Below are 53,960 nucleotides of genomic sequence, written 5' to 3'. Positions count from 1 at the left end.
GACCCGAGCGCAATCTGCGCCTGGATGATGTTGTAGCCCGCGCCCAGGGGATCGGCCCCGGGGTTCAGGAAGGTGTCGATCCGGGTGTACTGGTAATCGTGCAGGAACTGCCATGGCGTGCCGCGCGTCAGGAACACCCCCGCCACGGCCCCGACCCCAAGGACCAAGACCGCGGCGAAATACCAAAGGCTGACCCCTGCGGCGAACATCACCGCCGCCCCGGCCAGAAGTAGCATCAGCGATGTGCCAAGGTTCGGCTGCATCAGGACCAGCACCGTGGGCAAGACGATCAGCAGCACCGGGATCAGGACATAAAGCGGGCGCGAGATGCGGCGATGGTCCAGCCAGTCGTAATAGGCAGCAAGCATCATGACGAGCGTGAACTTCATCATCTCGGACGGCTGCAACCGGATGAAGCCAAGATCGATCCAGCGCTGGGCGCCCATGCCGACCTCGCCGAAGAATTCAACGAAGAGGAGGAGGATGAACGAGACGAGGTAGGCAACCCCCGCCATGTTCCGCCAGAACCAGATCGGGACCATGGCGACGATGAACATCAGCACCAGGCCAACCGCGAAGCGTTCCATCTGCGGACGGGCCCAGGTGTCGATGTTGCCGCCGGCGATGGAGTAAAGCATCAGGAACCCGACCGAGGCGACGGCGATCACCAGCACAACCAGCGGCCAGTTCAGGTAAAGGACCTTGCGAAGCCCGGTCGGGGCCTGCTTGACGCGGTATTCAAGAAAGCTCATCCAACCGCCCCGTCAGGTTTCGGTCTTGACGGGCACCAGCCCGGTGACCGGATCGCGCAGGGGCAGTTCCTTCAGCATGGTCTCGATCCGGCCCCGCTGGCTGGAGGGGTAGGCCTCAAGCGAGGGCATCCCGTCCGACATCGCGCGCAGGATGATGTCGCGCGCGATCGGGGCCGCGGCGGTCGACCCGCCACCACCGTGTTCCACCACGACGGCAATGGCATAGCGCGGCGCGTCGTAGGGAGCATAACCGACGAACAGGGCATGGTCCCGGCGATGCCACGGCAGATCCTCGTTCGCAATCACGCCCGCTGCGCGCTCGGCAGCGCTGATGTTCCTGACCTGGCTGGTGCCGGTCTTGCCGGCCATCACCATCGTCGGCTCGACAATCCGGCTGGATTTGGCGGTGCCGCGCTCGCCGTTCACCACGCCATGCATCGCCTCTTGCACGGCGGCGAGGTTATCCGGCGCGAGGCCGAGAGGCGGGGCCTCGGCGACCGGCATCTCCTGATCGTTGACCATATGGACCAGGCGCGGGACGACCGCGCGTCCCGTCGCCAGCCGTGCAGTCATCACCGCAAGCTGCAGGGGCGAGCTGAGCACATACCCCTGACCGATCGAGGCGTTGATCGTGTCGCCGATCCGCCAGTCGGCCTTGTGGCGTTCCAGCTTCCAGGCCTTGTCGGGCATGATGCCTTCGGTGATCGCCGACATCGGGATGTCGAAGGCCTGGCCCAGGCCCAGACGGCGGCCCATCTCGGCGATCTTGTCGATCCCGACCTTCTGGGCGATGTCGTAGTAATAGACGTCGCAGCTTTCGACGAGGCTGCGTTCCAGGTTGACCGTGCCGTGGCCGGACCGCTTCCAGCAGTGGAACCGGCGTCCGCCGAATTCGATGAATCCGGGGCAGCTGACCCGCGTGCCGGGCGTGGCCACCCCGGCCTCAAGTGCCGCCAGCGCGGTGACCATCTTGAAGGTCGATCCCGGAGGATAGGCACCGGACACCGTCTTGTTGGCCAGCGGTCGGTGGTCGTTTTCCATCAGCGCGTTGTAGTCGGCGTGGCTGATGCCGCGGACAAAGAGGTTAGGGTCGAAGGACGGAGACGAGGCGATGCAGACGAGGTCTCCGTTCGTGACGTCTATGACCACGGCGGCGGCGCTTTCGGTGCCGAGCCTTGCCTGGGCGAAGTTCTGCACATCGGCGTCGATCGTCAGGCGGATGTCAGTGCCGGGGGTGCCCTCCTGCCGCTCCAGTTCACGCATCACCCGCCCGGCCGAGTTCACCTCGATCCGCTTGGTGCCGGCGCTGCCACGCAGCGTGTCTTCCTTCCACTTCTCGACGCCTATCTTGCCGATCTGGAACTTGGGAATACGCAAAAGCGGGTCTGGCTCTTCAAGGCCTTCCAGGTCCTTGTCGCTGACCGGGCCGACATAGCCCACGACATGGGCAAAGTCCTGATCCAGAGGATAAATCCGCGACAGGCCGACCTCGGGCAGGACGCCCGGCAGGGCGGGGGCGTTGAGCGCGACCTTGGAGAAGTCGTCCCAGCTCAGCCGTTCGGCCACGGTGACAGGAACGAAGGCGCGCAGCGCGTTGACCTCCTCGATCGTCGCCTCAAGCTCTTCGGGAGTGATCGGGATGATCCCGGCCAGCCGACGCAACACCAGTTCGGCGTCGCCCGCCGCTTCACGGGTGATGATGACGCGGTAATTCTGTTCGTTCCCGGCAATGATCCGCCCGTTGCGGTCCTGGATCAGCCCGCGTTCGGGCGGGATGAGGCGGATGTTGATCCGGTTCTCTTCGGCCAGAAGCTTGAACTGGTCGGCCTGGTCGACCTGGAGATAGCGCATGCGGATGCCCAGGGCGGCGACCATGGCCCCCATCGCCCCGCCCAGCAGCAGGGTGCGCCGGGTCAGCGTGCGGTTGGTCTCTTCGGTGTCACGGGCGGTCCGTTTCACAGGCGTCTCCCGAAGCTGTCGATCTCGCCGGTCGCCGGCTTGCGGAGGTCAAGGACCAGTCGCGACAGGCCGACGACAAGAGGATAAAGCGCAATCGACCACAGGACCTGAACGGCCGCAAAGCCGAAAGCCGGCTGCGGCACGAAGGCAAGCCCCAGGACAAGGCGATAGGCCAGCATCATGCCAAGCATGACACCGGAAATCAGCATCCATTCCACCAGAAAGTTCAGTTCACGGGTCAGGGCGACGCGACCGCGCAGGAATTCGGTCGCAAGGACGACGATTGCCGTCCAAAGGCCCGGCGGGCGCATCAGGATCAGGTCCTCGATCAGGATGACCAGCAGAATCAGCGGCATCGGCAGGAAGTCCGGCCGCCGGATGACCCAGGCAAGGATGAGGCAGAGAAGAAGGTCGGGCCCCGGCAGCGCCCCGGGTGACGCCTCCAGTGGCAAGAGCCGGACGAACAGAAGGAAAAGGGCAAGCGCGAGGAAAAGCCCGCGGAACACCCAATGGGCCTGACGCCAGAACTCAACCATCGCCGGCTTCCTCGACTGCCCCTTCCGCGGTGCCCGAGCCGGCAGCCTCGACATCGCCGCCTTCGGTTTCGGTGGGGGGCGCGCCGGCGGCTTCTTCCAGCGTGGCTGCCGAGGTATCGGGTCTTGGCAGGAAGACGGGCGGCGCGATCAGGCTGCCGGGATCCTTGATCGGCTCAAGCTCGTGGCTGCGGAGGACGCGGAGGAATTCCAGCCGCCGGTAATCTGCCGCCAGGACCACGCGCAGCCGCCGGTCCGTCCCTAGCGCCACCTGGCCGACCAGAAGCCCGGCCGGAAAGACCCCGCCGTCGCCCGAGGTGACCACGCGGTCGCCCGGGCGCACGTCGTCCGTGTCCTCGATGAACTCCAGCGGTGGCAGGGGTGAGTTGTCGCCGCTGAGTAGGGCCTTCTGCCCCGATGGCTGGATCGTCACCGGGATCCGGCTGTTCGAGTCGGTCACCAGGATCACCCGGGCGGTCCGTTCTCCCACGCCCGAAATCCGGCCCACCAGGCCGATCCCGTCCATCGTCGCCCAGCCGTCGCGGATTCCGTCCCGCGCGCCGACGTTCAGAAGGACCGACTGGCGGAACGGGCTGCCGCTGTCGGCCATCACCACGCCGGTCACGAAGGTCAGCTTCGGGTCCAGCCGCACCTTGTTCAGGTCCAGAAGCCGCGCGTTCTTCTGTTCCAGCTGAAGGGCGGCTTCCTTCCAGGCCTTCATCTGCTGAAGCTCGCGCTTAAGCTCCTGGTTCTGTTCGTAGATCCGGGTATAGGACTGGAAATCGTCCAGCATCCCCGCCGCCGCCGTCACCGGCCGCATCGCCCAGTCAAGGTTCGGCACCACCGCATCGATCAGGGCCGCGCGAAAGCGCTCGACACGGGGGCTGTCGATCCGCCAGAGAAGGAAGAGGCCAAGAAGCACCAGGACCGCGATCCCCACCAGAAGGCGGCGAAGCGGGCGCGAGAATTCTTCCGGTCCTATGCGGGTCTTGGCCACGGGGTTGCCCTCTCAGCCGGCAGGCCGGCGTCAGGTATCGTAGTCGATCACATGCCGAAGCTGCTTTTCGTATTCCAGCGCTTTCCCGGTGCCCAGGGCAACACAATTCAGTGACTCGTTGGCCACAGAGATCGAAAGCCCGGTCTGCTCGCGAAGGCTCAGGTCCAGCTCGCCCAGAAGCGCGCCCCCGCCGGTCAGCATCACGCCACGGTCGACGATGTCGGCGGCTAGGTCCGGCGGCGTCGCTTCAAGCGCCTGCATCACCGCGTCGCAGATCTGCTGCACGGGCTCGGCCAGCGCCTCGGCAACCTGCGCCTGGTTGATCTCGGTTTCCTTCGGAACCCCGTTCAGAAGGTCGCGGCCCCGGATCGTCATGCTGGCCCCCCGCCCGTCGTCGGGCATCCGCGCCGTGCCGATCGAGGTCTTGATCCGCTCGGCCGTCGATTCCCCGATCAGCAGGTTCTGGTGGCGGCGAAGGTAGCTCACGATCGCCTCGTCCATCCGGTCACCGCCGACGCGGACCGACCGGGCGTAGACGATATCGCCCAAGGACAGGACTGCAACCTCGGTCGTGCCTCCGCCGATGTCGACCACCATGTTGCCCGTGGGTTCCGTGATCGGCATCCCCGCCCCGATGGCGGCCGCGATGGGTTCGGCGATCAGCCCGGCCCGCTTGGCCCCCGCCGACAGCACGGACTGCCGGATCGCCCGCTTTTCCACCGGCGTCGCGCCGTGGGGCACGCAGACGATGATCTTCGGCTTACTGATGGTCGAGCGCTTGTGCACCTTGCGGATGAAGTGCTTGATCATCTCTTCCGCCGCCTCGAAGTCGGCGATCACGCCGTCACGCATCGGGCGGATCGCCTCGATCGTGCCGGGCGTGCGCCCCAGCATCAGCTTCGCATCCTCGCCCACCGCGAGCACGACCTTCTTGCCGTCCTTGTTGTGATAGGCGACGACCGAGGGCTCGTTCAGGACGATGCCCTTGCCGCGGATGTACACAAGCGTGTTCGCCGTGCCGAGGTCGATCGCCATGTCTGACGAGAAGAGGCCGGGAAAGAACGACATTAACGGTGTCCCCAAGTGCAATAGCTGTTGTCCCGGCGACTCAGGGTCTGAGGCGGGCGCCCCCATATAAGAACCTGCGCAAGTGAGCGAAAGGTCTTGTAGCACAGCGCGCGATCCCCCGCTTACACAATCGTGCACTTGCAGAAATCCGGCTTTCTGACCCGGAATGGTCTCTGTTCCAGCATTGTAATTGACCTAAACGAACCTGCGGTTGATCCTGCACCCTGGTATGGTTGATCTTGTGACGTTGCGGAGGGGCGGAAGATGGCAGGCGTTTCGGGGCAGATCGCACTGGTGACGGGGGCCGGGGCGCCGGGGGGAATCGGTTTCGCCATCGCCCGGGCGCTCGTTTCGGGGGGCGCAAAGGTCTGCGTCACCGCCACCTCGCCGCGCATCCACGATCGCGCGGCCGCGCTTGGCTGCATGTCCCACATCGCCGACCTGACCGACCCGGCACAGGTGAAAGACCTCTTCGCTGCCGTCGCCGCAAAGCTTGGTCCGGTCTCGGTCCTGGTGAACAACGCCGGCATGGTCCAGACTGGCAAAGACGTCGCCCGCCAGCAGCTGGCCGGCTGGTCGGATGCCGATTGGGCGCATCACATGGCGCTGAACATCAACACGACCTTCCACTGCTGCCGCGCTGCGCTGCCGGGGATGGTGGCGCAAGGATACGGTCGGATCGTCAACATCAGTTCGGTCACCGGCCCGGTGGTGACCATCGACGGCAGTTCCGCCTATGCTACCGCCAAAGCCGCGATCACCGGCATGACCCGGTCGATCGCGCTGGAATACGGCCGCCACGGCATCACCTGCAACGCGGTCCTCCCCGGTTGGATCGAAACCGAAAGCTCCTCGGCGGACGAGCTCGCCGCCGGCACACGCACCCCCGCCGGCCGGCCCGGCACGCCGGACGAGGTGGCGGCCTGTGCCCTCTTCCTCGCCTCCCGGGAAGCGTCCTACGTCACCGGCGCGATGCTGGTGGTGGATGGGGGAAACACCCTGCAGGAGATGAAGGGCGGGTGAGACCAGTCCCTGAGAGGTGGTCAAGCCTAAGAGTTTTCGACGAAAATTCTTGGGCCTGTCCCATTACTCGGCGTGATAGCTTACCGTCTTTACATCCTCACCCGGCGCGGTCTTCTGCCGGCGGATGATGAGGCGGTTGAGCGCGTTGATATAGGCCCGGGTCGAGGCGACGATGGTGTCGGTATCGGCGCTGGAACCGGTGACGATCCGCCCCTCCTCCTCTAGCCGAACGGAAACCGTAGCCTGGGCGTCGGTGCCTGCGGTCACGGCATGCACCTGGTAGACCTGCAGCCGCGCCTTGTGCGGGAAGAGCATCTTCACGCACATGAAAGCCGCATCCACCGGCCCGTCCCCGGTCGCGTCAATGTGGTGGTCGACCCCGTCGATCGACAGCACCATCTCGGCCTCTTGCGGCCCTTCGGTACCACAGACCACGCGCAGCTTCTTCAGCTGAAGGTATTCATAGGCGTCGTTCGTCTGCTCATCGCTGACCAAAGCGATCAGGTCGTCGTCATAGACCTCCTTCTTCCGGTCGGCGAGCGCCTTGAACCGGACGAAGACGTCGTTCAGCTGGTTGTCGGCAAGGTCGAAGCCCAGTTCTTTCAGCTTCGCGCGCAGGGCGGCGCGGCCCGAATGCTTACCCATGGCGATGTTGGCCTGCGACAGGCCAATGTCCTCGGGCCGCATGATCTCGAAGGTCTGGACGTTCTTCAGGACACCGTCCTGATGGATGCCTGATTCATGCAGGAAGGCGTTCTTGCCGACGATGGCCTTGTTGAACTGAACCGGGAAGCCCGAGACCTGGGAAACCCGACGCGAGAGGTTCATGATCTTCGTCGTGTCGATGCCCGTCTGGAACGGCAGGATGTCGTTGCGGACCCGCATCGCCATCACGACCTCTTCGAGGGCGGTGTTGCCCGCGCGTTCGCCCAGGCCGTTGATCGTGCATTCGATCTGCCGGGCACCTGCCTCCACCGCCGCCAGCGCGTTTGCCGTCGCCATGCCCAGATCATTGTGGCAGTGGGTGGCGAAGATGATCTGGTCGGCCCCCGGGACGCGTTCGAGGAGCATCCTGATGATCTTCGCCGACTCCATCGGGTAGGTGTAGCCGACGGTGTCGGGGATGTTGATCGTCGTCGCCCCGGCCTTGATCGCGATTTCAACGACACGGCAGAGGTAGTCAGGCTCGGTCCGCGTCGCATCCATCGGCGACCACTGGACGTTGTCGCAGAGGTTCCGCGCGTGGGTCACCGTCTCGTGGATCCGGTCCGCCATCTGGTCCATGTCGAGGTTCGGGATGGCGCGATGCAACGGCGAGGTGCCGATGAAAGTGTGGATGCGGGGGGACCTGGCGTGTTTCACCGCCTCCCAGCAGCGGTCGATGTCCTTGAAGTTCGCGCGGGCGAGGCCGCAGATGGTGCTCGTCTTCGCCCGTTTCGCGATCTCGCTGACGGCGGCGAAGTCGCCTTCGCTGGCGATCGGAAAGCCCGCCTCGATGATGTCGACGCCCATCTCGTCGAGGAGCGAGGCGATCTCGAGCTTTTCCTCATGGGTCATGGTCGCGCCCGGGGATTGTTCGCCGTCGCGCAGCGTGGTGTCGAAGATAACCACTCGGTCTTGCTGGGTCATGTCAGTGGTCCTTTTCTCTTAGCCTTCAAGCCCTGGGCGCTGGTCACCTCTGAGCGGTCGCGCCCGGGGGCACGCTCAGAGGCGGCTAAGAAGGAGAAGTCCAAGGGGCAGCGCCGGGCGGATGGCCCGGTCGGCAGCGCGGATGTGAGGTCCCTTGGTCATGGGGCCGGACTATACGGCGGAAATGCTGGAAGGGAAGGGGGATTTTCGGAAGGGGTGCCGCCTTGGGGGGCATCGAGCCCCCCGAGGCGGCGCTGCCGCGGGACCATCCCTGCGACCGGTGCGCGCGGGGCGGCTGTCGGAGCCTCCGGCGGGGATATTTCAGCAGAAAGGAAGGCATGGGCGCGGCGGTCGCGGGCGCTATGTGGTGCGGCCTTGGACGCGGAGGGGCAATGCGGGCTTTGGTGGTCGGGGCGTCGGGCGGGATCGGCGGGGCGCTGGTGGAAGCGCTGCGGGCAAAGGGTGAGGTTGTGGGGCTGTCCCGGTCGGGCGACGGGCTGGACGTGACCGACGAGGCCAGCGTTGCGGCTGCGCTGGGGGCGCTGGAGCCGGGCTTCGACCTCGTGATCGTCGCGACCGGCGCCCTGGTGCTGGACGGGCAGGGGCCGGAAAAAACCTTGAAGGCAGTGACGGCTGACGGGCTGGCGCGGGCTTTCGCCATCAACGCGATTGGTCCCGCGCTGGTGATGAAACACGCGCTGTGGCTGATGCCGCGCGACCGTTTGGTGAAGCTTGCCGTTCTGACGGCGCGGGTGGGGTCGATCGGGGACAACCACCTTGGCGGCTGGTATGGCTACCGGGCAGCGAAGGCGGCGTTGAACCAGCTGGTGCGGACCGCGGCGGTGGAGGCCGCGCGGACCCATCCACAATCGGTCTTCGTGGCGCTGCATCCCGGGACGGTGGAAACCGGCCTCGCCCCGGCGCAGCGGGCCGGGCATCCGGCTGTTCCACCGGCTGAGGCTGCGGCTAACATTCTGAGAGTTCTGGAAAATCTTGGCCCCTCTGCCTCGGGCGGGTTCTTCGACTGGAAAGGCGAGGTGGTGCCGTGGTGAGGCTGGTCCTTGTCCTTGGCGACCAGCTGACCCCGGATGTCGCCGCGCTGAAGGCGGCGGACCGGGCGCGGGACGTGGTGGTTATGGCCGAAGTGATGGGCGAGGGCACGTCCGTCCCGCACCACCCGCAGAAGATCGCGCTGATCCTTGCCGCAATGCGCAAATTCGCCGCCCGACTGCGCGCCGACGGCTGGAACGTCGCCTATTCGCGGCTGGATGATCCCGAAAATTCGCAATCAATTCAAGGGGAACTGCTGCGCCGTGCCACGGAGACCGCGGCGGGGGAGGTGCTGGCGACCAAGCCCGGCGAATGGCGTCTGGTGCGGGCGCTGGAGGATTTGCCGCTGCCGGTCAGGCTTCTGGAGGATGATCGTTTCCTGTGTTCAGAGGCTGAGTTTTCCGCCTGGGCCGAGGGGCGGAAGCAGCTTCGGATGGAGTGGTTCTACCGCGACATGCGCCGCAGGACCGGGCTTCTCATGGAAGGCGACCAGCCAGCCGGGGGGCAGTGGAACTTTGACCACGACAACCGCAAACCGGCAAATCAGGACTTGCTGAGGCCAAGGCCGCAGGACTTTCCGCCGGACCCGGTGGTCGAGGAAGTGCTTGATCTGGTTGAGAAACGCTTCCGCCACTTCGGTCGCTTGCGCCCCTTCCGCTGGGCGACGGACCGGGACGGGGCCTTGGCGGCTTTGCAGGATTTCGTCGCCCATCGCCTGCCCCGTTTTGGCGAGGAGCAGGATGCGATGCTGGAGGGGGAGGCGTTCCTGAGCCACTCGCTTCTGTCGCCCTACATCAACCTCGGCCTCCTTGGCCCGCTGGAGGTTTGCCGGGCGGTTGAAGCGGCCTGGAAGGCGGGGCGGGTGCCGCTTCCGGCGGCGGAGGGGTTCATCCGGCAGATCATCGGATGGCGGGAATATGTGAGGGGAATCTGGGGGTTAGAGGGGCCGAGCTACCTGGAGAGGAACACCCTGGGCCACACCCGGAAGCTGCCGGCGGCCTATTGGGGGGGCGAGACGCGGATGGCTTGCGTGAAGTCCGCTGTCGCCCAGACCCGGGACCTGGCCTATGCCCACCACATCCAGCGGCTGATGGTGACGGGGAACTTCGCGCTTCTCGCCGGAGTGGACCCGGCGGAGGTGCATGAGTGGTACCTGTCGGTCTATATCGACGCCTTCGAATGGGTCGAGGCGCCGAACACGCTGGGGATGAGCCAGTTCGCCGACGGGGGCCTGCTGGGGTCAAAACCTTATGTCTCTTCAGGGGCTTACATCGACCGGATGTCGGACCATTGCGGTGGCTGCCACTACCGAGTGAAGGAAAAAACCGGCGAAAGGGCCTGCCCGTTCAATCTTTTGTACTGGCACTTCCTGACCCGACACCGGGAGCGGTTCAGTGCGAACCCGAGGATGGGGCAGATGTACCGGGTGTGGGACGGGATGGAGGAAGGGCACCGGGAAAGGGTGCTGGAGGGGGCAGAGTCGGTGCTGGGTCGGCTCGATCGGGGCGAGGTGGTGTAAGCCCTTGCGAACGCTGGGCTAATCGGTTGATCCGGGGCGGAGAAGGGCGTCTTTTTCCAGTCTTTCTTCTGTCTTCCTTCCGTCTCTACGCGCGTGGAGATCACGGGGGGTTAACCATGCGGAGAGAATCGGGGATTGGTGGGTTGGCACTCAGCCGACGGGGGCACGGATTAAAATGTGCCAAGGCACGCCCCAGCCTACTTGGGTGGCATGCGGAGCCGGGCCTTTCCCGGCTCGCGACATCCCCCCGCTTGAAATCCCCGACCGGAACCCGTATCTGACCGCCAATCCAACCGCGAGCGCACCATGGCCATGACGAACCCCCTTCAGTTCCTTCAGCAAGTGCGCAGCGAAGTCTCGAAGGTCGTCTGGCCGACGCGGCGCGAGGTTCTGCTGACCACGATCATGGTCTTCATCCTGTCGGCGCTGGCGGCAACGTTCTTCAGCCTTGTCGACCTTGGCATCCGCACGGCGCTGACCGCGATCATCGGGTCGTGAGCGCGGCGGTTTTCCCTTGAACTCGGGGCGGGCAGCGGATAGTTGACCGCCAACCAAAGGGACAACCGGCGCGCATCGATTCGGGGTGCGCGCTGTTTTTTGTTCCGGGCACGACCATGAATGCGGGCGAAAGCGCCCCGGAAGCAAGGATTGAGGCAGATGGCGAAGCGCTGGTATTCGGTGAGCGTTCTCTCGAACTTCGAGAAGAAGGTTGCCGAGCAGATCCGGACCGCCGTCACCGACGCGGGCCTTGAGGAAGAGATCGACGAAGTCTTGGTGCCTACCGAAGAGGTCATCGAGATGCGCCGGGGCAAGAAGGTCACCTCCGAGCGTCGTTTCATGCCGGGCTATGTGCTGGTGCATATGGAGATGAGCAATCGGGGCTATCACCTGATCTCGTCGATCAACCGCGTGACTGGCTTCCTTGGCCCCCAGGGCAAGCCTATGCCGATGCGGGACGCGGAAGTGAATGCGATCCTGAACCGGGTCGAAGAAGGCCAGGAGGCTCCGCGCAACCTGATCCGCTTCGACATTGGTGAAACCGTGCAAGTGACCGACGGGCCGTTCGAGGGCTTCTCGGGCATGGTCGAGGACGTGGACGAGGCGCACAACCGCCTGAAGGTGACCGTGTCGATCTTCGGCCGGGCCACGCCCGTGGAACTGGAATTCACTCAGGTCTCGAAAGGGGCCTGAGGAAGCGCGTGGGAGGCGAGCGCGGCCCGGATACGGGGCGTGACGGACCGGACCACTAAACCGCATCTTCGGATGCAGTGACAAAGGAGAGGCCAGATGGCCAAGAAGATTATCGGCAGCCTCAAGCTGCAAGTGAAGGCCCAGCAGGCCAACCCGTCGCCCCCGGTCGGTCCGGCGCTCGGTCAGCGCGGTCTGAACATCATGGCCTTCGTGAAGGAATTCAACGCGAAGACCGCCGACATCGCGCCGGGCACCCCGACGCCGGTCATCATCACCTACTATCAGGACAAGTCGTTCAGCCTTGAGCTGAAGACGGCCCCGGCCTCGTTCCTGATCAAGCAGGCTGCCGGTCTGCCGCCGGTGGGCAAGCGCAGCCGCTCGAAAGGCTCGACCAAGCCCGGCCGGGAAGTGGCGGGCACGATCACCACGGCGCAGCTTCGCAAGATCGCCGAGACGAAGATGAAGGACCTGAACGCCAACTCCGTGGAAGCTGCGATGCAGATCATCCTCGGGTCGGCCAAGTCCTGCGGCATCGAAGTGAAGGGCTGAGAACCATGGCAAAGATTGCAAAGCGCGTCGCCAAGGCGAACGAAGCCTTCGCTGGCAAGGCGAACCTCGCGGTCGAAGAGGCCGTGAAGCTGATCAAGTCGGCGGCCTCGGCCAAGTTCGACGAGACGCTGGAAATCGCGATGAACCTGGGCGTTGACCCGCGCCATGCGGACCAGATGGTCCGGGGTGTCGTGCAACTCCCGAACGGCACCGGCAAGACTGTGCGCGTCGCCGTCTTCGCGCGTGGCGCCAAGGCTGACGAGGCCAAGGCTGCGGGCGCGGATATCGTCGGCGCCGAAGACCTGATGGAGACGATCCAGTCGGGCAAGATCGAGTTCGACCGTTGCATCGCGACGCCGGACCTGATGCCGCTGGTCGGCCGCCTGGGCAAGATCCTCGGGCCGCGCAACCTGATGCCGAACCCGAAGGTCGGCACGGTGACGATGGACGTGAAATCGGCCGTCGAAGCTGCCAAGGGCGGCGAAGTCCAGTTCAAGGTCGAGAAGGCCGGTGTCATCCATGCCGGGATCGGCAAGGTGAGCTTCACCGAGGACAAGCTGGCGCAGAACGTGCGCGCCTTCGTGGACGCCGTTTCGAAAGCGAAACCGACGGGCGCCAAGGGCACCTACCTGAAGAAGGTGTCGCTGTCCTCGACCATGGGGCCGGGCGTTTCGGTCGACATCGCCTCGGCGACCCAGGCGTAACGAATTCCCGGGTGACCGGGAGACTACCCGGGCCGAAAGGCCCGGTCTGTCCGAGACGGAGGGTGGTGCGCAAACACCATAAATCCTTCCTGAGATGGGGAACGAGATTTGGGGCGCCTTCGGGCGGTCTTGGTTTCGGGAACCGTTACGGACCCGAACGCCCCCCTTCGCGGGGGGCAAACATGAGCCGGGGGGAAACCCCCAACCTTGGAGTGAAACTGTGGATAGAGCCCAGAAAGAGAAAGTGGTCGAGGAACTCGGCCAGATCTTCGAAAGCTCTGGCGTTGTGGTGGTTGCCCACTACACCGGGATGACGGTTGCACAGATGCAGGACCTGCGCGCGAAGCTTCGCGACGTGGGCGGGTCCGTCCGCGTTGCCAAGAACACGCTCGCCAAGATCGCCCTTGAAGGGAAGCCCGCTGCAAAGATGGGTGACCTGCTCACGGGCATGACCGTGCTGTCCTTCTCGGAAGACCCCGTGGCTGCGGCCAAGGTCTGCGAGGCCTACGCCAAGACGAACGACAAGTTCGTCATCATCGGCGGGGCAATGGGCGACACGGTTCTGGACCAGGCCGGTGTCAAGGCTGTCGCGTCCATGCCGTCGCGTGAAGAGCTTATCGCTCAGATCGTGTCGTGCATCGGTGCGCCTGCTTCGAACATCGCCGGGGCCATTGGCGCGCCTGCTTCGAACATTGCGGGCATCCTGTCGACCATCGAGGAAAAGGCTGCCGCCTGATCCCTTGCCTGGTGTGGTTGACCCCGCACCGTTGGAACCCATCTTAACAAACGGAACTGAAAAATGGCTGATCTGAACAAACTCGCCGAAGAGATCGTCGGTCTGACCCTCCTGCAAGCGCAGGAACTGAAGACCATCCTGAAGGACAAGTATGGCATCGAGCCGGCCGCCGGTGGCGCCGTCATGATGGCTGCTGGTCCGGCTGCCGGCGGTGCTGCCGCCGCTGCCGAAGAAGAGAAGACCGAGTTCGACGTCGTCCTGACCGACGCCGGTGCGAACAAGATCAACGTGATCAAGGTCGTCCGCGAACTGACGGGCCTGGGCCTCAAGGAAGCCAAGGACCTGACCGAAGCCGGCGGCAAGATCAAGGAAGGCGTCTCGAAAGCCGACGCCGAGGCGATGAAGAAGAAGTTCGAAGAAGCTGGCGCCAAGGCCGAGCTGAAGTAATCGGACAGGCGGGGGAAACCCCGGCATCAAACAGGGCTGGGTCCGACCTTGCGTCGGTCCCAGCCATGCGCGTCTTGAAAGGGGCTTGGTGAAGAAGCCCCTTTCCAGGCGCGATACGGGTTCGGGAGCCGCCCTAAGGGACGGGCGGCACGAATGGAACCCTCGCGGCCCTTCGCAGGCGGCACGACCCCATGGCCCGATGGGGAAGTGCCAGCGAAAAATGGAAAGGTGACCAGACACATGGCGCAAGCTTATGTTGGCCAGAAACGCATCCGCCGCTACTTCGGAAAGATCCGCGAAGTGCTGGAGATGCCGAACCTGATCGAGGTTCAGAAATCCTCTTACGATCTCTTCCTGCGGTCCGGCGACGGCGACAAGCCGATGGACGGCGAGGGGCTGCAGGGCACCTTCCAGTCGGTGTTCCCGATCAAGGATTTCAACGAGACCTCGGTGCTGGAGTTCGTCAAGTACGAGCTGGAAAAGCCGAAGTACGACGTGGACGAATGCCAGTCGCGCGACATGACCTATGCGGCCCCCCTGAAGGTGACGCTGCGCCTGATCGTGTTCGATGTCGATGAAACCACCGGGGCCCGGTCGGTCAAGGACATCAAGGAACAGGACGTCTACATGGGCGACATGCCCCTGATGACGTCGAACGGGACCTTCGTGGTGAACGGGACCGAGCGGGTCATCGTAAGCCAGATGCACCGGTCGCCCGGCGTGTTCTTCGACCACGACAAGGGCAAGACCCATTCATCGGGCAAGCTTCTTTTCGCCTGCCGGATCATTCCCTATCGCGGGTCGTGGCTGGACTTCGAGTTCGACGCCAAGGACATCGTCTTTGCCCGCATCGACCGCCGCCGGAAGCTGCCGGTGACGACGCTTCTCTATGCCCTGGGCATGGACCAGGAAGCGATCATGGACGCCTATTACGAGACGGTCAACTACCGTCACGTGAAGAACAAGGGCTGGGTCACCAAGTTCTTCCCCGAGCGTATCCGTGGCACCCGCCCGCAGTTCGACATCGTCGATGCCGCGACCGGCGAGGTGATCTGCAAGGCCGGCGACAAGATGACGCCGCGCATGGCGAATGACCTGATCAAGTCGGGCAAGGTGACCGAGCTTCTGGTTCCGTTCGACCAGATCGTCGGCCGTTTCGTCGCCAAGGACATCATCAACGAGGAAACCGGCGAGATCTGGGTCGAAGCCGGTGACGAGCTGACGATGGAATACGACCGCGACGGCGGTGTGAAGGGCGGCACGCTGAAGCTGCTTCTTGACCAGGGGATCACGGAGATCCCGGTTCTCGACATCGATGGCGTCAACGTCGGCCCCTACATCCGCAACACCATGGCGGTGGACAAGAACATGGGCCGGGACACCGCGCTTATGGACATCTACCGCGTGATGCGTCCGGGCGAACCGCCGACCGTCGAAGCGGCCTCGGCCCTTTTCGACACGCTCTTCTTCGACAAGGAGCGTTATGACCTTTCGGCCGTCGGCCGGGTGAAGATGAACATGCGTCTGGACCTGGGCAAGCCGGACACCCAGCGCACGCTGGACCGCGACGATATCGTCGCCTGCATCAAGGCCCTGACCGAACTGCGTGACGGCAAGGGCGAGATCGACGACATCGACCACCTCGGCAACCGCCGGGTCCGGTCCGTCGGCGAGCTGATGGAGAACCAGTACCGCGTCGGCCTGCTGCGGATGGAGCGCGCGATCAAGGAGCGGATGTCGTCGGTCGAGATCGACACGATCATGCCGCAGGACCTGATCAACGCGAAACCGGCGGCGGCGGCTGTCCGCGAATTCTTCGGCTCGTCGCAGCTCAGCCAGTTCATGGACCAGACGAACCCGCTGTCGGAAGTGACGCACAAGCGCCGCCTGTCGGCCCTCGGGCCGGGCGGTCTGACGCGGGAACGGGCGGGCTTTGAAGTCCGCGACGTTCACCCGACGCACTACGGCCGGATGTGCCCGATCGAGACGCCGGAAGGCCAGAACATCGGCCTGATCAACTCGCTCGCCACCTTCGCCCGGGTGAACAAGTACGGCTTCATCGAGACCCCGTACCGCAAGGTGATCGACGGCAAGGTGACCGACGAGGTCGTCTACATGTCGGCCACGGAAGAGATGCGCCACACCGTCGCCCAGGCGAACGCGGCGCAGGATGCCGAAGGCAAGTTCACCGACGAGCTTATCTCCAGCCGGAAGGCCGGGGAATTCATGCTGAACCCGCCGGATGCGGTGGACCTGATCGACGTGTCGCCGAAGCAGCTGGTTTCGGTCGCGGCCTCGCTGATCCCGTTCCTTGAGAACGACGACGCGAACCGCGCGCTGATGGGGTCGAACATGCAGCGTCAGGCCGTGCCGCTGCTGCAATCGGACGCGCCCTTCGTCGGCACCGGGATCGAGGCGGTCGTCGCCCGGGACTCGGGTGCTGCGATCATGGCACGCCGGGCCGGGGTCATCGATCAGGTCGATGCCTCCCGTATCGTCGTGCGCGCGACCGAGATGCTGGAACCGGGCGAGCCGGGCGTCGACATCTACCGTCTGCGCAAGTTCAAGCGGTCGAACCAGTCGTCCTGCATCAACCAGCGTCCGCTGGTGAAGGTGGGCGACGTGGTGAAGCGCGGCGAAGTCGTGGCCGACGGTCCCTGCACCGACATGGGCGAACTGGCCCTTGGCCGGAACGTCGTCGTCGCCTTCATGCCCTGGAACGGCTACAACTACGAAGACTCGATCCTGATCTCGGAACGTATCCTGCGGGATGACGTCTTCACCTCGATCCATATCGAGGAATACGAAGTCGCCGCCCGGGACACCAAGCTGGGGCCCGAGGAAATCACCCGCGACATCCCGAACGTCGGCGAGGAAGCGCTGCGCAACCTTGACGAAGCGGGGATCGTGTATATCGGGGCTGAAGTGCAGCCGGGCGACATTCTGGTCGGCAAGATCACGCCCAAGGGCGAAAGCCCGATGACGCCGGAAGAAAAACTCCTCCGGGCGATCTTCGGTGAGAAGGCGTCCGACGTCCGCGACACCAGCCTGCGGCTGCCCCCGGGCGCCTATGGCACGATCGTGGAGGTTCGCGTCTTCAACCGCCACGGCGTGGACAAGGACGAGCGCGCGCTGCAGATCGAGCGCGAAGAGGTTGAACGCCTTGCCCGCGACCGTGACGACGAGCTCGCGATCCTCGAGCGCAACATCTATGCGCGCCTGAAGTCGCTGATCATGGGCAAGACCGCCGTGAAGGGGCCGAAGGGCATCAAGGCGGGGTCGACCATCGACGACGAACTCCTGGGCACGCTGAGCCGTGGTCAGTGGTGGCAGCTGGCCCTTGGCGAAGAGAACGACGCCAAGGAAGTCGAAGCCCTGCACGACCAGTTCGAGGCGCAGAAGCGCGCGCTTGACCACCGGTTCGACGACAAGGTCGAAAAGGTGCGCCGTGGCGACGACCTGCCCCCGGGCGTCATGAAGATGGTCAAGGTCTTCGTCGCGGTGAAGCGCAAGCTGCAGCCGGGCGACAAGATGGCCGGCCGTCACGGCAACAAGGGCGTCATCTCGAAGGTCGTGCCGATCGAGGACATGCCCTTCCTTGCCGATGGCACCCCGGTTGACCTGGTGCTGAACCCGCTGGGCGTGCCGAGCCGGATGAACGTAGGCCAGATCCTGGAAACCCACATGGGCTGGGCCGCGCGCGGCCTGGGCCTGAAGATCGACGAGGCGCTGAAGGAATACCGCCGCTCGGGTGACATGACCCCGGTGCGGGAGGCGATGCGCCTGGCCTACGGCGACGAGACCTACGAAGAGGCTTTTGCGGGCCGGGACGAGGATGAATTCCTCGAGCTTGCCGGCAACGTCTCGAAAGGCGTTCCGATCGCCACGCCGGTCTTTGACGGGGCCAAGGAGGCGGACGTGAACGACGCGCTGAAGCGTGCCGGGTTCGACACCTCGGGCCAGTCGATCGTCTTCGACGGCCGCACCGGCGAGCAGTTCCAGCGCAAGGTCACGGTCGGCGTGAAGTACATGCTGAAGCTGCACCACCTGGTCGACGACAAGCTGCACGCCCGGTCCACCGGCCCGTACAGCCTCGTCACCCAGCAACCGCTTGGCGGCAAGGCGCAGTTCGGTGGCCAGCGTCTCGGCGAGATGGAGGTCTGGGCCCTGGAGGCTTACGGCGCCGCCTACACCCTGCAGGAAATGCTGACGGTGAAGTCGGACGACGTGGCAGGCCGGACCAAGGTCTACGAGTCGATCGTCAAGGGCGAGGACAACTTCGAGGCCGGCGTGCCGGAATCGTTCAACGTCCTTGTCAAGGAAGTGCGGGGCCTCGGCCTCAACATGGAACTCCTGGATGCGGAGGAGGAATAGGGGACGAGTTTTCTGCGAAAACTCTGATTTTTCGCAGAAAAATTGTGTCTCCGAGCCTCTGACCGCAGCCCTTCACATGGGAAGATGAAATGAACCAGGAACTCTCGACCAACCCGTTCAACCCGGTTGCCCCGGTCAAGACCTTCGACGAGATCAAGATCTCTCTGGCATCGCCGGAGCGGATCCTGAGCTGGTCCTATGGCGAGATCAAGAAGCCGGAAACCATCAACTACCGGACCTTCAAGCCCGAGCGTGACGGCCTCTTCTGCGCGCGCATCTTCGGGCCGATCAAGGACTACGAATGCCTCTGCGGCAAATACAAGCGCATGAAGTATCGCGGCGTCGTCTGCGAGAAATGCGGCGTTGAAGTCACGCTGCAGAAGGTGCGGCGCGAGCGGATGGGCCATATCGAGCTCGCCGCCCCCGTCGCCCACATCTGGTTCCTGAAGTCGCTGCCGAGCCGGATCGGCCTCATGCTCGACATGACGCTGCGGGATCTGGAACGCATCCTCTACTTCGAGAACTACGTCGTGATCGAGCCGGGTCTGACCGACCTGACCTACGGCCAGCTGATGACCGAAGAGGAATTCCTCGACGCCCAGGACCAGTACGGCGCTGACGCCTTCACCGCGAACATCGGGGCGGAAGCGATCCGCGAGATGCTGGCGGCGATCGACCTGCAGGCGCTGGCCGACCAGCTGCGCGAGGAGCTGAAGGAAGCGACGGGCGAGCTGAAGCCGAAGAAGATCATCAAGCGGCTGAAGATCGTCGAGTCGTTCCTCGAGTCGGGCAACCGTCCGGAATGGATGATCCTGACCGTGCTGCCGGTGATCCCGCCGGAACTGCGCCCGCTGGTCCCCCTGGACGGCGGCCGGTTCGCGACGTCGGACCTGAACGATCTTTACCGCCGGGTCATCAACCGCAACAACCGCCTGAAGCGACTGATCGAGCTTCGCGCGCCGGACATCATTGTCCGGAACGAAAAGCGGATGCTGCAGGAAGCGGTTGACGCCCTTTTCGACAACGGTCGTCGGGGCCGGGTGATCACGGGCACCAACAAGCGCCCGCTGAAATCGCTGTCGGACATGCTGAAAGGCAAGCAGGGCCGGTTCCGCCAGAACCTCCTTGGCAAGCGCGTGGACTTCTCGGGCCGTTCGGTCATCGTGACCGGGCCGGAACTGAAGCTGCACCAGTGCGGTCTGCCGAAGAAGATGGCGCTCGAACTCTTCAAGCCCTTCATCTACTCGCGGCTGGAGGCCAAGGGCCTGTCCTCGACCGTGAAGCAGGCGAAGAAGCTGGTCGAGAAGGAACGCCCGGAGGTCTGGGACATCCTGGATGAAGTCATCCGCGAACATCCCGTCCTTCTGAACCGGGCGCCGACGCTGCACCGCCTGGGCATCCAGGCCTTCGAGCCGATCCTGATCGAAGGCAAGGCGATCCAGCTCCACCCGCTCGTCTGCTCGGCCTTCAACGCCGACTTCGACGGCGACCAGATGGCCGTGCACGTCCCGCTGAGCCTTGAGGCCCAGCTGGAAGCGCGCGTCCTGATGATGTCGACGAACAACGTGCTGTCGCCCGCCAACGGCGCGCCGATCATCGTGCCGTCGCAGGACATGGTTCTCGGCCTCTACTACGTCACGATGGAGCGCAAGGGTATGCCGGGCGAAGGCATGGCCTTTGCCGATATCGAGGAAGTGGAACACGCCCTGGCCGCCGGGGCCGTGCACCTGCACGCCAAGATCAAGGCGCGTCTGCGTCAGGTCGACGAGACCGGCAACATCGTCTGGAAGCGGTATGAGACCACCCCGGGCCGCCTGCGGCTGGGGAACCTTCTGCCGCTGAACGCGAAGGCACCGTTCGAACTCGTGAACCGGCTTCTGCGGAAGAAGGACGTGCAGACCGTCATCGACACCGTCTACCGCTACTGCGGCCAGAAGGAATCGGTGATCTTCTGCGACCAGATCATGAGCCTTGGCTTCCGCGAGGCGTTCCGCGCCGGCATCTCGTTCGGCAAGGACGACATGGTGATCCCGGAGTCGAAGTGGTCGATCGTCAACGAGACGCGCGAGCAGGTCACCGGCTTCGAACTGCAGTACATGGACGGCCTGATCACCCAGGGCGAAAAGTACAACAAGGTTGTCGACGCCTGGACCAAGTGCAACGACAAGGTCACCGAAGCGATGATGTCGACCATCTCGGCCACCCATTTCGACGCCAATGGCGCCGAGAAGGAGCCGAACTCGGTCTACATGATGGCCCACTCGGGTGCCCGGGGTTCGGTCATCCAGATGAAGCAGCTTGGCGGGATGCGCGGCCTGATGGCCAAGCCGTCCGGCGAGATCATCGAGACGCCGATCATCTCGAACTTCAAGGAAGGTCTGACCGTTCTTGAATACTTCAACTCGACCCACGGGGCGCGGAAGGGTCTGTCGGACACCGCGCTGAAGACGGCGAACTCGGGCTACCTGACCCGCCGTCTGGTGGACGTCGCACAGGACTGCATCGTGCGGACACACGACTGCGGCACCGAGAACGCGATCACCGCTTCGGCGGCGGTAAACGATGGCGAAGTCATCGTGCCGATGGGCGAGCGTGTGCTGGGCCGTGTCGCAGCCGAGGACGTCATCTCGCCCGGGACCGACGAGGTAATCGTCGCCCGGGGCGAGCTGATCGACGAACGCCGCGCCGACCTGATCTCGGGTTCGGGCGTCGCCTCGATCCGTATCCGCAGCCCGCTGACCTGCGAAGCGGAAGAGGGCGTTTGCGCGCTCTGCTACGGACGTGACCTTGCCCGCGGCACGCTGGTCAACATCGGCGAAGCGGTCGGCATCATCGCCGCCCAGTCGATCGGTGAACCCGGCACCCAGCTGACGATGCGGACGTTCCACATCGGCGGCGTGGCGCAGGGTGGCCAGCAGTCGTTCCTGGAAGCAAGCCAGGAAGGCAAGATCGAGTTCCGCAACGCGAACCTTCTGAAGAACGCCGCAGGCGAGCAGATCGTCGTCGGCCGGAACATGAGCGTCGCGATCATCGACGACGTCGGCCAGGAGCGTGCGGCGCACAAGCTGACCTATGGTGCGAAGCTGCATGTGAAGGAAGGCGATGCGGTCAAGCGTGGCACCAAGCTCTTCGAATGGGACCCCTTCACCCTGCCGATCATCGCCGAAAAGGCGGGTGTCGCGCGGTTCAAGGACCTGATCGCGGGCCTCTCGGTCCGCGAGGATACCGACGAAGCCACCGGCATGACCCAGAAGATCGTCGCCGACTGGCGTTCGGTGCCGAAGGGCGGTGACCTCAAGCCCGAGATCATCGTGATGGACCCGGCAACGGGCGATCCGGTCCGCAATGACCAGGGCGCGCCGATCAGCTATTCCATGTCGGTGGACGCGATCCTTTCCGTCGAGGACGGGCAGGAACTGCGGCCGGGCGACGTGGTGGCGCGTATCCCGCGCGAAGGGGCGAAGACGAAGGACATCACCGGGGGTCTCCCCCGCGTGGCGGAACTCTTCGAAGCCCGGCGTCCGAAGGATCACGCGATCATCGCGGAAGCGGATGGCTATGTCCGCTTCGGCAAGGACTACAAGAACAAGCGCCGCATCACCGTGGAACCGGTCGATGAGACGCTGACCCCGATGGAATACATGATCCCGAAAGGGAAGCATATTCCGGTGCAGGAAGGCGACTTCGTGCAGAAGGGCGACTACATCATGGACGGCAACCCGGCCCCGCATGACATCCTGCGGATCATGGGCGTCGAGGCGCTGGCCAACTACATGATCGACGAAGTGCAGGACGTCTACCGGCTGCAGGGCGTGAAGATCAACGACAAGCACATCGAGGTGATCGTGCGGCAGATGCTGCAGAAGATCGAGATCCTCGATTCGGGCGACACGACGCTTCTCAAGGGCGAACATGTCGACAAGCAGGAGCTGGACGAGGAGAACGCCAAGGCCCGGGCACGTGGTCTGCGCGAAGCCTCGGGCGAGGCGATCCTTCTGGGGATCACCAAGGCCAGCCTGCAGACCCGGTCGTTCATCTCGGCCGCGTCGTTCCAGGAGACCACGCGGGTCCTGACCGAGGCGTCGGTCCAGGGCAAGCGCGACAAGCTTGTCGGGCTCAAGGAAAACGTCATCGTCGGCCGGCTGATCCCGGCAGGTACCGGCGGTGCGACGAGCCGCGTGAAGAAGATCGCGGCGGACCGCGACCAGACGGTGATCGAGGCGCGCCGGAGCGAGGCGGAAACCGCCGCTGCCCTGGCCGCACCGGTGGAGACGATGGAAGCCGATGTCGACAGCGATCTGGATATGGGACTGGTCGATACGGTGGAAAGCCGCGACTGATCCTTACGATCAACGCTGAAAGCCTTGCCCCCGCCGGTCGTTCAGACCGGCGGGGGTTCTTCATTTCACGGCCGCCGTCGGCCCCTTCCGCCTGCCGGGGGGCTGGGTTAGGAAGGGCGGCAACGGGGCAGGGGCAAGATGCAGCTTTCCGACAACGCGCGCGGCGCGGTTCTGATGACGGTCGCGATGGCGGCCTTCACACTGAACGACACCGCGATGAAGCTGGTCATGCTGGAAGTTCCACTGTTCCAGGCCATCGGTCTGCGCGGACTCCTGGCCACCTTTGCGCTGGTCCTGATCGGCTGGCGCATGGGGGGCCTCAGGCTTAACCTGCCGGCCCGCGACCGCTGGCTTCTGGCCCTGCGCTCGACCGCCGAGGTCCTGGGGACGCTGACCTTCCTTGCCGCCCTCAACCACATGCCGCTCGCGAACCTTTCGGCGATCCTGCAGGTGCTGCCGCTGGCCGTGACGCTGGCGGCCGCGCTTTTCCTGGGGGATCGGGTCGGCTGGCGGCGGATGACGGCGATCCTTGTCGGCTTTGCCGGGGTCCTGATCATCATCCGGCCGGGGCCGGAGGGGTTCGACCTTTGGGCGCTGGTCGGCCTTGCCTCGGTTGCCTGCGTTGTGGTGCGGGACCTCGTGACCCGGCGGATGAGCGCCTCGCTGCCTTCGGTCACGGTGGCGCTGACGGCGGCGGTCACGGTCCTTGTGATGGGCGCGGTCGGCACGGCGGTCGAGGGCTGGCAGCCGGTCGGCGGGCGGGAATGGCTGCTTCTGGTGGCGGCAGCAGGTGCACTGATCGTGGGTTACCTGACGGTCGTCATGACGATGCGGGTGGGCGAGATCAGCTTTGTCGCGCCCTTCCGCTATACCGCGCTGCTCTGGGCAATGGTCCTGGATTTCGTCATCTTCGGGCACCTCTTCGATGCGCTGACTCTGTTCGGTGCCGGGCTGGTGGTGGCCACGGGCATCTTCACCTTCTGGCGCGAGCGGCAGTTGAAGGACCGAAGGGCCTGAGGCGCTTTCACGGGCCGGCCCCGGCCGTCGCGCCCGCCGGGCCGCCGTGTTGACACCCCACGCGATTCCCCATATACGCCCGCCAACCCGAACCTCCGGCCAAGACCGGGACAAGGGCTCAGAGCGCTTGAAGTGGTCATGATCCGGGCCGAAAACGCCCCGATCCTCTGGAATTCCACCGCGTCATCCCCGCTGGGGATGGGTGCGGTGTTCGTGTTTTGCGATTCGCGCAATGCACGGTCGAGAAGCGGCGTCGGGGTGGCACCCGGCGAGTATCGAAACGAGGAATGTGAATGCCGACGATTCAACAGCTGATCCGGAAGCCCCGGGAAGCAGCGCCGCGGAAGTCCAAGTCCCAGCACCTGGAATCCTGCCCGCAAAAGCGTGGGGTTTGCACCCGCGTCTACACCACCACCCCGAAGAAGCCGAACTCGGCCATGCGGAAAGTCGCCAAGGTGCGTCTGACCAACGGCTTCGAGGTCATTTCCTACATCCCCGGCGAAAAGCACAACCTTCAGGAACACTCTGTCGTCCTGATCCGTGGCGGCCGGGTCAAGGACCTTCCGGGTGTGCGTTACCACATCCTCCGCGGCGTTCTGGACACCCAGGGCGTGAAAGAACGTCGTCAGCGTCGTTCGAAATACGGCGCCAAGCGTCCGAAGTGAGGAGATAAGAGATGTCCCGTCGTCACGCCGCCGAAAAGCGCGAAATCCTGCCCGATGCCAAGTTTGGCGACCGGGTGGTCACCAAGTTCATGAACAACCTGATGCTCGACGGCAAGAAGTCGGTCGCCGAAAGCATCGTCTACGGTGCGCTTGACCGCGTCCAGACCCGCCTGAAGCGTCCCGCCGTCGAAGCCTTCCACGAAGCGCTCGACAACGTGAAGCCCTCGGTCGAGGTCCGCTCGCGCCGCGTCGGCGGTGCCACCTACCAGGTCCCGGTCGAAGTCCGGTCCGAGCGCCGTGAGGCGCTGGCGATCCGCTGGCTGATCATCGCGGCCCGCAAGCGCAACGAGAACACGATGGAAGAGCGTCTGGCCGCTGAACTGGCTGATGCCGTGCAGAACCGCGGCACCGCCGTGAAGAAGCGCGAAGACACCCACAAGATGGCCGACGCGAACAAAGCGTTCAGCCATTACCGCTGGTAAGAGGGCATCATGGCACGCGAGTATCCGCTGAACCTCTACCGCAACTTCGGGATCATGGCCCACATCGACGCGGGCAAGACCACGACCACCGAACGCATCCTTTACTACACCGGAAAGTCCCACAAGATCGGCGAAGTCCACGACGGCGCCGCGACGATGGACTGGATGGAGCAGGAGCAAGAGCGCGGGATCACCATCACCTCGGCTGCGACGACCACCTTCTGGGAGCGCACCACCGACGGCACCACGATGGAAGGCCCGAAGCACCGCTTCAACATCATCGACACCCCCGGCCACGTGGACTTCACCATCGAGGTGGAACGTTCGCTCGCCGTGCTTGACGGTGCTGTCTGCCTTCTCGATGCCAACGCCGGCGTCGAGCCCCAGACCGAAACCGTGTGGCGTCAGGCTGACCGCTACAAGGTTCCGCGCATCGTGTTCGTCAACAAGATGGACAAGATCGGTGCCGACTTCTTCAAGTGCGTCCAGATGATCAAGGACCGCACCGGCGCGACCCCGGCCCCGATCGCCCTGCCGATCGGCGCCGAGGACAAGCTGGAAGGCATCATCGACCTCGTGACGATGAAGGAATGGGTCTACCAGGGCGAAGACCTGGGCGCGACCTGGGAAATCCGCGACATCCGCGACAGCCTCAAGGCCGAAGCGGAAACCTGGCGCGGCAAGCTGATCGAACTCGCCGTCGAACAGGACGACGAGGCGATGATGGCTTACCTGGAAGGCCAGGAGCCGGATGTCGACACCCTGCGCAAGCTGATCCGCAAGGGCTGCCTGAGCATGGCCTTCGTCCCGGTCACCGCAGGCTCCGCGTTCAAGAACAAGGGCGTCCAGCCGGTCCTGAACTCGGTCATCGACTACCTGCCCTCGCCGCTCGATATCCCGCCCTACCTGGGCTACGCCCCGGGCGACGAGACGGAAACCCGCAACATCGAGCGCAAGCCCGATGACGCCGAGCCCTTCGCGGCGCTGGCGTTCAAGATCATGAACGACCCCTTCGTGGGCTCGCTCACCTTCACCCGCATCTATTCTGGCCAGCTCAAGAAGGGCGACCAGATGCTGAACTCGACCAAGGGCAAGCGCGAGCGTGTCGGTCGGATGATGATGATGCACGCCATCAACCGCGAGGAAATCGACGAAGCCTTCGCGGGCGACATCATCGCGCTGGCGGGCCTGAAGGAAACCACCACCGGGGACACCCTGTGCGATCCGGCCAAGCCGCTGGTTCTTGAAACGATGACTTTCCCGGAACCGGTGATCGAAATCGCCGTGGAACCGAAGTCGAAGGCCGACCAGGAGAAGATGGGCCTCGCGCTCGCTCGCCTCGCCGCCGAAGACCCGTCGTTCCGTGTCGAGACCGACCTGGAATCCGGCCAGACCATCATGAAGGGCATGGGCGAACTTCACCTCGACATCCTCGTCGACCGCATGCGGCGCGAGTTCAAGGTCGAGGCGAACATCGGCGCCCCGCAGGTGGCCTACCGCGAGACCATCTCGAACGCGCACGAGATCGACTACACCCACAAGAAGCAGACCGGCGGTACGGGCCAGTTCGCCCGCGTCAAGCTGCAGATCACCCCGACAGAACCGGGCGAAGGCTATTCCTTCGAGTCGAAGATCGTCGGCGGTGCGGTGCCGAAGGAATACATCCCCGGCGTCGAAAAGGGCATCAAGTCGGTCATGGACTCGGGCCCGCTTGCCGGCTTCCCGGTCATCGACTTCAAGGTGGCGCTGGTTGACGGTGCGTTCCACGACGTCGACTCTTCGGTCCTCGCCTTCGAAATCGCCTCGCGCGCTGCAATGCGCGAAGGTCTGAAGAAGGCCGGCGCGAAGCTTCTTGAACCGATCATGAAGGTCGAAGTCGTCACCCCGGAAGAATACACCGGTGGCGTCATCGGCGACCTGACCTCGCGTCGGGGCATGGTGACCGGGCAGGACAGCCGCGGCAACGCCAACGTGATCAACGCGATGGTGCCGCTGGCCAACATGTTCGGCTACATCAACAACCTGCGGTCGATGACCTCGGGCCGGGCCGTCTTCACGATGCTCTTCGACCACTACGACGCGGTGCCGGAGAACATCAGCCAGGAAATCCAGAAGAAATACGCATGACGGTGCGGCGGGGTGAACCCCGCCCTACCACCCCGTAGGCCGGGCTTCAGACCGGCGCATCTGAACCAATAGGAGAAGCCATCATGGCGAAGGCAAAGTTTGAACGGACGAAACCGCATGTGAACATCGGGACCATTGGTCACGTTGACCATGGCAAGACGACGCTGACGGCGGCGATCACGAAGTATTTCGGCGAATTCCGCGCCTATGACCAGATCGACGGCGCGCCGGAAGAGCGGGCCCGCGGGATCACGATCTCGACCGCGCACGTGGAATACGAGACGGCTGCCCGTCACTACGCCCACGTCGACTGCCCCGGCCACGCCGACTATGTGAAGAACATGATCACCGGTGCCGCGCAGATGGACGGCGCGATCCTGGTCGTGGCCGCCTCGGACGGCCCGATGCCGCAGACGCGCGAGCACATCCTGCTCGGCCGTCAGGTGGGCATCCCCTACATGGTCGTCTACATGAACAAGGTCGACCTGGTGGATGACGAAGAGCTCCTCGAGCTCGTCGAGATGGAAGTCCGCGAGCTTCTGTCGTCCTACGAATACCCCGGCGACGACATCCCGATCATCAAGGGCTCGGCCCACCAGGCGATGATCGGCGAAAGCCCGGAAATCGGCGAAAAGTCGATCCGCGCGCTGATGGACGCGGTGGACAGCTACATCCCGACCCCGGCCCGTGCGGTTGACCAGCCGTTCCTGATGCCGATCGAAGACGTGTTCTCGATCTCGGGCCGCGGCACGGTCGTGACCGGCCGGGTGGAGCGTGGCGTGATCAACGTCGGCGACGAAGTCGAGATCGTCGGCATCCGCGAGACCAAGAAGTCGGTCTGCACCGGTGTCGAGATGTTCCGCAAGCTCCTCGACCGCGGCGAGGCCGGCGACAACGTGGGCGTCCTGCTGCGCGGCATCGACCGTGACGGCGTCGAGCGTGGCCAGGTGCTCTGCAAGCCGAAGTCGGTGAACCCGCACACCAAGTTCGAGGCCGAGGCCTATATCCTGACCAAGGAAGAAGGCGGGCGTCACACCCCGTTCTTCGCGAACTACCGTCCGCAGTTCTACTTCCGCACGACCGACGTGACCGGGACCGTGCAGCTGCCGGAAGGCACCGAGATGGTGATGCCGGGCGACAACCTGAAGTTCGTGGTCGAGCTGATCGCCCCGATCGCGATGGAAGAGAAACTGCGCTTCGCCATCCGCGAAGGCGGCCGCACCGTCGGCGCAGGCGTGGTGTCGAAAATCATCGCCTGAGGCGACTTGAACTCATGACGGGCGGGCTGTAGAAGCCCGCCCTTCCGAACAAACGAAACAGAACCTCTCGGGTGGGGCGATCCTCAGGCCGATGTTCTAAAAGGAAAACGAAGATGCAAGGTCAGACCATCCGCATCCGCCTGAAGGCGTTCGATTACCGCGTGCTGGACGCCAGCACGCTGGAGATCGTCAACACCGCCAAGCGGACCGGCGCCCAGGTGCGCGGGCCGATCCCGCTGCCGAACAAGATCGAGAAGTTCACGGTTCTCCGTGGTCCGCACATCGACAAGAAGTCGCGCGACCAGTGGGAGATCCGCACGCACAAGCGGCTTCTCGACATCGTCGACCCCACCCCGCAGACCGTGGACGCGCTGATGAAGCTCGACCTCGCTGCCGGCGTGGACGTCGAGATCAAAGTGTAAGGAGGGCAGGACCATGCGCTCTGGAGTTATCGCAAAGAAGCTGGGCATGACCCGGCTGTTCCTTGAGGATGGCAAGCAGGTTCCGGTGACGGTTCTGCAGCTTGACAGCCTTCAGGTCGTGGCGCAGCGCACCGCTGACAAGGACGGTTACACCGCCGTCCAGCTGGGTGCAGGCGTTGCCAAGGCCAAGCGGACCACCGCCGCGCAGCGCGGCCACTTCGCGCGTGCGAACGTGGCACCGAAGCGCAAGATCGCGGAATTCCGCGTGACGCCGGATTGCCTGATCGAAGTGGGCGCGGAAATCACCGCCGACCACTACCTTGCGGGCCAGTTCGTCGACGTCGCGGGCACCTCGATCGGCAAGGGCTTTGCCGGCGCGATGAAGCGGCACAACTTCGGCGGCCTCCGCGCCAGCCACGGTGTGTCGGTTTCGCACCGTTCGCACGGCTCGACCGGCCAGTGCCAGGACCCCGGCAAGGTGTTCAAGGGCAAGAAGATGGCAGGCCACCTGGGTTCGGTCCGCGTGACCACGCAGAACCTGCAGGTCGTCCGCACCGATGCCGACCGCGGCCTTATCATGATCAAGGGCGCCGTCCCCGGGTCGAAGGGCGGCTGGGTCACCATCAAGGACGCCGTGAAGAAGCCGGAAGCCAAGGACGCCCCGCGTCCCGCCGCGATCCGCACCGCAGCTGCTGCGGCCGCTCCGGCTGCCGAAGTCGCCGCCGAAGGGGGTGAAGCATGAAACTCGATGTGATCAAGCTGGACGGCAAGAAGGCCGGCTCCATCGACCTGGACGAAGCGCTGTTCGGTCTTGAGCCGCGCGCCGACATCCTGCACCGCGTCGTGCGCTGGCAGCGGGCGAAGGCCCAGGCCGGCACCCATGCGACGCTGGGCAAGTCGGACGTGAGCTATTCGACCAAGAAGATCTACCGCCAGAAGGGCACCGGCGGCGCACGCCACGGGTCCCGCAAGGCACCGATCTTCCGCAAGGGCGGCGTCTACAAGGGCCCGCAGCCGCGCAGCCACGCCCATGACCTGCCGAAGAAGTTCCGCGCCCTCGGGCTGCGGCACGCGCTCTCGGCCAAGGCCAAGGCGGGCGAGCTGGTGATCCTGGACGCGGCGACCCTCGCCGAAGCCAAGACCGCCAACCTCGCCAAGATGAAGTCGGAGCTCGGCTGGAAGCGCGTCCTGATCATCGACGGCGCCTCGGTCGACGCGAACTTCGCCCTGGCCGCCCGCAACCTGGAGGGCGTGGACGTCCTGCCGACCATCGGCGCGAACGTTTATGACATCCTGAAGCGTGACACCCTGGTCATCACCAAGGCCGGTGTCGAAGCCCTGGAGGCTCGCCTGAAATGAGCAAAGCACCGAAAACCGCTGCGGCCATCAAGCCAGAGCACTACGACCTGATCAAGAAGCCGGTCATCACCGAAAAGGCCACCATGGCCTCGGAGGCGGGTGCCGTGGTGTTCCAGGTCGCGATGGACTCGACCAAGCCGCAGATCAAGGAAGCCGTCGAGGCGATCTTTGGCGTGAAGGTGAAGGCGGTGAACACCACCATCACCAAGGGCAAGGCCAAGCGTTTCCGCGGTCGCGCAGGCGAGCGTTCGGACAAGAAGAAGGCCTATGTCATGCTGGAAGACGGTCAGACGATCGACGTGACGACTGGTCTTTGAGCGGGAGTCGGTCTGAAGCCCGACCTACGAATTGCGAAAGCCCCTGCGCCGCGCGGGGGCTTTTGTCTTTGCCGCTAAAGATGCCGGTCGACATCCATGCTCTGGTGCAGCACGCGGATGACCACGATCCCCGGCCCGTCCGGACGAAAGAAGATCAGGTGCCGCCGGACCGGGTACTTCAGGTAGCCATCCCGCACATGGACCTTTCTTCCCGCCATTGCACCACTCGCCAAGGCGATGCAGGCAGCGTGGATGTCATCCACATAGCGGTCGGCCTGATCCATGCCCCAGGTTTCGGCGGTGTAGTCCCAGATCGCACCGATATCCGCGACTGCGGCGGGCGAGAAGGTCAGGGTCACGCGTCTTCCCGGCTGAACCCGGCGCGCTTCGCGGCCTTCAGGCCCTCAAAATCCAGGGCCTGTGGCGGGCCGGAGCGTTCCCCCTCCACCAAGGCCTCGCATAGGGTTCTGACCTTGGCTTCGTGCTCCTCCAGAAGCCGAAGCCCCGCCCGCACGACATCGCTGGCCGAGGAATAGCGGCCGGACTGCACCTGGCCGTCGATGAACTCCACGAAGTGATCGCCAAGCGCGACAGATGTGTTCCGGGGCATGGGGCACCTCCTTGGGGCAGGATATACCAAAGCTTGGTATCCGGCAAAGGCCAATGTCATGCTGGAAGACGGTCAGACGATCGACTTGACGACTGGTTTTTGAGCGGGGTGTCGGGATAAGCCCCGACCTACAAGTATGGAATGCCCCTGCTGGGAGGCTGGGGCTTTTTCGTTGTCGCATCCGACTTAATGATGCAACTTGCAGATGTGGACTGTGGGGGGAAGGCTTAATTGAAGAACTACCTGATTGCAGGGCTGGCCCTCCTAGTTGCAGCGTTGGCATTCGGTATTGAGCCCGTGCAGCGGATCGTAAACGAAACCGCTAACCAAGGCACCTTAAGGGGTGTCGAGAGATGTGTTGTCTACGCGAAAAGCGAGCTTCTTAGCCAAGATGCCATCAAAGCATCATGCGTCCAGACTTTCCATAAGCGACTATACCTTGCGGACTTAGCGACAGGCAAAGCGGGTCCGCGAGTAGATCAGGGGATCGTGAGCTGGGAAGGAAACCTTGAGAACAAAACCGCTGACCACGTAACGACATGGGTGCAGGTCGGCGTCAGTATCTTCGACAAAGATGGTAAGGAACAAAAGGCATTTGCCGAAACACCAATTTGGATCGACCCTATGGGCGATGCGAGTTTCAGGGTTGAGCTTCCTGACCTTAAACCCGAACAACTTGAAGACACTGACTGGTGTGAGCTCGATAACCAAGCGCCGAAGGAGTGCTTCTCATGGGGAGTTACTGACGTGATGGGACTCGCAATCTAGTCTTTGGGGCTTCTTTTTGCCCGAACCCCTTGCCATGAAGCCTGGTGGCAGCTTTTGTCCGTCGTAACCGTCTGCCCCGGTTGGCAACAAAACCCACCTTCCCCCCTTGCCACCCCCACCCCCCTCTGCTACTCCCGCGCCACGCCAGCAGCCCCGGATTCGTCCGGGGCTCTTGGTTTGTTCGTTCCCGATGCAGCCGCAGAAGGAACAAGCACCTAATCGGGGATCTTCGGAGCCCTTCACCGCCGGGTGGTGACACCCGTGCAAGCAAACGGAAGACAGGAAACATGGCACTCAAGTCGTATAAACCGACGACGCCTGGCCAGCGCGGGCTGGTTCTGATCGACCGTTCGGAGCTGTGGAAAGGCCGCCCGGTCAAGCACCTCACCGAGGGTTTGAACCGTTCCGGCGGCCGGAACAACACCGGACGTATCACGATGTGGCACCAGGGCGGGGGCGCGAAGCGTCTTTACCGGGTGGTCGATTTCAAGCGTCGCAAGTATGATATCCCGGCGGTCGTCGAGCGGATCGAGTATGATCCGAACCGCACCGCCTTCATCGCCCTCGTGAAGTACCAGGACGGTGAGCTGGCCTACATCCTCGCGCCGCAGCGCCTCGCCGTCGGCGACAGCGTCATCGCCGGTGCGAAGACCGACGTGAAGCCGGGCAACGCGATGCCGTTCTCGGGTATGCCGATCGGGACGATCGTCCACAACGTCGAGCTGAAGCCCGGCAAGGGCGGCCAGCTCGCGCGTGCGGCGGGAACCTATGCCCAGTTCGTCGGCCGTGACGGGTCCTACGCGCAGATCCGCCTGTCTTCGGGCGAGCTTCGCATGGTCCGTCAGGAATGCATGGCCACCATCGGTGCCGTGTCGAACCCCGACAACTCGAACCAGAACTTTGGTAAAGCCGGCCGCATGCGGCACAAGGGCATCCGCCCGACGGTCCGCGGCGTCGCGATGAACCCGATCGACCACCCGCATGGCGGTGGTGAAGGCCGCACCTCCGGTGGCCGTCACCCGGTCACCCCGTGGGGCAAGGGCACCAAGGGCAACAAGACGCGCAAGCCGAAGGCTTCTGACAGCCTGATCGTCCGCTCGCGCCACGCCAAGAAGAAAGGGCGTTAATCCATGGCACGTTCCATCTGGAAAGGCCCGTTCGTCGACGGCTACCTTCTGAAGAAGGCCGAGAAGGCGAAGGCATCGGGCAAGGCGGAGGTGATCAAGATCTGGTCGCGCCGCTCCACCATCCTGCCGCAGTTCGTTGGTCTGACCTTCGGGGTCTACAACGGCAAGAAGCACATCCCGGTTTCCGTGACCGAGGAAATGATCGGCCAGAAGTTCGGTGAATACTCGCCGACGCGGACCTACTACGGTCACGCCGCCGACAAGAAAGCGAAGAGGAAGTAAGCCATGGCAACGGAAAAGAACCCGCGCCGCGTGGCGGACAACGAAGCGATGGCGATCCTGCGGATGCTCCGCACCTCGCCGCAGAAGCTGAACCTCGTCGCCGGCATGATCCGGGGCAAGAAGGTGGACAAGGCGCTGGCCGACCTCACCTTCTCCAAGCGCCGCATCGCGGGTGACGTGAAGAAGTGCCTGCAGTCGGCGATCGCCAATGCGGAAAACAACCACAATCTCGACGTGGACAGCCTGATCGTGGCGGAAGCCTGGGTCGGCAAGAACCTGGTGATGAAGCGCGGTCGTCCGCGTGCCCGTGGCCGGTTCGGCAAGATCATGAAGCCGTTCTCTGAAATCACGATCAAGGTCCGTCAAGCCGGGGAGTCCGCATAATGGGTCAGAAGGTCAATCCGATCGGTATGCGCCTCCAGGTCAACCGCACCTGGGACAGCCGCTGGTTCGCTGAATCGAAGGACTACGGCAATCTTCTTCTGGAAGACCTCCGCATGCGCGAGTTCATCCATGAAGAGCTGAAGGCCGCTGGGATCTCGAAAGTCATCATCGAGCGTCCGCACAAGAAGTGCCGTGTGACCATCCACACTGCACGTCCGGGCGTCATCATCGGCAAGAAGGGCGCGGACATCGAGACGCTTCGCAAGAAGCTGACCGTGTTCACCAAGTCCGAACTGCACCTGAACATCGTCGAGGTCCGCAAGCCAGAGCTTGACGCCCAGCTGGTGGCCGAGTCGATCGCCCAGCAGATGGAGCGTCGCGTCTCCTTCCGTCGCGCGATGAAGCGTGGCGTGCAGAACGCGATGCGGATGGGCGCGCTTGGCATCCGGGTCAACGTCTCGGGCCGCCTTGGCGGGGCCGAGATCGCCCGGACCGAATGGTACCGCGAAGGCCGCGTGCCGCTGCACACGCTGCGCGCCGACATCGACTATGCGCTGAGCGAAGCCGAGACCCCCTACGGGATCATTGGCGTGAAGGTCTGGATCTTCAAGGGCGAGATCCTTGAGCATGATCCCCAGGCCCATGACCGTCGTCTTGCCGAAGCGGCTGACGGCCCGGCCCCCCGTGGTCCGCGCCGCGACCGCGAACGCGCGTAAGGAGTGAATTAGATGCTGCAACCAAAGCGCACGAAATTCCGCAAGATGCACAAGGGCCGCATCCATGGCGAAGCCAAGGGTGGGTTCCTGATCAACTTCGGTTCCTTCGCCCTCAAGGCGACCGAGCCCGAGCGCGTCACCGCGCGGCAGATCGAAGCGGCCCGCCGCGCGATCACCCGCCACATGAAGCGTCAGGGCCGGGTCTGGATCCGGATTTTCCCGGACGTCCCGGTGTCGGCAAAGCCTGTCGAAGTCCGCATGGGCTCGGGCAAGGGCTCGACCGACTACTGGGCGGCCAAGGTCAAGCCCGGCCGGATCATGTTCGAGATCGACGGCGTGAACGAGGAAACCGCGCGCGAGGCCCTGCGCCTTGGCGCGATGAAGCTTCCGGTCACCACGCGGATCGTCGCGAAGGAAGACTGGTAAGGTTCGGTGCGCAGTAGCGCACCCTGCGAAAAAGGCCCCCGTCGGAAACGACGGGGGCCTTTCTTGTCGGGGGTTGCGCCGAACGGATGCCGCGCCGTTACTGGTGTGCGGTTGCAGGCTTGCTGACGCTGGCTTCGAGGAAGGAAAGCCGCAGCCCGGGGATCAGCATCGGCACGCGGCGCGCATAGTCTTCGTACTCGGGGAAGGTCTTGCGCAGGATGGATTCCTCGTATTGTGCGCGGCGGATCTGCAGCAGCAGCCAGACGAGGCCAACCCCGAATGCCATGACGGTCCCGTGCGACAGGACCACCCCGAGGATCATCACGACCTCGGCCGCGTAGAGCGGGTGGCGCACATAGGCGTAGCTGCCGGCCGTCTTGAGTTCGCGGGCGGAGGCGACCATCGAGAAGGACCGGCCAAGATGGCTGAGGCACCACGCCGACAGCAGCGTTCCGACGATGATGGTGACCGAGGAAATGACGGTCATCACCGGCCCGATCGGATCCGGCGGAAGCAGAACCAGAAGCATCATCGCAAAGGTGCCGGCGATTGCGACGATCCGGGGCATCAGACCATGAGCTGCGTCCCGCGCCGGCAGCCGGATGGCGGTGAACCACACGATCAGCGCCACGAACACGAAGCTTGCCACTTGCGAGGCGAAGGTGAGGTACCAGAGGCTGAACTTGTCGGCATGTTCGAACAGGAGATAGAAGTAACCGATCTTCTTGGCGATGAAGTAGCCGAAGATCATCAGCATCAGGAATTGGCCAATGCGATCCTCAAGCGTCCTGTTCACGGGGTGTCCTTTCATGAGCTGGGGGCAGGGGGCGGGCCACGCGACCGGTCCTGCGGAAGGGATGGAGGAGCTGCTGGTGATACCAGCGCGGCATGGGTTCGTTGATGCCATAGCGGGCCGGGCGCCGGCTGGGCAGGAAAAGAGTGCCGGCGATCAGGTCGATCACCGACAGTTGCGAGGCGAAGTTCCGGTCATAGGCTTCGGGTTCGTTGGCATGATGCCAGTGATGGTATTCGGGTGAAGCGATCAGCCATTTCAGCGGGCCGAACCGGATCCGGGTGTTGGCGTGGAGGAGAAGGGCCTGCACCTGGTAGATGAGGCTGAAGATCAACACCGCCTCAAGCGTGAAGCCGAGGAAATAGAGCGGCAGCAGCGAGAAGCAGTGCGTGAAGATCATGTCGAACGGATGGACACGATGCGCGGCAAGCCAGTCCATTTCCTCGATGCTGTGGTGGACGGCGTGGAATTTCCAGAGGAACGGCACCGCATGGCTGAGCCGGTGCGCCGTGTAGTAGCCGATGTCGGCAATCACGATGCAGCCGATCACCTGGGCCCAGAGCGGCCAGTCCGACACCCAGGAGGTGGGAGCTGCACCGAAGACGACCTTGTAGAGATACATCGACAGGCCGGCGATGAAGGTTATCCCGATGCGGATGAAGAACCCGTTGAAGAGCACGTAGATCACGTCATTCAGCCAGTCACGCCGCAGCGTGCCCTGCTCGGGGTAAAGCGCCGTCAGCCGCTCCAGCGGAATGAAGATGCAGGCCAGAATGAAAATCGCCGTGTAGTCCATCCGCCGCCTGCCCGATTGCGCCCTGCGTGGGTTTCGTTGTCGACGATGGCATAAATAAGGAAGAAGGATGCCCAGTATTGGAAAGGATAGGGAAACAGCCGGACACGGGCCTTTGCAAGTGGGGCCGGCTGGGCTAACCCGACCTTACATCCGAAGGAAGGATCGCGCCGGTGCCCGACATCACCTCTCTTTTCGTCACCCGCCTCTACCGCGCCAAGCTGAACGAACTTGCGAAGAAGAAGGTCGATTACGACGAATTGCGACAGACCTGCGAGATGGTGGCCGAGGATGACGAGGCCGGGCAGGAGTGGTGCGAGGCGAACGGCTATCCGGGCTATACCTCTTACGCCTCGCTGAACGATCTGCCCTGGCGGATGCCGATCTTCGGCGCGCTGGAAAAGGCGCTCGACGCCCATGTCGCGGCCTTCTGCAAGGACCTCGGGTTCGACCTGGGCGACAGGAAGCTCAGGTGCAATTCCCTCTGGATCAACATCCTGCCCGAAGGCGGCACCCATGCCAGCCACATCCACCCGCATTCGGTGATCTCGGGCACGACCTATGTCGCGATGCCGGAGGGGACGAGCGTGCTGAAACTGGAGGACCCGCGCCTGGCGATGATGATGCTGGCCCCCGTCCCCCTGAAATCCGCGCCACAGGAGCTGCAGCGGTTTGTCTATGTGAAACCCTCGGTCGGCGAGGTCCTCCTGTGGGAAAGCTGGCTGCGCCACGAGGTGCCGATGAACATGTCCGAGGAGGAACGGATCTCGGTCAGCTTCAACTATGGGTGGGAGTGAGTAGGGCATCGTAGGGTTCGCTACAGCGCACCCTACGGATGTCACCGGAATGCGCGAGGCTCGAACTCTCGTGGGTCGAACTCGACATATTCACCCCGTTCAGCCGCGGCGATTGCCTCTTCCAATTCGCCTTTGAGGACAAAGAACGCCGCGCGATCACCTTACATCAACTCTCGCATCCCCGCGCGAACAACCTCGGACAGGTTGGCATAAGCCCCGGATTCAATCTGCGCCTGGGCGTATTCCTGCATTTGCTTGGTGAGGTGAACCTTCGGCATCGGCGGCCCTCCATTTGGCAAATCGTAGCAGTTACTGACATATCCGGGCAAGGATGGCGTAGGGTGCGCTACAGCGCACCGTCCGCTGGTGCGCTGTAGCGCACCTTACGTTGTCGCGGTATGCTGGGCGCGCCGGATGAACGTGGACTTCCCGGCCTGGATGGTGCGCGACCTTGACCGCGAGGCCGCACGGCTGGGCGTCACGCGGCAGTCGCTGATCAAAATGTGGATTGCGGAGAAGTTGGGGTGAGGCGCGCTTCTGTGCTTAAAGCATATTGCTTTTAGCTAAAAGCTTTCATATTGTCCTCTGGACAGGCTCAGGAGGCTCAAATGCTGGACACCAATATCATTCACCGCATCAAGACCGCTCTCGATCAATCGCCACGCAACGGATACGTTGCCGAATTTCATCTTCAAGTGATCAAGTACTCGGATAACCTGGAGGACGTTACAGGCAAGGAATTCTGCGCTGCCCTTGGCATCGGCGTGTCTTTCGGAACCGAATTCGCTAAGATGAAGAAAATCGCTGATCGCTTGAAGCGGGCCGGGCTGGATGTAAACCTCATCTAGTCACCCCCCCCAACTTCCCCCTTGCCCCCCGGCGCCTTCCCCCCTATACGGGCGCATCCGCGATTCCGGGGTGACTCGGAGTCGGCGGTTTGTCATTGATCCGCCAGGGCATCGGTGACCCTCCCGTAGGGGCCGACTGGCGATTGTGAAAAGGAAAGACCGGCATGAAAGCCGATGAACTGCGTTCGAAGACGCCGGACCAGCTGCGCGACAGCCTGGTTCAGCTGAAGAAGGAAGCCTTCAACCTGCGCTTCCAGCAAGCGACCAACCAGCTTGAGAACACCGCCCGCATGCGTGCCGTCCGCCGCGACGTTGCCCGCATCAAGACCGTTCTCGGCCAAAAAGCCGCTGAAGCTGCGAAGTAAGGGGAAAACCAATGCCGAAACGCATCCTGCAAGGCGTCGTCACCTCGGACAAGAACGAGCAGACGATCACCGTTCTCGTGGAACGTCGCTTCAAGCACCCGCTGCTGCAGAAGACCGTCCGCAAGTCGAAGAAATACCGCGCCCATGACGCGGAGAACAAGTTCAAGGTCGGCGACGTGGTCCGCATCGAGGAATGCGCCCCGATCTCGAAAACGAAACGCTGGACCGTGGTGACCGAAGCTTCGGCTTAAGTCCCTGCGGTCTTCTACGAAACCCCAGGGCAGTGCCCTGAAGGTCGGGAGACTTTCAAATGATCCAGATGCAGACGAATCTGGATGTCGCTGACAACTCCGGCGCGCGCCGGGTGCAGTGCATCAAGGTTCTTGGCGGCTCGCACCGCCGTTATGCTTCCGTGGGCGACATCATCGTGGTGTCGGTCAAGGAGGCGATTCCGAAGGGCCGCGTGAAGAAGGGGGACGTCCGCAAGGCCGTCGTCGTCCGCACCGCCAAGGAAGTCCGCCGTGAAGACGGCACCTCGATCCGCTTCGACCGCAACGCCGCCGTCATCCTGAACAACCAGGGCGAACCGGTCGGCACCCGTATCTTCGGGCCGGTCGTGCGCGAGCTGCGTGCCAAGAACTTCATGAAGATCATCTCGCTGGCTCCGGAGGTGCTCTGATGGCTGCCAAGCTCAAGAAGGGTGACACGGTCGTCGTGCTCACCGGCAAGGACAAGGGCAAGACCGGCGCGATCAGCGCGGTGATGCCGTCCGAGAACAAGGCCATCGTCGACGGCGTGAACGTCGCGATCCGGCACACCAAGCAGTCCGCGGCCTCGCAGGGCGGCCGTCTGCCGAAGGCGATGCCGATCGATCTGTCGAACCTCGCCATCGTGGACAAGAACGGCAAACCGACCCGCGTCGGCTTCCGCATGGAAGGCGACAAGAAGGTCCGTTTCGCCAAGACCACCGGGGAGGTGCTGTGATGCTTGATGCAGCGAAATACACACCCCGCCTGAAGGCCGTCTACACCGGCACGATCCGTGCGGCGATGAAGTCGGAGTTCGGCTACAAGAACGACATGCAGATCCCCAGGCTGGACAAGATCGTCCTGAACATGGGTGTCGGCGAAGCGGTCAAGGACACCAAGAAGGTGAAGCAGGCCGCCGAGGAACTTGGCCAGATCGCCGGTCAGAAGGCCGTCATCACCAAGGCCAAGAAGTCGATCGCCGGCTTCCGCGTCCGTGAGGAAATGCCCTTGGGCTGCAAGGTCACCCTGCGTGGCGACCGGATGTACGAATTCCTCGACCGGCTCATCAACGTGGCTCTGCCGCGCGTCCGCGACTTCCGCGGCGTGAAGGGCAACAGCTTCGATGGTCGCGGCAACTATGCCATGGGCCTGAAAGAGCACATCGTGTTCCCCGAGATCAACTTCGACAAGGTCGACGAGGTTCTGGGGATGGACATCATCATCTGCACCACCGCGAAAACCGACGCGGAAGCCAAGGCGCTGTTGAAGCATTTCAACATGCCCTTCACGTCGTAAGCGCGAGGAAACCGAAAATGGCAAAGAAATCCATGGTGAACCGCGAAGTGAAGCGCGCCAAGCTGGTGAAGCAGCACGCTTCCAAGCGCGCCGCGCTGAAGGCGGTGATCAACGACCAGTCGAAGCCGGTGGAAGAGCGCTTCAAGGCGACCCTGAAACTGGCCGAGATGCCCCGCAACTCGTCTGCCGTGCGGATCCACAACCGCTGCCAGCTGACGGGCCGTCCGCATGCGTATTACCGCAAGCTCAAACTTTCCCGCATCATGCTGCGTGACCTGGCCTCGTTCGGCCAGATCCCGGGCATGGTCAAGTCCAGCTGGTAAGGGAGGGATCAGATGTCCATGAACGATCCTATCGGCGATATGCTGACCCGTATCCGCAACGCCCAGATGCGCGGCAAGTCCACCGTGACGACCCCCGCCTCGACGCTGCGCGCCCGTGTCCTGGAAGTGCTCCTGTCGGAAGGCTACATCCGTGGCTTCGAGAAGTCGGACACTGCCAACAAGCAGGGCGAATTCACCATCAGCCTGAAGTACTACGAAGGCGAGCCCGTGATCCGCGAACTCAAGCGCGTCTCGAAGCCCGGCCGTCGTGTGTACATGGGTGTGAGCGAGCTTCCCTCGGTCCGCAACGGCCTTGGCGTCGCCATCGTCTCGACCCCCAAGGGCGTTCTTTCGGATGCAAATGCACGTGCTGCCAACGTCGGCGGCGAAGTGCTTTGCACCGTGTTCTGAGGAGGGTGGAATGTCCCGTATCGGCAAGAAACCCGTCACGCTGGTGAAAGGCACCTCTGCCTCGATCAGCGGCCAGACCATCGAGGTGAAGGGCCCGAAAGGCACCCGCAAGTTCACCGCCGGTGACGACGTCACCATAACCATCGAAGGCGATACCGTGAAGGTGACCCCGCGGGGTCTCTCGAAGCGCGCGCGCCAGCAGTGGGGGATGACCCGCTCCATGATCGAGAACCTGGTCACCGGCGTGACTACCGGGTTCAAGAAGGAGATGGAAATCCAGGGCGTCGGTTACCGCGCCGCGATGGCCGGCAACGTGCTGAAACTGTCGCTCGGCTACAGCCACGAAGTGAACTTCGACGTGCCGAAGGGGGTGACCATCACCTCCCCGAAGCAGACCGAGATCATCGTGGAAGGGATCGACCAGCAGCAGGTCGGCCAGGTCGCAGCGAACATCCGCGAATGGCGCGCGCCCGAGCCCTACAAGGGCAAGGGCATCCGCTACAAGGATGAGTACATCTTCCGCAAGGAAGGCAAGAAGAAGTAAGGGTGGCGAAAATGGCTTTGAACAAGAGAGAGCTGTTCCTCAAGCGCCGCCTGCGCGTCCGGAACAAGATCAAGGCGACCTCGCATGGTCGTCTGCGCCTGTCGGTGCACCGTTCGTCGAAGAACATCAGCGTCCAGCTGATCGACGACGTGAAGGGTGTGACCGTCGCGGCGGCCTCCTCGCTCGAGAAGGAACTCGGCGTGGTCGGCAAGAACAACATCGAGGCTTCCGCGAAAGTGGGCGCCGCGATTGCGGAACGGGCGAAGAAGGCCGGGATCGAAGAGTGCTACTTCGACCGCGGCGGCTTCCTCTTCCACGGCAAGATCAAGGCGCTTGCCGATGCAGCCCGCGAAGGCGGTCTGAAATTCTGATCCAGGCGGGCGGTGGCAACACCGCCCCGATGATCCGGGTCCCCGCCCGCCGGGGACACCAGGATTGGCTTCAACGGCGCGATGTCGCCACCACGAAGGAATTGCCGCATGGCAGAACGTGAGAACCGCCGGGAGCGTCGTGACGACCGTCGCGACAATCGCCCGGAAGAAACCCCGGAATTCGCCGACCGTCTGGTCGCGATCAACCGCGTCTCGAAAACCGTCAAGGGTGGCAAGCGCTTCGGCTTTGCAGCACTCGTCGTCGTCGGTGACCAGCGCGGTCGCGTCGGCTTTGGCAAGGGCAAGGCCAAGGAAGTGCCGGAAGCGATCCGCAAGGCGACCGAACAGGCCAAGCGCAGCATGATCCGCGTGCCGCTGAAGGACAGCCGGACGCTGCACCACGACATGGAAGGCCGTCATGGTGCGGGCAAGGTCGTGATGCGGACCGCCGTCGCGGGTACCGGCATCATCGCGGGCGGCCCGATGCGCGCCGTCTTCGAGATGCTGGGCGTCCAGGACGTCGTTGCCAAGTCGATCGGCAGCCAGAACCCCTACAACATGATCCGCGCGACGATCGACGGCCTCAAGGCCGAAACCTCGCCCCGTGCGGTCGCCTCGCGTCGTGGCAAGAAGGTCGCCGAGATCCTTCGCAAGCCCGAAGCCGAAACCGTGGAGGCCTGATCATGGCTGCCAAGAAAACCGATGCGGCGAAGAAGACCATCGTCGTCAAGCAGATCCGTTCGGCAGCCCGCCGTCCGGCCGTGCAGACCGCGACGCTGAAGGGCCTGGGCCTGAACAAGCTGAACCGCACCCGCGAGCTGGAGGATACCCCTTCCGTCCGCGGCATGGTGAACTCGATCAGCCACCTGGTCGTGATCGTCGAAGAGCGCGGCTAAGGCCGGCTCGGGCGTTCGCGCCCCGCGAAGGTTCAAACGCCCCGCCGGTGCCGGCGGGGCGTTTTCGTCTGGGGCTGCCGTGACGGTTCAGGGCCGCCCGCCCCGGCGGACCGCGGTTACTTGTCGCGGTTTTCCTTCAGACGACCGTCGTTCTTCGGGTCCTTCACCTGGCCCTGTCCGGACCGGCCTTGATTGCTCGCCATGATGCACTCCTCATGATGGCTGCCGGATCGTCCGGCGGGTTTGAGACATCAAAACCTTCAACTGGCCCTGAGGTTCCACGGCGGCGGTACCGTACTGCCGGACCCTCTGGCCGGATGGCTTGCGCGGTCAGGCCCGCCGGACGGACGGCGGTCGGACGGAGCACGGGGATTGCCGCCTGCCACCCTGATGGTTAACGTCACGCCAGGCAGGTGCCCCGGAGGCACGCAGTATGGTACGAGTTCTTTATCCAGCGCTGCTTCTTGGCGGCATCGTGATCGGGGTCACGCTCTGGGCCTGGGGGCAGCCGCTGGTCAGCCGGTCAGGCGAGATCCGGCTTTGGGTGAACTCGATCTGGTCGGCCGAGAATTCGCAGCAGATCGCCGACTGGTACTCCCTGTCCCATGCGATCCTCGGGATGCTGATCGGCCTGATCGGACGGGCGCTTTCCCCCCGGGTGCCGCAAACGGCGTTTCTGACCCTTGTGCTGGTCATCGGCGTTGGGTGGGAGATCATCGAGCACACCGACATGGTGCTGGACCGCTTTCGCGGGCAGACGATCTACCAGGGCTATGTCGGCGACACGGTGCTGAACGCGGTCATGGACTATGTCTTCATGCTGGCCGGCTATTTCCTTGTGCTGGCGCTGCCGTTCCGCTGGGGGCTTGTCCTGATGCTGGGGATGGAGATCCTGTCGGCCGTCGTGGCACGCGACAGCCTGATCCTGACGACGATCCGCGTCATCCATCCGATCCCGGCGATTGCCGCGTGGCAGGACGCGACAAACCCGGTGACGCATCCGCCGGGGCAGTGATCGCGGCGGAAGTCAGATCACAGCGACCAGCGCATAGACCGCCATCACGATCACGATCAGCGACCCAAGGGTATAGAACGTCGCCCGGACTTCGTGTGACTGTGCCGTGGCATAGGCAACGGCATGGGCCGCACGGGCCGCAACGAACCCGTACATGAGCACCTGTGACAGCCAGAGGGGAGGAGCGACCGCCACAAGAAGCAGACCTGCCGCCCAGAAGGCCGGGATGTTTTCAAGATCGTTCCGGTGCATCCGGCGGGAACGGTCGACGTAGTCGTTGACCTCCAGTTGCCTTGGGTCCGGAGCCTTGTTGATCAGACCGGGCCTAAGATCCTCGGGCGCAGCATAGCCGCCGCCGACCTTCATCATCCGGTAGACTGTCATCCAGCCCTGACCCATCACCTTCAGCACCGTGAGTGCCGTGGCGATCATCCAGGTGACGAAAACCGGATTGCCCGTGTGAAACTCGCCCATCGATGCCTCCCCAAGGCCATCAAGACCTGCTGCAAAACTTAGCGCAGCGCAGAACCGCGGTGCTAGACTTTTTGCGTGCGACTCAGGACCGGCCCGATAACGGGCTGGCTGAAGCTCAGGGAGGACTGATCCATGACCACCCATTACGCTGGTGGCTGCCAGCATGTTCACGTCACCGCCACCGCCGAGCCCATCGACAACCACGAATGCCACTGCAACGTCTGCAAGTCGGTGACCGGCCAGCACACGACCCATGTCGTATTCTTCAACCATGGCGACATGCAGGTCGATCATCCAGAGAAGATCAAGCGGGTGCCATTCAACAAGGACAATCCGAACGGTCCTGTCGAGATCTGCCTTTGTACCGATTGCGGTGCGGTCCTGTTGCTGGACGACAAACAGGGCCGGATCCGTGTGGCCGTGCCGAATATCATGGGCTACGACGACGCGACATTTCCCAAGGCGACCTACCATGCCTTCTGGGACGAGACGAAGGGCTATCCTGCCCCGCAGGACGGACGCCCGGTCTACTCTGGCCTTCAGCCCGGTTTTGTCTGGCCAGAGCCGTCCTGACGCCCGGCTCCGACCTTGGGGGGCAGAGGTTAAGGCCACCCTAATGCGATCCGGTAACACTCGGAAATAATTGGGTTGTATCGGATTGACCACTGTGGTCAGCCTTTTCCTTGCTTTCCGGGATTGCCTCGTGTATCGCCCCCCGGTGGCCGATCCTGGCCACGAGAATCAAGAAAAGCCGTGGTCGTCCCGTTTTCGCTTCGGGGGCGTATCCGGCAAGGAGAAGCGACATGAAACTGCATGAACTCGCCGACAACGCCGGCGCAGCCAAGAAGAAAAAGCGCGTTGCGCGCGGCCCGGGCTCGGGCAAGGGCAAGACCGCCGGCCGCGGCATCAAGGGCCAGACCTCCCGTTCGGGCGTGGCGCTGGGTGGCTACGAAGGCGGCCAGATGCCGCTGTACCGTCGCCTGCCGAAGCGGGGCTTCAACAAGCCCAACCGGCTGGAATTCGCCGTGGTGAACCTCGGCCTGATCGAGAAGTTCATCGCCGCCGGCAAGCTGGACGCCAAGTCCGAGATCACCGAGGACGCGCTGGTCGCGGCCGGCCTGACCTCGAACAAGCGTGACGGCATCCGCGTGCTGGCGAAGGGCGAGATCAAGACCAAGGTCAACCTGACCGTCACCGGCGCCTCGGCCTCGGCCGTGGAAGCGGTGGAAAAGGCGGGCGGCAAGATCACGCTTCTGGCACCGGTCGCGGCTGCGGCCGAGTAAGGACGCCGAAAGGCATTGTGAGCGGCCGCAAGGTCGCTTACATCACCGGAAGTTTTTCCGCGCCGCCGACCGGAAGACGGTCCGGCGGCGCTTGGCTTGAAAGAGACCAACACATGGCATCTGCCGCCGAGCAAATGGCCGCCAACCTCAGCTGGAGAACGCTGGGCAAGGCCACTGACCTGCGCCAACGCATCTTCTTCACCATCGGCCTTCTCATGGTCTATCGCCTCGGGACTTATATCCCGGTTCCGGGCATCGACGGTGAGGCGCTGCGCGATGTGATGACCCAGGTCAGCCAGGGCGTCGGCGGGATGCTGAACCTCTTCACCGGCGGCGCGCTGTCCCGGATGGGCATCTTCGCCCTGGGGATCATGCCCTACATCTCGGCCTCGATCATCGTACAGCTTCTGGCCACGATGTACGCCCCCTGGCAGCAGCTACGGAAAGAGGGCGAGCAGGGCAGGAAGAAGCTGAACCAGTACACCCGCTACGGCACCGTGGCGCTGGCGATCCTGCAGGGCTACGGCATCGCGGTGTCGATCCAGGCCGGCGGGCTGGCTCATTCCCCCGGCCTCTTCTTCATCGCCTCCTGCGTCATCACGCTGGTCGGCGGCACCATGTTCCTGATGTGGCTGGGCGAGCAGATCACCGCCCGCGGGATCGGGAACGGCATCTCGCTCATCATCTTCGTCGGCATCGTCGCCGAGATCCCTGCCGCGCTGGCGCAGTTCTTCGCGCAAGGCCGGTCGGGTGCGCTGTCGACGCCGGTGATCCTGGGCGTGATCGTGATGGTGATCGCGGTCATCGCCTTCGTCGTCTTCATGGAACGCGCGCTGCGGAAGATCTCGATCCTCTATCCGCGCCGCCAGGTCGGCATGAAGGTCTATGAGGGCAGCGCCTCGCACCTGCCGATCAAGGTGAACCCGTCGGGCGTGATCCCGGCGATCTTCGCCTCGTCGATCCTTCTGTTGCCCACGACCATCGGCACCTTCTCGGGCGGGGGGACCAACCCGGTCCTCAGCTGGCTGTCGGCGAACCTTGGCTATGGCCAGCCGCTCCACCTTCTGTTCCTGGCGGTCATGATCGTGTTCTTCGCCTACTTCTATACCTTCAACGTCGCCTTCAAGGTCGACGACGTGGCCGAGAACCTGAAGAACCAGAGCGCCTCGATCCCCGGCATCCGGCCCGGCAAGAAGACCGAGGAGTATCTCGAATACGTGGTCAACCGCGTGCTTGTGCTGGGGTCGGCCTATCTTGCGGCGGTCTGCCTTCTGCCCGAGGTGCTGATCACCGAACTGGGCGTGCCCTTCTACTTCGGCGGGACATCGGTGCTGATCGTCGTCTCGGTGACGATGGACACGATCCAGCAGGTCCAGTCGCATCTTCTGGCCCACCAGTACGAAGCCCTGATCGAGAAGTCGCAGTTGCGCGGGAAGAAGAAAACCGGCGCGCCCAAGGCCCCGGCGCGGCGCTGACGGCATGGCGAACGTGATCCTTCTGGGCCCGCCCGGCGCGGGCAAGGGAACGCAGGCCAAGCGGCTGGAAGAGACGCGCGGCATGGTGCAGCTCTCTACCGGCGACATGCTGCGGGCAGCGCGGACCAGCGGCACCGAAATGGGCCGCAAGGTCGCCGAGGTGATGGAACGCGGCCAGCTGGTGACCGACGAGATTGTCATAGGGCTGATAGAGGAAAAGCTTGAAGCAGGCGCCGCGGGCGGGTTCATCTTCGACGGCTTCCCGCGCACGCTGAAGCAGGCCGATGCCCTGGGCGCGCTCCTTGAGCGCCGGGGGATGAAGCTGGACGCGGTGATCGAGCTGGTGGTGGATGACACGGCCCTGGTCGGCCGGATCGTCAAGCGCGCCGAAGAGGCCCGTGCTGCCGGCGAGGCGGTCCGCAAGGATGACACGCCCGAGGTCTTCGAGGTTCGCCTGCGCGAATACTACAAAAGCACGGCACCCCTGATCGGCTATTACTGGGCCAAGGGAGACCTCGTGCAGATCGACGGGATGGCCGGAATGCAGGATGTTGCCACGGCGATCGCATCGGTTCTTGACAAGGCCTGAGAAACTGATCTCGCGGCCTTGACGCCTTCCCGAAAAGCCCCTAATGCACGGCGTCCCGTGGCAGAATCGGCCTGACGGGCCTTCCGCATTGGAAGTTCGGACCACCGGGGGCGCCTGCCCCGTGGTGGAGTTGTGAAAAAAGGTTCTGGCACTACGGAACCGCAACAGAAAAGGACGACACGTTTGGCACGTATTGCTGGCGTCAACATTCCGACCGCGAAACGGGTTCCGATCGCGCTCACCTATATCACCGGGATCGGGCCGCACACGGCCGAGACGATCTGCGAAGCGCTGAAGATCGACCGCGCCCGCCGCGTGAACCAGCTGACCGACAGCGAAGTGCTGGCGATCCGCGAATACATCGACGCGAACCTGACCGTCGAAGGTGACCTCCGCCGCGAAGTCACGATGAACATCAAGCGTCTGATGGACCTTGGCTGCTACCGTGGCCTGCGTCACCGCAAGGGCCTGCCGGTCCGCGGCCAGCGCACCCACACCAACGCCCGCACCCGCAAAGGCCCCGCAAAGGCCATTGCCGGCAAGAAGAAATAAGGGGGCCCGGATATGGCACGCGATACCAAGGCCGTCCGCGGCAAGAAGAAGGAACGCAAGAACATCGCCGCTGGCGTCGTTCATGTGAACTCGTCCTTCAACAACACCAAGGTCCTGATCTCTGACGTTCAGGGCAACGCGATTTCCTGGTCGTCCTCGGGCACCATGGGCTTCAAAGGGAGCCGCAAGTCGACGCCCTATGCCGCCCAGCTGGCCGCCGAGGATGCAGCCCGCAAGGCGCAGGAACACGGCATGAAGACCGTCGAGGTCGAAGTGCAGGGTCCGGGTTCGGGCCGTGAGTCGGCGCTGCGCGCGCTGGCTGCCGTGGGTCTCAACATCACCTCGATCCGTGATGTGACCCCGCTTGCGCACAACGGCTGCCGTCCGCCGAAGCGCCGCCGCGTTTAAGGCAATCATTTCGGCCGGGCTGCGGGGGGATGCCCCCTCGCAGCCCGGTTTTCGTCGTTTACGATCCTCGGGCGTCCGTAGGCTTAGGACATCGGCAGCGGACAAGAATAGGGGCTTCAGCATGATCCACAAGAATTGGCAGGAACTCATCAAGCCGTCGCAGATGGTTGTGAAGGCGGGGGCCGATGCCGCCCGCACCGCGACCGTCATCGCCGAGCCGCTGGAGCGGGGCTTCGGCCTCACCCTCGGCAACGCGCTGCGCCGTGTCCTGATGTCTTCGCTGCAGGGCGCGGCCATCACATCCGTCCAGATCGACAACGTCCTGCACGAGTTTTCGTCCGTTGCCGGCGTGCGTGAGGACGTCACCGACATCGTTCTGAACCTCAAGGGCGTCAGCCTGAAGATGGAAGTCGAAGGGCCGAAGCGCCTGACGATCTCGGCCAAAGGGCCGGGCGTGGTCACCGCGGGCGACATCAGTGAATCGAACGGGATCGAAGTCCTGAACAAGGATCACGTGATCTGCCACCTGGACGATGGCGCGGACGTGTTCATGGAACTGACGGTCAATACCGGCAAGGGCTATGTCGCCGCCGACAAGAACCGCCCAGAAGATGCGCCGATTGGTCTGATCCCGATCGACGCGATCTATTCGCCGGTCAAGAAGGTCAGCTACGAAGTCACCCCGACCCGCGAGGGCCAGGTGCTGGACTATGACAAGCTGACGATGAAGATCGAAACCGACGGCTCCCTGACGCCGGATGACGCCGTGGCCTATGCCGCGCGCATCCTGCAGGACCAGCTGTCGATCTTCGTCAACTTCGACGAACCGGAATCGGCCAAGGCCGGCGAGATCGACAGCGGGCTGGAGTTCAACCCACTGCTTCTGAAGAAGGTCGACGAGCTGGAGCTTTCGGTCCGTTCGGCCAACTGCCTGAAGAACGACAACATCGTCTACATCGGCGACCTGATCCAGAAGACCGAAGCCGAGATGCTCCGCACCCCGAACTTCGGCCGCAAGTCCCTGAACGAGATCAAGGAAGTGCTGTCGGGCATGGGCCTCCACCTTGGCATGGATGTCGAGGACTGGCCGCCGGAGAACATCGAGGACCTGGCCAAGCGTTTCGAGGACCAGTTTTAACCGCCGGTCTGAAGCCCGACCTACGTAGGGCGGGCTTCAGACCGCCGAACCGACAAATGCCCGGACAGCCGGGGAAACCATGGGCATCCCGCCCCAACGACGCCGCCCGCACGCACGGGCGGCAACACAAAGCAAAACGACGTTTAGGAGATCATCATGCGTCACGCCCGCGGCTACCGCCGCCTGAACCGTACCCACGAGCACCGCAAGGCGCTTTTCGCCAACATGGCCGGCAGCCTGATCGAGCACGAGCAGATCAAGACCACCCTGCCGAAGGCCAAGGAACTGCGCCCGATCGTCGAGAAGCTGATCACGCTGGCCAAGCGCGGTGACCTTCACGCCCGCCGTCAGGCCGCGGCGCAGCTGAAGCAGGACGCCCATGTCGAGCGGCTCTTCGCCGTGCTGGCCCCGCGCTACAAGGACCGCCAGGGCGGCTATGTCCGCGTGCTGAAGGCCGGCTTCCGCTATGGCGACATGGCACCGATGGCGATCATCGAATTCGTCGATCGCGACACCAGCGCCAAGGGCGCCGCCGACCGCGCCCGCGAGGAAGCGGCCGAAGCCTGAGGCTTCACTTATGCAATTGACGAAAGGCCCGCCATAACGCGGGCCTTTTTATTTGGACGAAACGCAGCGTTGCGCGTCGTATTGCTGCAATACAGCTTGCGCTGATGCCTCAGGCAGACAAGATCAATCTGCAGTAGAATCGCACGAGTTGCATAAGTGGTCCCCAATGTCCGAAAAGAAATCCATCGCCATGTTGCTTGACCGGCTCAACCAGCTTGCTCCGATGGGTTACACGGTCGGGCTTCACATCCGATTTGCCACACCGCTTGTCTACAAAAGCTCATATCCCCCCGCATGGGTCGAGCATTACAACAGCCATTCCTACTATCTGCGTGACCCGCTGGTTTTCTGGGGCGTCGGCGTCGAGGGCACCACGAGGTGGAGCTCGATCCCGTTGCCTGACCCGTTCGGCGTGATGAAGAAGGCCGCAAGCCACGGCCTGAAGTACGGTGCGGTGTCATCCTACGGCCCGATCACCTCGCGCTCGATTGTCGGGATCGGACGTTCGGACCGTGAGTTCAACGAGGAAGAACTCGAGCGGTTGAAGGAACTGACCATCCAGTTGCATATCGAGGCAAAGCCGCCGTCCGAACTGACGAAAGCGCAGATCGAAGCGCTGCAATGCCTTGCCAACGGGGACAGGCACGCAGAGGCGGCGGAGAAACTCGGCATATCGGAAAGCGCCTTCAAGGCGCGGCTTCTGTCGGCGCGTGTCCGGCTTGAGGCCCGCACCACCTCGGAAGCGATCCGCAAGGCGCGGGAATATCGGCTGCTCTAAATTCGTGCCTTCCCCTTCAATCGGTTCTTGGACCAGAAGAAGGAGAGAAGGAAATGCTGGCCACCACGTTGTCCTACGACAACCTGCACAACCACGGCGAACTTTTCGCCAACATGTTCCGCGCCCGGCATCGGACGTTCATCCAGAACGCCAAATGGGACCTGCCCGAAGCCAACGGGATGGAGTTCGACCAGTATGACACCCCGGCAAGCCGCTGGGTCTGTGTCCACAACAACGGCGACGTTCTGGCCGGGGTGCGGCTGACGCCCACGACGCATCGCTGCGGGATCTATACCTACATGATCCGCGATGCCCAGCGCGGCCTTCTGGAAACCATCCCGCGCGATCTTCTGAACTTCGAGGCCCCGGTCGACCCGCATGTCTGGGAATCAAGCCGCGTCTTCGTCTCGAACGACGTGCCGGCGGCCGACCGGCTGCGCGTGCAGATGCAGCTGATCCACGAGATGGTGATTTCGGCGCGGGAACTGGGGGCGGTGACGCTTCTGGGGATCATTCCGGAACATTCCCCGCGCCTTGCCCGGCGGGTTGGCCTCGATTGCATCCCTTGCGGACCGGTCTTCGACGCTGGCGGCACGCGGTCGGTCTGCGTGACGATCAGCATGGCGACGAAGCTGCATTGACCGCCTGCAGCGCCGGATCATGCGGGTTTCGGTGGCGCGGACCTGCCCGTCAGGGCGGCCGGACGCTTCGGGCTTTTGCATGGCCAGCTGTGGCTTTAGACTGTGCCCATGGCAGACCTGTTCGACAGCGTTTCAACACCTGCGACACCAGGCCCGCGGCCCCTCGCCGACCGCCTGCGTCCGCAGCGCCTTGCCGATGTCGTCGGGCAAGAGGCGGTCCTGTCGCGCGACGGACCGCTTGGCGCGATGCTTGCCGCGGGGTCGCTGAGTTCGCTGATCCTCTGGGGGCCGCCCGGCGTGGGCAAGACCACGATCGCCCGGCTTCTGGCAGATGCCTCCGACCTGGCCTTCGTCCAGATCTCGGCAATCTTTTCGGGGGTGCAGGAGCTGCGCAAGGTCTTCGAGACCGCGAAGATCCGGCACCAGAACGGGCAGGGGACGCTTCTCTTCGTCGACGAGATCCACCGCTTCAACAAGGCGCAGCAGGACGGATTCCTGCCCTATATGGAGGACGGGACGATCCTTCTGGTCGGTGCCACGACCGAAAATCCGTCCTTCGAGCTGAACGCAGCGCTTCTTTCCCGCGCCCAGGTCATCGTGCTGGAGCGGCTTCAACTTGCCGACCTTGAACGGCTGGCCCAGCGCGCCGAGCAGGAAATCGGCCGCGCCCTCCCCCTGAAAGGCGAAGCGCGCGAGGCGCTTCTGGAAATGGCGGATGGCGATGGTCGGGCGCTGATCAACCTGATCGAACAGATCGCCGCCTGGAAGACCGATGCCCCCCTGACCCGTGACCAGCTTTCGCAACGCCTCATGCGGCGGGCGGCGAAATATGACAAGGCGGGCGACGAGCATTACAACCTGATCTCGTCCTTGCACAAATCGGTCCGCGGGTCCGACCCCGATGCCGCCCTCTACTGGTTCGCCCGGATGCTGGAAGGCGGCGAGGATCCCCGTTTCCTTGCCCGCCGCATCACCCGCATGGCGGTGGAGGATATCGGCCTGGCCGACCCGCAGGCGCAGGAGGTGTGCCTGGCAAGCTGGCAGACCTATGAGCGGCTTGGGTCGCCCGAAGGCGAACTCGCCCTTGCCCAGGCGGTGGTCTACCTCGCGCTGGCGCCCAAGTCGAACGCGGTCTACGTGGCCTACAAGGCCGCCCGGGCAGCGGCGCGCGACACCGGCAGCCTGATGCCGCCGAAGCATATCCTGAACGCGCCCACCCGGATGATGAAGGACCAGGGCTATGGCGCGGGCTATGCCTATGACCACGATGCCGAGGACGGCTTTTCCGGGCAGGACTATTTCCCCGAAGGCATGAAGCGCCCGGTCTGGTACCTGCCGCCCGAACGCGGGTTCGAGCGCGAGTTGAAGAAGCGGCTGGACTACTTCGCCAAGCTTCGGGCGAAACGGCAGGAGAGCTAGGCGCCGAGTTCTTCGAAGAAATCGAACCGGAGCCTTTGAAGGCTCCGGACCGGAATTTTCGAAAATTCCGGCGCCCGGCCAGCAAACATTGACTTTCCGCCGCCGCCGCCGCAAAGCACCCCCATGTCCCAGACCCTTCCCCTCATCGCGCTTGGCGGCGCACTTGGTTCCGTGCTGCGCTACCTGATGGTCGCGGCTGTTGGTGCGCCCTGGGGCACGGCGGCGGTTAACGTGATCGGCAGCTTTGCCATCGGTGTCCTCTTCGTCCTTCTCAGCACCCGTGTCGGCTGGCAGTTCTTCCTGATGACCGGGCTTCTGGGCGGGTTCACCACCTTTTCGGCCTTCTCGATGGATACGATCAAGCTGATCGTGGCCGGCCAGCTCCTCCAGGCCGCGCTCTACGTCCTTGGTTCTGTCGCTCTTTCCCTCATCGCTGTCGCGCTTGGCGTGGCCCTTGCCCGAGGCTTCGCATGACCGTCCAGCTTCTGACAGTGACCGAGGATGAGGGCGAACAGCGCCTCGACAAGTGGCTCCGCCGCCGGTTTCCGCAGCTGAATCAGGTGGCGGTGGAAAAGATGTGCCGGACCGGACAGCTCCGGATCGACAAGGGCCGCGCCAAGGCGTCGGACCGCGTGGCCCCAGGCATGGTGATCCGCGTGCCGCCCCTGCCTGATGCTCCGCCCCCGGCCGCAGCGCGGGTGCCGGGCGTGTCGGCGGCGGATGCGAAGATGATCCAGGCGGCGGTCCTCTGGAAGGACGAGCATATCATCATCCTGAACAAGCCCGCCGGACTGCCGTCGCAGGGCGGGTCGGGGCAGGGCGACCGGCATGTCGACGGGCTGACCGAGGCGCTGAAGTTCGGCTACAAGGATCGCCCGAAGCTGGTGCACCGGCTGGACAAGGACACCTCGGGCCTCCTGATGCTGGCCCGGACCGACCGGATCGCCCGAGCACTTTCCGAGGCGCTGCGCCACCGCGCCACCCGCAAGATCTACTGGGCCGTCGTCGCCGGTGTGCCGCATCCCCGGCAGGGCTCGATCAAGTTCGCCCTGGAAAAGGCGCCGGGCCGGGGCAGGGGGGGCGAGGGCGAGAAGATGCTCTGCG

66 protein-coding genes (2 of these 66 running past the window's edge) are annotated in these 53,960 nt (G+C 63.8%); 54 read left to right on the top strand and 12 right to left on the bottom strand.

Annotated elements, in window-relative coordinates:
* The 5 genes in view from rodA to AC2D9V_RS02550 are tightly spaced (at most 30 nt apart) and all read right to left on the bottom strand, a layout consistent with a single transcriptional unit that may run on beyond the window.
* A protein-coding gene (rodA, locus tag AC2D9V_RS02570; RefSeq protein WP_484712467.1) for a rod shape-determining protein RodA crosses the window boundary here: on the bottom strand, positions 1-752 show its 5' portion. The gene continues 388 nt to the left of window position 1, outside the view; the window shows 752 of its 1,140 coding nt (coding positions 1-752); it begins with the start codon at positions 750-752; its stop codon lies off the left edge, out of view.
* 12 nt (positions 753-764) lie between these two features.
* Entirely contained in the window at positions 765-2,711 is a 1,947-nt protein-coding gene (mrdA, locus tag AC2D9V_RS02565) for a penicillin-binding protein 2 (protein WP_484712466.1), read from the bottom strand.
* A complete protein-coding gene (locus AC2D9V_RS02560) occupies positions 2,708-3,247 on the bottom strand; it encodes a rod shape-determining protein MreD (protein WP_484712465.1) in 540 nt (179 codons plus the stop codon). The genes mrdA and AC2D9V_RS02560 overlap by 4 nt, the downstream gene beginning before the upstream one ends.
* Positions 3,240-4,241: a rod shape-determining protein MreC gene (gene mreC, locus AC2D9V_RS02555; protein WP_484712464.1), complete on the bottom strand. Its 1,002-nt coding sequence runs from the start codon at positions 4,239-4,241 to the stop codon at positions 3,240-3,242. The genes AC2D9V_RS02560 and mreC overlap by 8 nt, the downstream gene beginning before the upstream one ends.
* A 30-nt stretch (positions 4,242-4,271) precedes the next feature.
* Positions 4,272-5,309 (bottom strand): rod shape-determining protein, encoded by a 1,038-nt coding sequence (locus AC2D9V_RS02550; protein ID WP_484712463.1) that lies wholly within the window; start codon positions 5,307-5,309, stop codon positions 4,272-4,274.
* A gap of 264 nt (positions 5,310-5,573) precedes the next feature.
* Between AC2D9V_RS02550 and AC2D9V_RS02545 the strand changes: the two genes are divergently transcribed.
* The gene (locus AC2D9V_RS02545) at positions 5,574-6,332 is read left to right on the top strand and encodes an SDR family NAD(P)-dependent oxidoreductase (RefSeq protein WP_484712462.1); all 759 of its coding nucleotides are present in this window, start codon (positions 5,574-5,576) and stop codon (positions 6,330-6,332) included.
* 63 nt (positions 6,333-6,395) lie between these two features.
* Here AC2D9V_RS02545 and AC2D9V_RS02540 read toward each other — a convergent pair whose 3' ends face one another.
* On the bottom strand, positions 6,396-7,961 hold the full coding sequence (locus AC2D9V_RS02540) for a 2-isopropylmalate synthase (protein ID WP_484712461.1): 1,566 nt from the start codon (positions 7,959-7,961) through the stop codon (positions 6,396-6,398).
* A gap of 392 nt (positions 7,962-8,353) precedes the next feature.
* Between AC2D9V_RS02540 and AC2D9V_RS02535 the strand changes: the two genes are divergently transcribed.
* The 19 genes from AC2D9V_RS02535 to AC2D9V_RS02445 all read left to right on the top strand — a co-directional run bounded on the left by AC2D9V_RS02535 (position 8,354) and on the right by AC2D9V_RS02445 (position 30,519).
* Complete coding sequence (locus AC2D9V_RS02535) at positions 8,354-9,013, top strand: SDR family oxidoreductase (protein ID WP_484712460.1); 660 nt, start codon at positions 8,354-8,356, stop codon at positions 9,011-9,013.
* On the top strand, positions 9,007-10,530 hold the full coding sequence (locus tag AC2D9V_RS02530) for a cryptochrome/photolyase family protein (protein WP_484712459.1): 1,524 nt from the start codon (positions 9,007-9,009) through the stop codon (positions 10,528-10,530). The genes AC2D9V_RS02535 and AC2D9V_RS02530 overlap by 7 nt, the downstream gene beginning before the upstream one ends.
* Before the next feature lie 306 nt (positions 10,531-10,836).
* Positions 10,837-11,028 (top strand): preprotein translocase subunit SecE, encoded by a 192-nt coding sequence (gene secE, locus AC2D9V_RS02525; RefSeq protein WP_484712458.1) that lies wholly within the window; start codon positions 10,837-10,839, stop codon positions 11,026-11,028.
* Positions 11,029-11,187: 159 nt separating this feature from the next.
* Positions 11,188-11,721: a transcription termination/antitermination protein NusG gene (gene nusG / locus AC2D9V_RS02520; protein ID WP_484712457.1), complete on the top strand. Its 534-nt coding sequence runs from the start codon at positions 11,188-11,190 to the stop codon at positions 11,719-11,721.
* A 96-nt stretch (positions 11,722-11,817) separates the two neighbouring features.
* Positions 11,818-12,270, top strand: coding sequence for a 50S ribosomal protein L11 (rplK, locus tag AC2D9V_RS02515; protein WP_484712456.1), 453 nt, complete (start codon positions 11,818-11,820; stop codon positions 12,268-12,270).
* Between the two features lie 5 nt (positions 12,271-12,275).
* Positions 12,276-12,974 (top strand): 50S ribosomal protein L1, encoded by a 699-nt coding sequence (gene rplA / locus AC2D9V_RS02510; RefSeq protein ID WP_484712455.1) that lies wholly within the window; start codon positions 12,276-12,278, stop codon positions 12,972-12,974.
* A 220-nt stretch (positions 12,975-13,194) separates the two neighbouring features.
* Positions 13,195-13,710: a 50S ribosomal protein L10 gene (gene rplJ / locus AC2D9V_RS02505; RefSeq protein WP_484712454.1), complete on the top strand. Its 516-nt coding sequence runs from the start codon at positions 13,195-13,197 to the stop codon at positions 13,708-13,710.
* A 63-nt stretch (positions 13,711-13,773) separates the two neighbouring features.
* Complete coding sequence (rplL, locus tag AC2D9V_RS02500; RefSeq protein WP_484712453.1) at positions 13,774-14,157, top strand: 50S ribosomal protein L7/L12; 384 nt, start codon at positions 13,774-13,776, stop codon at positions 14,155-14,157.
* A gap of 240 nt (positions 14,158-14,397) precedes the next feature.
* A complete protein-coding gene (gene rpoB, locus AC2D9V_RS02495; RefSeq protein ID WP_484712452.1) occupies positions 14,398-18,531 on the top strand; it encodes a DNA-directed RNA polymerase subunit beta in 4,134 nt (1,377 codons plus the stop codon).
* A gap of 89 nt (positions 18,532-18,620) precedes the next feature.
* Positions 18,621-22,871 carry a DNA-directed RNA polymerase subunit beta' gene (gene rpoC / locus AC2D9V_RS02490; RefSeq protein WP_484712451.1) on the top strand — a complete coding sequence of 1,417 codons (4,251 nt, stop codon included), beginning with the start codon at positions 18,621-18,623 and terminating at the stop codon, positions 22,869-22,871.
* A 138-nt stretch (positions 22,872-23,009) separates the two neighbouring features.
* The gene (locus tag AC2D9V_RS02485) at positions 23,010-23,888 is read left to right on the top strand and encodes a DMT family transporter (protein ID WP_484712450.1); all 879 of its coding nucleotides are present in this window, start codon (positions 23,010-23,012) and stop codon (positions 23,886-23,888) included.
* Between the two features lie 293 nt (positions 23,889-24,181).
* A complete protein-coding gene (gene rpsL / locus AC2D9V_RS02480) occupies positions 24,182-24,553 on the top strand; it encodes a 30S ribosomal protein S12 (RefSeq protein WP_125325006.1) in 372 nt (123 codons plus the stop codon).
* Positions 24,554-24,564: 11 nt separating this feature from the next.
* Entirely contained in the window at positions 24,565-25,035 is a 471-nt protein-coding gene (gene rpsG / locus AC2D9V_RS02475; RefSeq protein WP_484712449.1) for a 30S ribosomal protein S7, read from the top strand.
* 9 nt (positions 25,036-25,044) lie between these two features.
* Complete coding sequence (gene fusA, locus AC2D9V_RS02470; RefSeq protein WP_484712448.1) at positions 25,045-27,162, top strand: elongation factor G; 2,118 nt, start codon at positions 25,045-25,047, stop codon at positions 27,160-27,162.
* Between the two features lie 83 nt (positions 27,163-27,245).
* Positions 27,246-28,421, top strand: coding sequence for an elongation factor Tu (gene tuf, locus AC2D9V_RS02465; RefSeq protein ID WP_484712447.1), 1,176 nt, complete (start codon positions 27,246-27,248; stop codon positions 28,419-28,421).
* A 113-nt stretch (positions 28,422-28,534) separates the two neighbouring features.
* The gene (rpsJ, locus tag AC2D9V_RS02460) at positions 28,535-28,843 is read left to right on the top strand and encodes a 30S ribosomal protein S10 (RefSeq protein WP_484712446.1); all 309 of its coding nucleotides are present in this window, start codon (positions 28,535-28,537) and stop codon (positions 28,841-28,843) included.
* Positions 28,844-28,856: 13 nt separating this feature from the next.
* Positions 28,857-29,585: a 50S ribosomal protein L3 gene (gene rplC, locus AC2D9V_RS02455; protein WP_484712445.1), complete on the top strand. Its 729-nt coding sequence runs from the start codon at positions 28,857-28,859 to the stop codon at positions 29,583-29,585.
* Positions 29,582-30,202: a 50S ribosomal protein L4 gene (gene rplD, locus AC2D9V_RS02450; RefSeq protein ID WP_484712444.1), complete on the top strand. Its 621-nt coding sequence runs from the start codon at positions 29,582-29,584 to the stop codon at positions 30,200-30,202. The genes rplC and rplD overlap by 4 nt, the downstream gene beginning before the upstream one ends.
* Positions 30,199-30,519: a 50S ribosomal protein L23 gene (locus AC2D9V_RS02445; RefSeq protein ID WP_484712443.1), complete on the top strand. Its 321-nt coding sequence runs from the start codon at positions 30,199-30,201 to the stop codon at positions 30,517-30,519. Before rplD ends, AC2D9V_RS02445 begins: the two co-directional genes overlap by 4 nt.
* 74 nt (positions 30,520-30,593) lie before the next feature.
* Here AC2D9V_RS02445 and AC2D9V_RS02440 read toward each other — a convergent pair whose 3' ends face one another.
* Both AC2D9V_RS02440 and AC2D9V_RS02435 read right to left on the bottom strand, forming a co-directional pair.
* On the bottom strand, positions 30,594-30,878 hold the full coding sequence (locus AC2D9V_RS02440; RefSeq protein WP_484712442.1) for a type II toxin-antitoxin system RelE/ParE family toxin: 285 nt from the start codon (positions 30,876-30,878) through the stop codon (positions 30,594-30,596).
* Positions 30,875-31,129: a type II toxin-antitoxin system ParD family antitoxin gene (locus AC2D9V_RS02435; RefSeq protein WP_484712441.1), complete on the bottom strand. Its 255-nt coding sequence runs from the start codon at positions 31,127-31,129 to the stop codon at positions 30,875-30,877. The genes AC2D9V_RS02440 and AC2D9V_RS02435 overlap by 4 nt, the downstream gene beginning before the upstream one ends.
* A 231-nt stretch (positions 31,130-31,360) precedes the next feature.
* Between AC2D9V_RS02435 and AC2D9V_RS02430 the strand changes: the two genes are divergently transcribed.
* The 6 genes from AC2D9V_RS02430 (at position 31,361) to rplP (ending at position 34,832) form a co-directional block, all read left to right on the top strand.
* Positions 31,361-31,897 (top strand): hypothetical protein, encoded by a 537-nt coding sequence (locus tag AC2D9V_RS02430; protein ID WP_484712440.1) that lies wholly within the window; start codon positions 31,361-31,363, stop codon positions 31,895-31,897.
* Positions 31,898-32,184: 287 nt separating this feature from the next.
* Entirely contained in the window at positions 32,185-33,024 is an 840-nt protein-coding gene (rplB, locus tag AC2D9V_RS02425; protein WP_484712439.1) for a 50S ribosomal protein L2, read from the top strand.
* 3 nt (positions 33,025-33,027) lie between these two features.
* Entirely contained in the window at positions 33,028-33,306 is a 279-nt protein-coding gene (gene rpsS, locus AC2D9V_RS02420) for a 30S ribosomal protein S19 (protein WP_484712438.1), read from the top strand.
* 3 nt (positions 33,307-33,309) lie between these two features.
* Positions 33,310-33,690: a 50S ribosomal protein L22 gene (rplV, locus tag AC2D9V_RS02415; protein ID WP_484712437.1), complete on the top strand. Its 381-nt coding sequence runs from the start codon at positions 33,310-33,312 to the stop codon at positions 33,688-33,690.
* A complete protein-coding gene (rpsC, locus tag AC2D9V_RS02410; RefSeq protein WP_484712436.1) occupies positions 33,690-34,406 on the top strand; it encodes a 30S ribosomal protein S3 in 717 nt (238 codons plus the stop codon). The genes rplV and rpsC overlap by 1 nt, the downstream gene beginning before the upstream one ends.
* A 12-nt stretch (positions 34,407-34,418) precedes the next feature.
* A complete protein-coding gene (rplP, locus tag AC2D9V_RS02405; protein ID WP_484712435.1) occupies positions 34,419-34,832 on the top strand; it encodes a 50S ribosomal protein L16 in 414 nt (137 codons plus the stop codon).
* Positions 34,833-34,929: 97 nt separating this feature from the next.
* On the opposite strand, the gene AC2D9V_RS02400 is transcribed toward rplP, so the two are convergent.
* Together AC2D9V_RS02400 and AC2D9V_RS02395 are read right to left on the bottom strand one after the other, a co-directional pair.
* Positions 34,930-35,628 (bottom strand): methyltransferase family protein, encoded by a 699-nt coding sequence (locus AC2D9V_RS02400; protein ID WP_484712434.1) that lies wholly within the window; start codon positions 35,626-35,628, stop codon positions 34,930-34,932.
* Positions 35,612-36,421 (bottom strand): sterol desaturase family protein, encoded by an 810-nt coding sequence (locus tag AC2D9V_RS02395; RefSeq protein ID WP_484712433.1) that lies wholly within the window; start codon positions 36,419-36,421, stop codon positions 35,612-35,614. The genes AC2D9V_RS02400 and AC2D9V_RS02395 overlap by 17 nt, the downstream gene beginning before the upstream one ends.
* A gap of 170 nt (positions 36,422-36,591) precedes the next feature.
* On the opposite strand from AC2D9V_RS02395, the gene AC2D9V_RS02390 reads away from it, so the two are divergent.
* Entirely contained in the window at positions 36,592-37,215 is a 624-nt protein-coding gene (locus AC2D9V_RS02390; RefSeq protein WP_484712432.1) for a TIGR02466 family protein, read from the top strand.
* A 161-nt stretch (positions 37,216-37,376) separates the two neighbouring features.
* On the opposite strand, the gene AC2D9V_RS02385 is transcribed toward AC2D9V_RS02390, so the two are convergent.
* Positions 37,377-37,493 carry a type II toxin-antitoxin system ParD family antitoxin gene (locus AC2D9V_RS02385; RefSeq protein WP_484712431.1) on the bottom strand — a complete coding sequence of 39 codons (117 nt, stop codon included), beginning with the start codon at positions 37,491-37,493 and terminating at the stop codon, positions 37,377-37,379.
* Between the two features lie 136 nt (positions 37,494-37,629).
* Between AC2D9V_RS02385 and brnA the strand changes: the two genes are divergently transcribed.
* From brnA to AC2D9V_RS02315, 14 genes are all read left to right on the top strand, one after another.
* Positions 37,630-37,743 carry a type II toxin-antitoxin system BrnA family antitoxin gene (brnA, locus tag AC2D9V_RS02380; protein WP_484712430.1) on the top strand — a complete coding sequence of 38 codons (114 nt, stop codon included), beginning with the start codon at positions 37,630-37,632 and terminating at the stop codon, positions 37,741-37,743.
* Between the two features lie 80 nt (positions 37,744-37,823).
* Positions 37,824-38,063, top strand: coding sequence for an HTH-like domain-containing protein (locus tag AC2D9V_RS02375; RefSeq protein ID WP_484712429.1), 240 nt, complete (start codon positions 37,824-37,826; stop codon positions 38,061-38,063).
* 164 nt (positions 38,064-38,227) lie between these two features.
* Positions 38,228-38,428 carry a 50S ribosomal protein L29 gene (rpmC, locus tag AC2D9V_RS02370; protein ID WP_484394971.1) on the top strand — a complete coding sequence of 67 codons (201 nt, stop codon included), beginning with the start codon at positions 38,228-38,230 and terminating at the stop codon, positions 38,426-38,428.
* A gap of 11 nt (positions 38,429-38,439) precedes the next feature.
* On the top strand, positions 38,440-38,679 hold the full coding sequence (gene rpsQ, locus AC2D9V_RS02365) for a 30S ribosomal protein S17 (protein WP_374437201.1): 240 nt from the start codon (positions 38,440-38,442) through the stop codon (positions 38,677-38,679).
* A 59-nt stretch (positions 38,680-38,738) separates the two neighbouring features.
* Complete coding sequence (gene rplN / locus AC2D9V_RS02360) at positions 38,739-39,107, top strand: 50S ribosomal protein L14 (protein ID WP_023666245.1); 369 nt, start codon at positions 38,739-38,741, stop codon at positions 39,105-39,107.
* The gene (gene rplX, locus AC2D9V_RS02355; protein WP_484712428.1) at positions 39,107-39,412 is read left to right on the top strand and encodes a 50S ribosomal protein L24; all 306 of its coding nucleotides are present in this window, start codon (positions 39,107-39,109) and stop codon (positions 39,410-39,412) included. Before rplN ends, rplX begins: the two co-directional genes overlap by 1 nt.
* A complete protein-coding gene (gene rplE / locus AC2D9V_RS02350) occupies positions 39,412-39,972 on the top strand; it encodes a 50S ribosomal protein L5 (protein ID WP_484712427.1) in 561 nt (186 codons plus the stop codon). The genes rplX and rplE overlap by 1 nt, the downstream gene beginning before the upstream one ends.
* Positions 39,973-39,989: 17 nt before the next feature.
* Positions 39,990-40,295 carry a 30S ribosomal protein S14 gene (rpsN, locus tag AC2D9V_RS02345; RefSeq protein ID WP_484712426.1) on the top strand — a complete coding sequence of 102 codons (306 nt, stop codon included), beginning with the start codon at positions 39,990-39,992 and terminating at the stop codon, positions 40,293-40,295.
* 12 nt (positions 40,296-40,307) lie between these two features.
* Positions 40,308-40,706, top strand: a complete 399-nt coding sequence (gene rpsH, locus AC2D9V_RS02340) for a 30S ribosomal protein S8 (RefSeq protein WP_484712425.1) — start codon at positions 40,308-40,310, stop codon at positions 40,704-40,706.
* A 10-nt stretch (positions 40,707-40,716) separates the two neighbouring features.
* Positions 40,717-41,250: a 50S ribosomal protein L6 gene (gene rplF / locus AC2D9V_RS02335; RefSeq protein WP_484712424.1), complete on the top strand. Its 534-nt coding sequence runs from the start codon at positions 40,717-40,719 to the stop codon at positions 41,248-41,250.
* Positions 41,251-41,261: 11 nt separating this feature from the next.
* Positions 41,262-41,621 (top strand): 50S ribosomal protein L18, encoded by a 360-nt coding sequence (gene rplR, locus AC2D9V_RS02330; RefSeq protein WP_484712423.1) that lies wholly within the window; start codon positions 41,262-41,264, stop codon positions 41,619-41,621.
* A 108-nt stretch (positions 41,622-41,729) separates the two neighbouring features.
* Complete coding sequence (rpsE, locus tag AC2D9V_RS02325) at positions 41,730-42,302, top strand: 30S ribosomal protein S5 (RefSeq protein ID WP_484712422.1); 573 nt, start codon at positions 41,730-41,732, stop codon at positions 42,300-42,302.
* A gap of 2 nt (positions 42,303-42,304) precedes the next feature.
* Positions 42,305-42,517, top strand: coding sequence for a 50S ribosomal protein L30 (rpmD, locus tag AC2D9V_RS02320; RefSeq protein WP_484712421.1), 213 nt, complete (start codon positions 42,305-42,307; stop codon positions 42,515-42,517).
* A gap of 433 nt (positions 42,518-42,950) precedes the next feature.
* Positions 42,951-43,532 carry a DUF2585 family protein gene (locus AC2D9V_RS02315; protein ID WP_484712420.1) on the top strand — a complete coding sequence of 194 codons (582 nt, stop codon included), beginning with the start codon at positions 42,951-42,953 and terminating at the stop codon, positions 43,530-43,532.
* Positions 43,533-43,544: 12 nt separating this feature from the next.
* Here AC2D9V_RS02315 and AC2D9V_RS02310 read toward each other — a convergent pair whose 3' ends face one another.
* Entirely contained in the window at positions 43,545-44,006 is a 462-nt protein-coding gene (locus AC2D9V_RS02310) for an MAPEG family protein (protein ID WP_484712419.1), read from the bottom strand.
* Positions 44,007-44,138: 132 nt separating this feature from the next.
* On the opposite strand from AC2D9V_RS02310, the gene AC2D9V_RS02305 reads away from it, so the two are divergent.
* The 13 genes from AC2D9V_RS02305 to AC2D9V_RS02245 all read left to right on the top strand — a co-directional run.
* On the top strand, positions 44,139-44,579 hold the full coding sequence (locus tag AC2D9V_RS02305) for a GFA family protein (RefSeq protein ID WP_484712418.1): 441 nt from the start codon (positions 44,139-44,141) through the stop codon (positions 44,577-44,579).
* Between the two features lie 230 nt (positions 44,580-44,809).
* The gene (gene rplO, locus AC2D9V_RS02300) at positions 44,810-45,289 is read left to right on the top strand and encodes a 50S ribosomal protein L15 (protein WP_484712417.1); all 480 of its coding nucleotides are present in this window, start codon (positions 44,810-44,812) and stop codon (positions 45,287-45,289) included.
* A gap of 113 nt (positions 45,290-45,402) precedes the next feature.
* Complete coding sequence (gene secY, locus AC2D9V_RS02295) at positions 45,403-46,764, top strand: preprotein translocase subunit SecY (protein ID WP_484712416.1); 1,362 nt, start codon at positions 45,403-45,405, stop codon at positions 46,762-46,764.
* Between the two features lie 4 nt (positions 46,765-46,768).
* Positions 46,769-47,353, top strand: coding sequence for an adenylate kinase (locus tag AC2D9V_RS02290; RefSeq protein ID WP_484712415.1), 585 nt, complete (start codon positions 46,769-46,771; stop codon positions 47,351-47,353).
* 183 nt (positions 47,354-47,536) lie between these two features.
* Entirely contained in the window at positions 47,537-47,905 is a 369-nt protein-coding gene (rpsM, locus tag AC2D9V_RS02285; RefSeq protein WP_149589298.1) for a 30S ribosomal protein S13, read from the top strand.
* A gap of 12 nt (positions 47,906-47,917) precedes the next feature.
* A complete protein-coding gene (gene rpsK, locus AC2D9V_RS02280) occupies positions 47,918-48,313 on the top strand; it encodes a 30S ribosomal protein S11 (protein WP_484712414.1) in 396 nt (131 codons plus the stop codon).
* Positions 48,314-48,434: 121 nt separating this feature from the next.
* Positions 48,435-49,451, top strand: a complete 1,017-nt coding sequence (locus AC2D9V_RS02275) for a DNA-directed RNA polymerase subunit alpha (RefSeq protein ID WP_484712413.1) — start codon at positions 48,435-48,437, stop codon at positions 49,449-49,451.
* A 156-nt stretch (positions 49,452-49,607) separates the two neighbouring features.
* Positions 49,608-50,018, top strand: coding sequence for a 50S ribosomal protein L17 (gene rplQ / locus AC2D9V_RS02270; protein WP_484712412.1), 411 nt, complete (start codon positions 49,608-49,610; stop codon positions 50,016-50,018).
* Between the two features lie 166 nt (positions 50,019-50,184).
* A complete protein-coding gene (locus AC2D9V_RS02265) occupies positions 50,185-50,796 on the top strand; it encodes a helix-turn-helix transcriptional regulator (RefSeq protein WP_484712411.1) in 612 nt (203 codons plus the stop codon).
* A 53-nt stretch (positions 50,797-50,849) separates the two neighbouring features.
* The gene (locus AC2D9V_RS02260; RefSeq protein ID WP_484712410.1) at positions 50,850-51,437 is read left to right on the top strand and encodes an acyl-homoserine-lactone synthase; all 588 of its coding nucleotides are present in this window, start codon (positions 50,850-50,852) and stop codon (positions 51,435-51,437) included.
* A gap of 108 nt (positions 51,438-51,545) precedes the next feature.
* The gene (locus AC2D9V_RS02255; protein WP_484712409.1) at positions 51,546-52,856 is read left to right on the top strand and encodes a replication-associated recombination protein A; all 1,311 of its coding nucleotides are present in this window, start codon (positions 51,546-51,548) and stop codon (positions 52,854-52,856) included.
* Positions 52,857-52,979: 123 nt separating this feature from the next.
* Positions 52,980-53,330 (top strand): fluoride efflux transporter CrcB, encoded by a 351-nt coding sequence (crcB, locus tag AC2D9V_RS02250; RefSeq protein ID WP_484712408.1) that lies wholly within the window; start codon positions 52,980-52,982, stop codon positions 53,328-53,330.
* Positions 53,327-53,960, top strand: partial view of an RluA family pseudouridine synthase gene (locus tag AC2D9V_RS02245; RefSeq protein ID WP_484712407.1) — the 5' portion only. Its footprint extends 410 nt past the window's final position; the window shows 634 of its 1,044 coding nt (coding positions 1-634); it begins with the start codon at positions 53,327-53,329; its stop codon lies beyond the right edge, outside the window. Before crcB ends, AC2D9V_RS02245 begins: the two co-directional genes overlap by 4 nt.

The organism is Tabrizicola sp. T46, assembly GCF_057219895.1.
The sequence above is the reverse complement of the archived record's forward strand: the minus strand, read 5'-3'. Positions and strand labels throughout refer to the sequence as shown.

Excerpts from the sequence above, each read along its gene's own strand:
- AC2D9V_RS02485 (WP_484712450.1), top strand. The coding sequence starts at position 23,010 with ATGCAGCTTTCCGACAACGCGCGCGGCGCGGTTCTGATGACGGTCGCG.
- rplE (WP_484712427.1), top strand. The coding sequence starts at position 39,412 with ATGCTTGATGCAGCGAAATACACACCCCGCCTGAAGGCCGTCTACACC.
- AC2D9V_RS02310 (WP_484712419.1), bottom strand. The coding sequence starts at position 44,006 with ATGGGCGAGTTTCACACGGGCAATCCGGTTTTCGTCACCTGGATGATC.
- rplN (WP_023666245.1), top strand. The coding sequence starts at position 38,739 with ATGATCCAGATGCAGACGAATCTGGATGTCGCTGACAACTCCGGCGCG.
- rpsN (WP_484712426.1), top strand. The coding sequence starts at position 39,990 with ATGGCAAAGAAATCCATGGTGAACCGCGAAGTGAAGCGCGCCAAGCTG.
- secY (WP_484712416.1), top strand. The coding sequence starts at position 45,403 with ATGGCATCTGCCGCCGAGCAAATGGCCGCCAACCTCAGCTGGAGAACG.
- rplF (WP_484712424.1), top strand. The coding sequence starts at position 40,717 with ATGTCCCGTATCGGCAAGAAACCCGTCACGCTGGTGAAAGGCACCTCT.
- rplQ (WP_484712412.1), top strand. The coding sequence starts at position 49,608 with ATGCGTCACGCCCGCGGCTACCGCCGCCTGAACCGTACCCACGAGCAC.
- AC2D9V_RS02275 (WP_484712413.1), top strand. The coding sequence starts at position 48,435 with ATGATCCACAAGAATTGGCAGGAACTCATCAAGCCGTCGCAGATGGTT.
- AC2D9V_RS02560 (WP_484712465.1), bottom strand. The coding sequence starts at position 3,247 with ATGGTTGAGTTCTGGCGTCAGGCCCATTGGGTGTTCCGCGGGCTTTTC.
- rpsS (WP_484712438.1), top strand. The coding sequence starts at position 33,028 with ATGGCACGTTCCATCTGGAAAGGCCCGTTCGTCGACGGCTACCTTCTG.
- rplD (WP_484712444.1), top strand. The coding sequence starts at position 29,582 with ATGAAACTCGATGTGATCAAGCTGGACGGCAAGAAGGCCGGCTCCATC.
- rplC (WP_484712445.1), top strand. The coding sequence starts at position 28,857 with ATGCGCTCTGGAGTTATCGCAAAGAAGCTGGGCATGACCCGGCTGTTC.
- AC2D9V_RS02375 (WP_484712429.1), top strand. The coding sequence starts at position 37,824 with ATGCTGGACACCAATATCATTCACCGCATCAAGACCGCTCTCGATCAA.
- rplL (WP_484712453.1), top strand. The coding sequence starts at position 13,774 with ATGGCTGATCTGAACAAACTCGCCGAAGAGATCGTCGGTCTGACCCTC.
- rpsE (WP_484712422.1), top strand. The coding sequence starts at position 41,730 with ATGGCAGAACGTGAGAACCGCCGGGAGCGTCGTGACGACCGTCGCGAC.
- rpmD (WP_484712421.1), top strand. The coding sequence starts at position 42,305 with ATGGCTGCCAAGAAAACCGATGCGGCGAAGAAGACCATCGTCGTCAAG.
- rpsG (WP_484712449.1), top strand. The coding sequence starts at position 24,565 with ATGTCCCGTCGTCACGCCGCCGAAAAGCGCGAAATCCTGCCCGATGCC.
- rpmC (WP_484394971.1), top strand. The coding sequence starts at position 38,228 with ATGAAAGCCGATGAACTGCGTTCGAAGACGCCGGACCAGCTGCGCGAC.
- AC2D9V_RS02545 (WP_484712462.1), top strand. The coding sequence starts at position 5,574 with ATGGCAGGCGTTTCGGGGCAGATCGCACTGGTGACGGGGGCCGGGGCG.
- AC2D9V_RS02535 (WP_484712460.1), top strand. The coding sequence starts at position 8,354 with ATGCGGGCTTTGGTGGTCGGGGCGTCGGGCGGGATCGGCGGGGCGCTG.
- secE (WP_484712458.1), top strand. The coding sequence starts at position 10,837 with ATGGCCATGACGAACCCCCTTCAGTTCCTTCAGCAAGTGCGCAGCGAA.
- AC2D9V_RS02290 (WP_484712415.1), top strand. The coding sequence starts at position 46,769 with ATGGCGAACGTGATCCTTCTGGGCCCGCCCGGCGCGGGCAAGGGAACG.
- AC2D9V_RS02395 (WP_484712433.1), bottom strand. The coding sequence starts at position 36,421 with ATGGACTACACGGCGATTTTCATTCTGGCCTGCATCTTCATTCCGCTG.
- rplA (WP_484712455.1), top strand. The coding sequence starts at position 12,276 with ATGGCAAAGATTGCAAAGCGCGTCGCCAAGGCGAACGAAGCCTTCGCT.
- nusG (WP_484712457.1), top strand. The coding sequence starts at position 11,188 with ATGGCGAAGCGCTGGTATTCGGTGAGCGTTCTCTCGAACTTCGAGAAG.
- rpoB (WP_484712452.1), top strand. The coding sequence starts at position 14,398 with ATGGCGCAAGCTTATGTTGGCCAGAAACGCATCCGCCGCTACTTCGGA.
- AC2D9V_RS02255 (WP_484712409.1), top strand. The coding sequence starts at position 51,546 with ATGGCAGACCTGTTCGACAGCGTTTCAACACCTGCGACACCAGGCCCG.
- AC2D9V_RS02305 (WP_484712418.1), top strand. The coding sequence starts at position 44,139 with ATGACCACCCATTACGCTGGTGGCTGCCAGCATGTTCACGTCACCGCC.
- tuf (WP_484712447.1), top strand. The coding sequence starts at position 27,246 with ATGGCGAAGGCAAAGTTTGAACGGACGAAACCGCATGTGAACATCGGG.
- rplK (WP_484712456.1), top strand. The coding sequence starts at position 11,818 with ATGGCCAAGAAGATTATCGGCAGCCTCAAGCTGCAAGTGAAGGCCCAG.
- AC2D9V_RS02260 (WP_484712410.1), top strand. The coding sequence starts at position 50,850 with ATGCTGGCCACCACGTTGTCCTACGACAACCTGCACAACCACGGCGAA.
- rpoC (WP_484712451.1), top strand. The coding sequence starts at position 18,621 with ATGAACCAGGAACTCTCGACCAACCCGTTCAACCCGGTTGCCCCGGTC.
- AC2D9V_RS02265 (WP_484712411.1), top strand. The coding sequence starts at position 50,185 with ATGTCCGAAAAGAAATCCATCGCCATGTTGCTTGACCGGCTCAACCAG.
- rpsH (WP_484712425.1), top strand. The coding sequence starts at position 40,308 with ATGTCCATGAACGATCCTATCGGCGATATGCTGACCCGTATCCGCAAC.
- crcB (WP_484712408.1), top strand. The coding sequence starts at position 52,980 with ATGTCCCAGACCCTTCCCCTCATCGCGCTTGGCGGCGCACTTGGTTCC.
- rpsQ (WP_374437201.1), top strand. The coding sequence starts at position 38,440 with ATGCCGAAACGCATCCTGCAAGGCGTCGTCACCTCGGACAAGAACGAG.
- AC2D9V_RS02445 (WP_484712443.1), top strand. The coding sequence starts at position 30,199 with ATGAGCAAAGCACCGAAAACCGCTGCGGCCATCAAGCCAGAGCACTAC.
- rpsC (WP_484712436.1), top strand. The coding sequence starts at position 33,690 with ATGGGTCAGAAGGTCAATCCGATCGGTATGCGCCTCCAGGTCAACCGC.
- rpsK (WP_484712414.1), top strand. The coding sequence starts at position 47,918 with ATGGCACGCGATACCAAGGCCGTCCGCGGCAAGAAGAAGGAACGCAAG.
- fusA (WP_484712448.1), top strand. The coding sequence starts at position 25,045 with ATGGCACGCGAGTATCCGCTGAACCTCTACCGCAACTTCGGGATCATG.
- rpsJ (WP_484712446.1), top strand. The coding sequence starts at position 28,535 with ATGCAAGGTCAGACCATCCGCATCCGCCTGAAGGCGTTCGATTACCGC.
- rplX (WP_484712428.1), top strand. The coding sequence starts at position 39,107 with ATGGCTGCCAAGCTCAAGAAGGGTGACACGGTCGTCGTGCTCACCGGC.
- rplB (WP_484712439.1), top strand. The coding sequence starts at position 32,185 with ATGGCACTCAAGTCGTATAAACCGACGACGCCTGGCCAGCGCGGGCTG.
- brnA (WP_484712430.1), top strand. The coding sequence starts at position 37,630 with ATGAACGTGGACTTCCCGGCCTGGATGGTGCGCGACCTTGACCGCGAG.
- rplV (WP_484712437.1), top strand. The coding sequence starts at position 33,310 with ATGGCAACGGAAAAGAACCCGCGCCGCGTGGCGGACAACGAAGCGATG.
- rplR (WP_484712423.1), top strand. The coding sequence starts at position 41,262 with ATGGCTTTGAACAAGAGAGAGCTGTTCCTCAAGCGCCGCCTGCGCGTC.
- AC2D9V_RS02435 (WP_484712441.1), bottom strand. The coding sequence starts at position 31,129 with ATGCCCCGGAACACATCTGTCGCGCTTGGCGATCACTTCGTGGAGTTC.
- rplO (WP_484712417.1), top strand. The coding sequence starts at position 44,810 with ATGAAACTGCATGAACTCGCCGACAACGCCGGCGCAGCCAAGAAGAAA.
- AC2D9V_RS02550 (WP_484712463.1), bottom strand. The coding sequence starts at position 5,309 with ATGTCGTTCTTTCCCGGCCTCTTCTCGTCAGACATGGCGATCGACCTC.
- AC2D9V_RS02315 (WP_484712420.1), top strand. The coding sequence starts at position 42,951 with ATGGTACGAGTTCTTTATCCAGCGCTGCTTCTTGGCGGCATCGTGATC.
- AC2D9V_RS02385 (WP_484712431.1), bottom strand. The coding sequence starts at position 37,493 with ATGCCGAAGGTTCACCTCACCAAGCAAATGCAGGAATACGCCCAGGCG.
- AC2D9V_RS02540 (WP_484712461.1), bottom strand. The coding sequence starts at position 7,961 with ATGACCCAGCAAGACCGAGTGGTTATCTTCGACACCACGCTGCGCGAC.
- rplP (WP_484712435.1), top strand. The coding sequence starts at position 34,419 with ATGCTGCAACCAAAGCGCACGAAATTCCGCAAGATGCACAAGGGCCGC.
- rpsL (WP_125325006.1), top strand. The coding sequence starts at position 24,182 with ATGCCGACGATTCAACAGCTGATCCGGAAGCCCCGGGAAGCAGCGCCG.